A 56,789-nucleotide genomic window follows, 5' to 3' on the forward strand; every position below is an offset into this window, starting at 1 on the left:
ACCGGCTGGCGTTCGACGTGCTGACGGTGCCTCCGCTGCGCGCACGCACGGGCGATGTGATGCAGCTGGCCGAGCATTTCGCCGTCAACATCAGCCGCGAGCTGGGGCGGGACCTGTTCGCCGGCTTCAGCGAATCCGCCCGCGCCGCGCTGGTGCGCTACCCGTGGCCGGGCAATGTGCGTGAGCTGAAGAACGTGGTCGAGCGATCCGTGCACCGCACGCCGGCCGACGAGCCGGTCGACACCATCGTTTTCGATCCCTTCGCTTCCGCGTTCCGGCCAGCGGTCGAAACCGCACCGGACGCGGAGCAGGGGACGCCGCCGGAACAGGCCTCGATCCGGCTTCCCTGCGATATCAAGACGGAATTGGCGCGGCTGGAAATCGATCTGGTGCAGCGCGCGCTGGTCGAAGCGCGCCACAACCAGGTCGAAGCCGCGCCGCTGCTGGGACTCGGCTACCACCAGTTGCGCGCGTTGCTGCGCAAGCACGGCATGGTGAAATCGCGCCGTCGGCGCGAGGGTCCGTAAAGCGGCCGTCTTGCGCTGGACGCCTGCGTATCAGCTGTCCGCGTTGGTCGCCCAGCCCGCGCGATCGCCGCGGGTGAATACGCGGTCACCATCGAGTACGTCGCCGGCGGCGTACGCGGGCGATTGGCGCAGCTTCGTGTAGATCGGCGTGAAGTCCGGGCGGGTGGCGTCGAACAGCTGCTCGAAGTTCTCGATCACGAAATAAGTTTGCTGGTAGGTGTCGATGCGGTAGCGCGTGTTCATCACGCGCTCGATGTCGAAACCGATGCGGTTGGGCGAGGGCGAGTCCAGGCTGTAGACCGACTCGCCCTTGGAGCTGACGATGCCGGCGCCGTAGATGCGCATGCCGTCGGCGGTGCGAATCAGGCCGAACTCAACCGTGTACCAGTACAACCGGGTGAGGTTCATCAGCGCCTCGGGGCCGATCTTGAACGCCTTCATGCCGCCGCGGCCGTAGGCCTGCATGTAGTCGGCGAACACCGGGTTCAGCAGCAGCGGCACGTGGCCGAACAGGTCGTGGAACAGGTCCGGCTCGCTGAGATAATCGAGCTGGTCGGGTTTCCTGATCCACCAGCTGACCGGAAAGCGGCGGTTGGCCAGGTGATCGAAAAACACCTCGTCCGGCAGCAGGCCTTCCACCGCCACCACCTGCCAGCCGGTGGCCGCGCCCAGCACGGTGTTGAGCTCGGCGAACTTCGGGATGCCGCCGTCGCCCAGGCCGAAGCGCTCGACGCCGTCGAGGAATTCCTGGCAGGCGCGGCCGCGCAGCAAGTCGCGCTGGCGCTGGAACAACGTGTCCCATACCGCATGCTCGCTGCGGCTGTAGCTCGCCCACGGCTGCTCCACCACGCCGGTGGCGTAGACCGGCACGTAGCCACGGTCGGTCTGCTGATGTTCGATCTTGCGGGGTGTGTTCATGGCCATTCCTGCGTTGGCGGAGCCTCCCGACAGCTTATCGACGATCCTCAGCACGAAGATTGCTTTCTTGCAGATATAGACCCGTAACACGCCATATAATTGCGTTAGTTACCGAAAGCTTCGATGAAGGTTGTGTATGAACACGCTTGACCGCACGGACCTGCGCATGCTCGCCGTGCTGCAGGGCGAGGGCCGCATCACCAATGCCGAGCTGGCCGAACGCGTCAGCCTGTCGCCGTCGGCGTGCCTGCGCCGGCTGCAGCGGCTGGAGGCCGATCACGTCATCAGCGGGTACGCGGCGCAAGTCGACCCCCAAGCCGTGGGGCTGGGTTTGCAGGCCTTCGTGCGGGTGCAGTTGAGCAAACACGAGAGCACGGTGGTCGAAGGTTTCGTTGAGCGCGTCAACGCCTGGGATGAGGTGGTCGCCTGCCACGCGCTCACCGGCGCGATGGACTACCTGCTGCATGTATACGTGGCGGATCTGGCGGACTTCTCGCGCTTCCTGCTCGACCACCTGTTGAATGCGTCGGGCGTGGCCGACGTGAATTCCAGCTTCGTGCTGCGCACGGTGAAGCGTTCGCCCTCGCTGCCGCTGGCGCATCTGGGCGGGCAGTAGCACCCCTGTAGGAGCGGCTTCAGCCGCGATGCTCTTGTTTGTGGCCGCCTGGAACAAAAGGCGTCGCGGCTGAAGCCGCTCCTACAGAAAGGCAGGTTGACGCGGCGTTCCGCGCGGCGGCGAACTACCGTTAAACTGCTGCGCTCATGAGCGACGCATCCCCCTCCGAACCACACGATCCGTTACGCCCGCTGCGTTATCTGTGGCGGGTGCCGCTGGTGCTGGTGCACATCGTGCTCGGCATCCTGCTGTGCGGCCTGCTGCTCAGCTGGACCCAGCAGGCGGTGATGAAGAACGGCCGCGAGCCGTTTCCCCACCGCATGATCCGGGCCTGGTCGGTGGCGCTGCTGCGCATCTTCGGCATGCGCGCGCGGCGTTTCGGCACGGCGCAGCGCGATCCGGTGCTGTTCGTGGCCAACCACACCTCGTGGATCGACATCACCATGCTGCACAGCCAGCGCGCCGCGTGTTTCGTGGCCAAGGCGGAGATCGCCAGCTGGCCGCTGATCGGCTGGCTGGCCGCCAGCGGCGGCACGATTTTCCATCGCCGGGGCAACAACCACTCGTTGTCCACGGTGATGCAGGTGATGGTCGACCGCCTGCGCGCGGGGCGTTCGGTGGCGGTGTTTCCGGAAGGCGGCACCGGCTACCACGGTGTGCTGAAGGTGTTCCATGCGCGCATCTTCCAGGCCGCGCTCGACGCCGACGTGACCGTGCAGCCGGTGGCCCTGCGCTTCGCCCGCAACGGCCGGCGGCTGCTCGATGCGGGCTTCCGCGAGCATGAGAGCTTCTTCAACAACATCGTGCGCCTGCTCGGCGAGGCGCCGATGGATGCGGAGATCCACTTCCTTACGCCGGTGCCCGCCACCCCCGACGCCCGCCGCCGCATGGCCGAGCTGTCACGCGAACGCATCGCCGCCGCGCTGGAAGACCGCCAGGAATGAGCCTGCTGTACGGGAAGGATTTCCGCCCGCCCTGGCCGCTGCGCAGCGGCCACATCCAGACCATGCTTTCCTCCAGCGGTGTGCGTCGGCTGCTGCTGCCGGCAGCGGCCAAAACAGTGTCGCAGGGTGCCGAGCCGGTGGTGGTCGACGGCGGCAACGGCGTGCGCCTGTCCGGCGCGTATACCGCGCAAACCTCGCGCCCCGAGCCACGCGGCCTGGCGGTGCTGTTCCACGGCTGGGAAGGCAGCGTCGACTCGACCTATGTGCTGCAGACCGGCAGCCGCCTGCTGGCCGACGGCTGGGATATCTTCCGGCTCAATTTCCGCGACCACGGCGACAGCCACGGCCTCAACGAGGCGCTGTTCCATTCCTGCCAGCTGGACGAAGTGGTGCACGCGCTGGGCGACATCGCCCGCCGCTGGCCGGCGCGACCGCTGGTGCTGGCGGGGTTTTCGCTGGGTGGCAACTTCGCGCTGCGCGTGGCCATGCATACCTCGCTGGTGGGCATTCCGTTGAGCTACGTGCTGGCGGTGTGCCCGATCATCGACCCGGCGGTGGGATTGTTTTCGCTGGAAGAGTCGGCGCCCTGGTTCTACCAGGCCTACTTCATGCGCAAGTGGCGGCACTCGCTGCTGACCAAGCAGAAGGCGTTTCCCGAGCATCAGTACTTCGAGATGTCGGAGATGAAACAGCACCTGCGCGGGCTGACCGAGGCGCTGGTGTTGCGCCACACGGACTTCAAGTCGCTGCAGCAGTATCTGGATGGCTATTCGGTGGCCGGCGACATCATGCAGGCGATGCAGATTCCCGCCACCATCCTCACCGCGCGCGACGATCCGGTGATCCCGGTGCGCAGTTTCGAGCAGCTGGAACTGCCGCCCAACATCGAACTGGACATCGCACCATACGGCGGCCATTGCGGTTTCATCCGCGATTTCGGCATGACCAGTTTCACCGACGACTACATCGCGGGGCGGTTCAATGCGGTGGCGGATAGCCGGGAATAGGGAGTCGGGAATGGGGAATCGGAAATGCGCCGTTCCCCCTCACCGATCACCCTGAGCGTAGCTGCGCAGCAGCGGAGTCGAAGGGCGGTTTGCGGCGAGGCTTCGACTCCGCCGCTGCGCGGCTACGCTCAGCCCGAACGGGTCGGGATGGCAGGTTGATGATTCAAAAAGCGCGGCTTAAACCGCTTCCAGCGCCTGCGCCAGATCCTCGATCAGGTCATCGATGTGCTCGATGCCCACGGACAAGCGGATCATATCCTCACTGACGCCCGCCTTGGCCAGCTCCGCCGCATCCAGCTGGCGATGGGTGGTGGAGGCGGGGTGGGTGGCCAGCGATTTGGCGTCGCCGATGTTGACCAGCCGCGTGAACAGCTTCAGCGCATCGAGCGCTCGCGCACCGGCGGCGCGCGGATCGGCATTGTTGCCCTTGACCCCGAACGACAGGATGCCTGACGCCTTGCCGCCCATGTACTTCTGCGCCAGCGCATGGTCGGGGTGATCGGGCAGGCCGGCGTAGCGCACCCACGACACCTTCGGGTGCTTCTGCAGGTACTGGGCGATCGCCAGCGCGTTGTCGCAGGTGCGATCCATGCGCAGGCCCAGCGTGGCCACGCCCTGCAGGATCAGGAACGCGTTCATCGGCGAGATGGCGGCGCCGGTGTTGCGCAGCGGCACCACGCGGGCGCGGCCGATGTAGGCGGCCGGCCCCAGTGCCTCGGTGTAGACCACGCCGTGATACGACACGTCCGGCTCGTTGAGGCGGCGGAAGCGCTCCTTGTGCTCGGCCCACGGAAACTTGCCGCTGTCCACGATGGCGCCGCCGATGCTGTTGCCGTGGCCGGCGATGTACTTGGTCAGCGCGTGCACCACGATGTCGGCGCCGTGCTCGATCGGGCGGCACAGGTACGGGCTGGGCACGGTGTTGTCCACGATCAGCGGAATGCCGTGCGCATGCGCGACCTCGGCCAGCGCGGCGATGTCGGTGACGTTGCCCAGCGGGTTGCCGATCGATTCGCAGAAGATCGCCTTGGTGCGCGAGTCGATCAGCGCGGCGAAGCTCTCCGGCTTGCCCGCGTCGGCAAAGCGCACCTCCAGCCCCTGCTGCGGAAAGGTATGCGCGAACAGGTTGTAGCTGCCGCCATAGATGGTGGCGGTGGAGACGATGTTGTCGCCGGCCTCGGCGATGGTCTGGATCGCATAGCTCACTGCCGCCATGCCCGAGGCCAGCGCCAGCGCGGCAATGCCGCCCTCCAGCGCGGCCACGCGCTGCTCCAGCACATCCTGGGTGGGGTTCATGATGCGGGTGTAGATATTGCCCGGCACCTTCAGGTCGAACAGGTCGGCGCCGTGCTGCGCGTTGTCGAACGCGTAGGCCACGGTCTGGTAGATCGGCACGGCCGAGGAACGCGTGGTGGGGTCCGGGGAATACCCGGCGTGGACGGCGAGTGTCTCGATCTTCATGGCGGCGCTCCGTGGTCGATATCCGAGAGGTCATCATGCGCATCCGCGGGATGGGCGCATTCCTCCCTAGCCTACAGGCACGGCGACGCGTTTTGGCCGTCTGGATGGCTGCGCCACGATGCCTCAGCGCCGTGGCGGCGCCTGCCGCAACGGATCGAGCAGGCCGGACAGGCCGTTGTGATCGATTTCCAGCGCCAGCGCCAGCAGGCGCCCCAGTTGCCCGGGCGGGAAACCCTTACGCGCAAACCAGGCCAGGTACGCGCCCGGCAGGTCGGCGAGCAGGCGGCCCTGGTATTTGCCATACGGCATGTGCGTGGTCACCAGCCGCTGCAGGTCTTCGGCGTCCATGGTTCGTCGTCGTGATGGGCCAGGCGACATGGTAAAGGCTGCGGCCACCGGCGGTTGCGGTATAGGCTTGGGGGCAGGGAACAGGGAATGGAGAATGGGTAAAAGCCCGTGCTGGCCGCACGCTGGCTCTTCCGATTCCCTATTCCCGCAACCGCAGGAGACCCCCATGCAACTGCGCAGCGACAGTTTCGAAAACGGCCAGCCCATTCCGGCGGCATTCGCGTTCGGCAAGCGCGCCGATCCGATGGCATTGTCCGACAACCGCAACCCGCATCTGGCGTGGAAGGATGCGCCGGCCGGCACCCGCTCATTCGTGCTCACCGTGATCGACCCGGACGTGCCCAGCCGCGGCGACGACGTCAACCAGCCCGGTCGCAGCGTGCCGGCCGACCTGCGCCGGGTGGAGTTCGTGCACTGGCTGATGGCCGACATTCCGCCCGAATACACCGAGCTGGCGGCAGGTGCGTGCAGCGACGGCGTGGTGGCGCACGGCAAGCACGAACCGTTCGGGCCACCGCGCAGCGTGCAGGGCATGAACGACTTCACCGGCTTCTTCGCCGGCGACGCCGACATGGTGGGCGAGTACCTGGGCTACGACGGCCCCTGTCCGCCGTGGAACGACGAACTGGTGCATCACTACCACTTCCGCGTATCCGCACTGGACGTGGCCACGCTGGGACTGGCCCGCGGTTTCACGCTGACCCAGTTGCGCGAGGCGATGGATGGCCATGTGCTGGCCAGCGCGGAATGGGTGGGCACGTACAGCCTCAACCCAGCGCACCAGGATTGACGAGCCGGCGATTGCAGAGCGCCGGCTGAACGTCGCCGCCGCGTGCAGGCCGGCATCGCCAACCTTCACGCGCGCATGGCATCGGGCTGGGGATGATGCGGACATGCGGCATATGTCCGCAGCCCCCCACTCCACGAGGACATGTCCATGCTTCACTACGCGCTGGTTTTTCTGGTTATCGCCATCATTGCCGCCGTATTCGGTTTCGGCGGTATCGCGGGCACCGCCGCCGGTATCGCGAAAATTCTGTTTGTCATCTTCCTGATCCTGGCGATCATTGCGTTCTTCCGTCGCGCCAGGTAACGGGCGTAGCCCGTCCATCCACCCACGTATTTTCCGGAGCAAGCAATGAGCAACCAGGTACCCGACCATTCCGCACCGCTGAGCGGCAACCGGATCGACGAGAAGGCCGAGCGCGTGAAGCAGGCCACATCCAGTGCCGTCGCCAGCACCAAGGAGGCGGTGGATCGCGCCGCCGACCATGTCGAGGACAGCCTCCACCGCGCCACCGACAAGACGGCCGAAGCGGCCAATCGCGCCGCCGACACCGCCGCCGACGTGGCCGAGCGCGGCCGCGAAGTCTGTGACCGCACGATGGACACCGCGGACGCATGGCTGGAGCAGGCACGGCTCTATGTGCGCGAGAAACCGGTGCAATCGGTGGCCATGGCATTGGGGGCGGGCTGGCTGCTTGGCCGTATCCTGCGGCGCTGATCGGCGCCAGGGGATATTCCATGCAAGAACCAAGGAGCGACCGGGGCGATACTCCCGGTGAATCTGCAACGGCGCCGGAATCAACGGCGCCGTTGCCGTCTGGATTGCTCGCCGAAATCGCCCAGCTCGGGCGGGCGCTGGGCCATTTGTTCGGCGCGCAATGGGACCTGTTGGCAGCTGAGCTTGGCCTGGCCCGCAGCGCCGTCTCGTGGCTGTTGCTGGCCGGGCTGGTCGCCACCGCGGCCGGGGTGGCGTTGGCGCTGACCTTGATGGCCTTGCTGGGGTTGGCGCTGGCGCAGTGGTTCGGCTCGTGGCTGTGGGCGCTGACGACGCTTTGCGTGTTGCAGATCCTGCTGCTGGCTGGCGCGGTGTGGTTGTTCCGTCGCTGCATGCACTGGATGACCTTGCCCGCCACGCGCGACGAATGGGGTGCGATGATGCGCGATACCCTGCACGAGGCACGGCAGGGCGGCGCGGCCACTACCGCGCCGACGGGGGAGGCGTCATCGACAGCATCATCGGACACGCCGTTGCAGCCGCAGGACCGGGGGGATCGAACATGAGCATGGTGTCGAAACTGGCCAGGGTGAAACTGGCGAAGGCACGCGTGGGGCTGGCGCGCCACCGCGTCGGCTTGCCCGCGACCGCGCTGCTGGCGCGCGGCCGCGCCCATCCGCTGAGCACGGTAGGCATCTCGGCGGCGACCGGTTTCGCGCTGGGCCGGCTCAACGTGCATCCGCTGCGGTTGCCGGGTCTGGGTGCGCTGCTGGGCGGCGGGCTGTCCGAACTGGTGACGATCGGCTCGCGCATGATCGCCGAGCTGGGCGTGGCCGGCCTGGGTGCGGCCGCCGCCGCCGAGGCCGACCGCGTCGATGCCGAGCCGCACGCCGACCAGCCATGAGCGAGATCGACCCGCTGCCATCCGCTCCGGCCATGCTGCCGGAATCCGCCACCGAACCTGCCATCAGCATGGATGCCGAGCTGCCGCCCGAGCTGCCCTTGCGCCGGGCCGCGTCGGGCACGCGTTACGTGCGCGGCATGCGTCGCCACCTGCGCGCGCTGCGCGTGGTGATGAACGCGCTGTTGCTGCTGGCGTTGCTGTACACCATCACCATCACCCGCGCGCTGCTGATACCGCTGGTGCTGGCCGCCTTCATCGGCCTGGCGCTGAACCCCATCGTGGCGGCCGGCGCCCGCGTGCGCCTGCCGCGCTGGCTCACCGCCAGCGTGCTGGTGATCAGCCTGATGGTGGGCATCGGCACTGGCGTAGGGCAGTTGGCGCAGCCGGCGGTGGGCTGGTTCCAGGGTGCGCCCGCGGCCATCCGTCATTTCGTACCCAAGCTCAAGGGCCTCACCCAGCCACTGGAGGCCGCCAACCGCGCCACCCAGACCCTCGTGGCCGGGCACCCCGTGCGCAGTTCGTCGAGCCAGCCATCACCGGTATCGTTCAGCACCTGGGACGTGGTTTCCACCGCGCCCAAAGTGCTGGCCGCCGTGCTGAGCGTGGTGTTGCTGGTGTTCTTTTTCCTGATCTACGGCGACTCCATGCTGCGAAGACTGGTGGAGATCACCCCCGGCTTCACCTACAAGCGCCACGCCGTGACCATCGTGCGCAGCATCCAGACCGAGATATCGCGCTACCTGCTCACCGCGCTGTCGATCAACGCGGGGTTGGGCGCGGTCACCGCCTGCATGCTGTGGCTGTATGGCGTGCCCGACCCGCTGCTGTGGGGCGCGGTGGCGATGTTCGCCAATTTCATCCCGTACGTGGGCGCCATCGTCACCACCATCGTGCTGTCCATCGTGTGCATGCTGTATGCGAACGACGCCAGCTTCGACGTGTTCCTGCCGGTGCTGACCTTCGCCGGCATCACCGCGATCGAAGGCAACCTGATCACCCCGTTCATCCAGGGCCGCAGCATGCGCCTGAGCCCCATCGCGATCCTGCTGTGGCTGCTGATCTGGGGTTGGCTATGGGGCATACCCGGCGCCCTGCTGGCGGTGCCGATACTCACCTGCACCAAGCTCATCACGGAGCGCGTGCACGGCTGGGAGTGGTTCGCGCATATCGTGCAGCGTTAGCCCGACGAACAACTGCCCTGCAGGAGCGACTTCAGTCGCGACGCTCTTGCTCTGATGCCCGGACCACAGCGCTTCAAAGCAAGCGCTTCCGCCCGCCTTCGAAGAGTGGGCCCCCTTTCTCCGCCGCCACCAAGCCATCCTTGCACCTGCCCATTTCGGGCATTATCATGCCCAATATGGGCAACAAGGCAATCAGCAAAATAAGTGAAGCGGCGGCGCTCTACGCCAGCACCAACTTGTCCGATGCCCTGTTCACCACCACCCAGCAGCGTGTCCTCGGCTGCCTGTTCGGCCAGCCGGACCGCAGCTTCACCGTCAGCGAACTGATCCAGACCACCGGCGCCGGCAGCGGCGCGGTGCAACGGGAGATTGCGCGACTGGCCGGCAGTGGCTTGCTGACCGTGGAACCTGTCGGCAACCAGAAGCGCTATCGCGCTGATCCCGCCTCACCGATCCACACCGAACTCGTGTCGATCGTGCGCAAAACCTTCGGCCTGGCCGCTCCGTTGCGCGAAACGCTGGTGCCCCTGGCTGAGCATATCCTTGCCGCCTTCGTATACGGCTCGGTGGCCAAAGGCACCGATACCGCTGGCAGCGATGTCGACCTGATGCTGGTGTCGGATGCGTTGACTTATGCGGACGTCATGGCCGCCCTGCATCCGCTGATCGAAGGGCTGGGCCGTGAGATCCATCCCACGCTTTACACTCGCGCCGAGTTGCGCAAGCGCATCGCCGCGGGCAACAGCTTCGTGACGCGTGTGCTGGCACAGCCGCGGCTCTGGGTGATCGGGGACGAGCATGACCTCGCCGCTTGAGAACCTCGCCGGCACCGGCAAATCGCTGGCGGCCGAGCCCACGGATGCGGCAGAGTTCGAGGGCTTGCTCCGATCTGGCCGGACACGACTGGCCGACGCACGCAATGCATCGCTCGCGCTGGAAAGCCGCTTCGATCTGGCCTACAACGCCGCGCACGCATTGTGTCTGGCCGCGCTGCGCCGCCACGGCTACCGCGCCCGTCATCGCTACATCGTGTTCCAGGTACTCCCGCATACACTCGGGCTGGGGCCGGAGGTGTGGCGCGTGCTGGACAAATGCCATCACATGCGCAACGTCGCCGAATATGAGGGGGCTCTCGATGTGGACCCACGCATCGTGACCGATCTGGTCGCGGCGTGCGAAAGGGTTGCGGATAAACTCGCCGGGCTCGTGCGGCAAGATCACTCGTAGGTGATCTGCTTGGTCAGCGACGCACACTGTAGGGGCGACTTCCGTCGCGATGCTCTCGCGTGTTCTTGCCAAGTTTTCAGAGCGAGAGCCTACGGTTCCCCATAGCTACGCAGGCCATCGGCCCGCGACGTCCTTCCGACATAGCCCAGTTCCCGACGGGCAGCGGTGTCATCGATGGTGAACGCGCGTCCGATCATGCGGATCATCGAACGCGAAATCGGCGGATCGCCATCCTTCCGCGCCACGGCCCAGATGGCATCAAGCAGCCGGCCCAAGGTTGAAGCGAGCCAGTAGGGCATGGAACGCAGCTTGTCGATCGACAACCCCTGCAAACTTGCAAGGGATGCGACGAACGCGCGGAAGGTTTGCCCCTCCTGATCCTTGATGAAGAAGGCACGTCCACCTTCACCACGTTCCAGCGCGCACCGTATCGCTTCGACCACGTTGTCCACGTGGCAGGTCGAGAACGCATAGTCGCCGCGACCGATGAAGGCGAATCGCCCTGAGCCGATGGCGTCGGGTAGCGCGCTGCTGAACGGATCGCCCGGCCCCCAGATCGCCGGTGGGCGTAACGCGATGGTGCGAAACCCGGGTTGGTTGGCGGCCAGAACCAACCGCTCGGCCCGTGCCTTGCTCGCCAGGTAGGCGGAGAAGTGGTTCGGAAAAGTCGGCGCGCTTTCATCGGCGTTGCGGATGGGCGTGCCGCCGTCATCCATGATGATCCCTGCCGCGCTGATGTAGACGAAGGTCTTCGCACCTGCGAACCGGGCAGCCTTCAGCAACGCTGCGGTGCCATCGGTGTTGGTGCGGAAGAAAGGCTTGCGGGGGCCGGAAAAGCGGAACATGGCCGCCGCATGCACAACCGCATCGATTGCAGGCAGCACCGGCGGCGCGCCGCTTTCCAGATCCGCGTCAACCGACGTCGACCCCATCGCCTGCAGCCCGGCGTGCGATGACGTGGAGCGGGTGAGGGCGAAAACCTGGTGGCCGTCGTCCACGAGCCGGGGGATCAGGCGACCACCGAGCAGGCCGGTGCCGCCCGTGACGAGAATCCTCATCGTGATCGGCCTTTCGTTGCGGGTTTCAGGATGGACCGCAGGGCGTCCTCACGGATTTGCTCAAGGACGACGGCAGTGGGTGGCGCGCCCTTCCGCAGCCGGGCGGTGACGTGAAGCAGGGATGCCGCGTTCGCCGAGGCCCACATGAGATCGGCCGCCGCCGCGACCGTCGGACGGAGCCGCCCCTTGGCGGCAATGGCGCCGATGCGTGCGATCAGCAGCGCAAAAGCCTGCTCGGCGGCAGGGATGTCAGCGCCGTCGAGAACGCGGCTCATCATCGCCGCGTAGAGCCGGGGCCGCGCCGCGGCGAAGCGCACGTAATCGTTCCAGCCCTCGCGCAGCACCAGCACCGGATCGGCTGATTGAACGACGGACTTTTTGCTTTCGAGGAACTGCCCGAAGGCTTCCGCCATGGCCGCGCTCAACAGCCCATCGGCGCTGCCGTAATGATGGTAAAGCGTCGGTGCCGTCACGTTGGCGATCGCACAAACCTTGCGCGTCGAGAACTGTGCCTCGCCGTCTTCCTCCAGCACCTTCAGGGCGGCGTTGAGCAGGATGTCGCGTGTATCCATGGGGCCAATATAGCGTCGCTATATTGGTATGTCTATAGCGACGCTATATCGATTGCTGTAATGCTGGCGGTCGACGTGGGGCAGGGGTTGTTGTGACGCCGCGAATCGCAGCCTGACTACCAGGCGATGCGCTGCCCATCCCGGTAGAACCCGCCGGTGAGGGATTCGGTGAGGCAGGCGGCCCAGACGATGCCGGCGGCGCCGTCGCTGACGGGGCGGCCGCCGGGGCCGCCCATGTCGGTGGCGACCCAGCCGGGGCAGACGGCGTTGACCAGGATGCCGCTGCCTTCCAGTTCACTGGCGAGGGTGCGGGTGTAGCTGTTCAGGGCGGCCTTGGAGACGCGGTACGCCGGGCAGTTGGCGCCGCTGGTGGTGGTGGCGCCGTAGCCGCTGGAGACGTTGACGATGCGGCCGTAGCCGTGGCGGCGCATCAGCGGCGACAGCGCGCTGCACACGCGCCAGGTGCCGAACAGGTGGGTGTCCATCGCCTTGCGCGCGGGAGCGATGTCGACTTCCACCGGATTGGTGCGCGGGTGGTAGTAGCCACCGGCATTGTTGACCAGCACGTCGAGCCGGCCGTAGGTGATGGTGATCCAGCGCGCCAGCGTATCGACCTGGTCCTGCCGGGTGATGTCGAGTTGCACCGCGATCATTTCGCCGGGCAGGTGGGCCAGCTGCCGCGCGGCATGCAGGCCCTTGTCCATGTCGCGGGCACCCAGCAGCACGGTCATGCCGCGCTCGCCGAGCTGGCGCGCTACCTCGAAGCCCAGCCCGCGGTTGGCGCCGGTGACCAGCGCCACGCGATGGATCGGCGTGGCCGCCGACGCGCCTGCCGCTGCCGGCAGGCGCCTTGCCGGTGCGCTCATGGCGCGGCGTCGACCTTGGCCACGGCGCTGCAGTGTTCATCACCGCAGGCCTGCCAGCCGCCGCCGAGCGATTTGTACAGGGCGACGGCGCGCGTGTTGATCGCCGCCTCGGCCTGCGCCAGATCGTCCTCGGCGGCCAGTTGGGTGCGCTCGGCGTCGAGCAGTTCGAGGAAGCCGGTGGCGCCTTCCTGATAGCGGATGCGAGCGAGGTCGGCCGCACGCTTGCTCTGCGTGGCCTGTTCGATCAGGTGATCGACGCGCACGCGCTGCTGGTTGAAGCCGGTGACCGCGTTGTCGATGTCCTCGATCGCCTCCAGCACGGTGCGCTGGTAATTCGCCTGCGCCGCATCGGCACGCGCCTCGCTGACGTGCAGGTTCGCACGCACGCGCTGCACGTTGAGGCCGGCCCAGCTGATGCTGGGCGCCAGCGACCACGCCCGCGTCGACGGGCTGCCAAAGTCATTGCTGCGCCCGGACAGGAAGCCCAGGAAACCGCCCAGCGAGATATGCGGGAAGAAGTCCGCCTTGGCCACGCCGATGCGTGCGTTGGCGGCGGCGTACTCGCGTTCGGCCATCTGGACGTCCGGACGGCGCGACAGCACGTCGCCGGCGTCGCCGATCGGCAAGGTGGTGGCGATCGGGGTGAAACTCTTCGGCGACACGTCGATGTCGAGCTCTCCCGGCCGCTCGCCCAGCAGCACGGCGAGGCGGTACTCGCTGGCGCTGGCCTGGGTTTGCAGCAGCGGCAGTTGCGCCTGCACTGCACTGAGGCGGGCCTTCGCGCTGGCCACGTCCTGCTCGGCGCCGGTGCCGACCTGCTGGCGTACCTCGGTCAGGTGCACGGTCTGGCGCTGGTTTTCGATGTCGCGTTTGGCGATGTCGAGCCGCAACTGGGTGCCGCGCAATTCGAAATAATTGCGCGCCACCTCGGCCAGCAGGCTGACCTGCACGTCGTGCAATGCCGCCTCGCTGGCGCCCAGATCGGCGCCGGCCGCTTCCACCGAACGACGCACGCCGCCGAACACGTCCAGCTCCCACGAAGCATCGAAGCCGGCCTGGTAGGTGGTCGTGGTGAGCCGCTGGTCGCTGAAGCCTGGTTGCTGGCCGCGGCTGCGGGTGTAATCCACACCGGTGTTGATGGTGGGCAGGCGATCGGACTTGGCACCGCTGAGCAACGCGCGCGATTCATGCAGACGCGCCACGGCGATACGCAGGTCGAGGTTGTTCGCCGCGGCGCGCTGGATCAACGCATCCAGCGTCGGATCGTTGAACTGCTTCCACCACGCGGCCTGGAACTGCGCGTTGCTTTCCTGCGCGGCGTCGAGGCCCTGCAGCTGCGGTGCGGCGATTTTCTCGGCGTGATAGTCGGGGCCGATGCTGGCGCAACCGGCGAGGGCAATCGCGGCAGCTAGCAAAGCACTGCGCACCACCGTCATTCCTGCGAAAGCAGGAATCCAGTGCCTTCGAGGTTTCGTGAAAGTCGCTGGATCCCAGCTTTCGCTGGGATGACGGGTTGGGGGATTCGGAGCGGTGTTGTGCATGAAGGTTTTCATCAATGGTTCTCCATCCCGGCAGCGTGGGCGCGCGACTCGCGGCGCCCCGCCAGGGCGTGAATGACGTTGTAGACCAGGGGTGTGTAGATCAGCCCCGCCAGGGTCACGCCGAGCATGTCCGAGGCCACGGCGACACCGACGCCGGCGATCCTGCGTACGGTTTTCATCAGTGGTTCTCCAGCGCCGGCAGCGCATCGGCGGCGGCGCGCTCGGCCGCGCGGGCCTCGCGACGCTCGACCAGGGCGCGGATGACGACATAGAACAGCGGGGTGTAGATCAGCCCGAAGATGGTCACGCCCAGCATGCCGGCGAACACCGCCACGCCCATCGCATGGCGCATTTCGGCACCGGCGCCGCTGGAAGTGACCAGCGGCACCACGCCCATGATGAACGCGATCGAGGTCATCAGGATCGGGCGCAGGCGCAACCTGGCGGCTTCCAGCACGGCCTCATGACGCGGCACGCCTTCCAGCTGCAATTCGCGGGCGAACTCCACGATCAGGATCGCGTTCTTGCACGCCAGGCCCACCAGCACGATCAAGCCGATCTGGGTGAAGATGTTGTTGTCGCCACCGCTGAGCCACACGCCGGCGATCGCGGACAGCAGCACCATCGGCACGATCAGGATCACCGCCAGCGGCAGTGACCAGCTTTCGTACAGCGACGACAGCACCAGGAACACCAGCAGCACACACAACGGGAACACCAGGATCGCGGTGTTGCCGGCCAGGATCTGCTGGTAGGTCAGCTCGGTCCACTCGAAGCTGATGCCGTTGGGCAGGTTGTCCTTCGCCAGCTTTTCCATCGCCGCCTGCGCCTGGCCGGAGCTGAAGCCCGGCGCCGGGCCACCGTTGATTTCGGCGGTCGGGTAACCGTTGTAATGCTGCACGCGATCCGGGCCCGCGCCTTGCGACACAGTGACGAACGAACCCAGCGGCACCATCTGGCCCTGCGCGTTGCGCGTCTTCAGCTGCAGGATGTCCTGCGGCGTGTGGCGGAACGCGGGGTCGGCCGAGACATTGACCTGGTAGGTGCGGCCGAAACGGTTGAAGTCGTTGACGTAGAGCGAGCCCATGTAGGCCTGCATGGTCTGGTACACGTCGCCCAGGTTCACGCCTTCGGCCTTGGCCTTCTCGCGGTTCACGTCAGCGTCCACCTGCGGCACGCTGACCTGGAAGCTGGAGAACAGCCCGGCCAGCGCCGGATCCTTCCGACTGGCGGCGATCAGGTTCTGCGTCTGCTTGTACAGCTCGTCGAAGCCGCGGTCACTGCGATCCTCGATCTGCATGCGGAAGCCGCCGATCGTGCCCAACCCCATCACCGGCGGCGGCGGGAACACGGCGATGTAGGCGTCCTGGATGGCGCCGAACTTCTGGTTCAGCGCACCGGCGATCGCACCGGCGGACAGGTCCGCGGTCTCGCGTTCCTCGAACGGCTTCAGCGTGACGAACACGATGCCGGAGTTGGTCGAGTTGGTGAAACCGTTGATCGACAGGCCGGGAAAGGCCACCGCATGTTCCACGCCCGGCTGCTTCAGCGCGATCGCGCTCATGCGCCGGATCACGTCTTCCGAACGATCCAGCGAAGCGGCGTCGGGCAGTTGCGCGAACGCCACCAGGTACTGCTTGTCCTGGCCCGGCACGAAACCGGTCGGCACGTGCGAGAAGCCGAACCAGGTCAGGGCGATCAGGCCGGCATAGATCACCAGCGCCAGCTTGCCCTTGCCGACGACGCGCTTGACGCCACCCACGTAGCGCTCCGAACCGCGCTGGAACATGCGGTTGAAGGGACGGAACAGCCAGCCGAACGCACGGTCGATGCCGCGGGTGAGGCGGTCCTTCGGCGCGTTGTGCGGCTTCAGCAGCACGGCAGCCAGCGCCGGGCTCAGGGTCAGCGAGTTGAACGCGGAGATCACCGTGGAGATCGCGATGGTCAGCGCGAACTGGCGGTAGAACTGGCCGGTGAGGCCGCTGACGAACGCGGTCGGGATGAACACCGCACACAGCACCAGCGCGGTGGCCACGATCGGGCCGGTGACTTCGCGCATCGCCTTGCGCGTCGCCTCCTTCGGCGACTCGCCCAGCTCGATATGCCGCTCGACGTTCTCCACCACCACGATCGCGTCATCGACCACGATGCCGATCGCCAGCACCAGTCCGAACAGGCTCAGGGCGTTCAGCGAGAAGCCGGCCAGGTACATGATCGCGAACGTGCCGATCAGCGACACCGGCACCGCCACCAGCGGAATGATCGAGGCGCGCCAGGTCTGCAGGAACAGGATCACCACCAGCACCACCAGCAGGATCGCCTCCAGCAGAGTGTGCGCCACCGCCTCGATCGAGCCGCGCACGAACACGGTCGGGTCATAGACGATCGAGTAGTCGACCCCTTGCGGGAAATCCTTCTTCAGCTCCGCCATGGTGGCGCGCACTTCGTCGGAGATCTGGATCGCGTTGGAGCCGGGCCGGGCAAAGATCGGCATGGCCACCGCGGGCGTATTGTCGAGCAGGCTGCGCAATGCGTAGCTGTTCGAGCCCAGGTCGATCTTGGCCACGTCGCTGAGGTGGGTGACGCCGCCGTTGGCCGCGGTGCGCACGATGATGTTGCGGAAGTCATCTTCGCTGACCAGTCGGCCACGCGTGTTGATGTTGAGCTGGAACGCGGAGTTGCCGGGTCCGGGCGGCGCATTCAGCGCGCCGGCGGCGACCTGCACGTTCTGCTCGCGGATGGCGTTGATCACGTCACCGGTGGTGAGCGAACGCTGCGCCAGCTTCTGCGGGTCCAGCCACACGCGCATCGAGTACTCGCCGGCACCGAAGATCTGCACGTCGCCGATGCCATTGAGCCGGCCCAGCACGTCTTTCACGTGCAGCCGCGCGTAGTTCGACAGGTACAGCATGTCGTAGCGCTGGTCGGGCGAGATCAGGTGCACGACCATGGTCAGGTCGGGCGAGCTCTTCTGCGTGGTCACGCCGAGCCGTTGCACTTCCTCGGGCAATTTCGGCAGCGCCTGCGCCACGCGGTTCTGCACGTCGACCTGGGCGTTGTTGAGATCGGTGCCCAGCGCGAACGTCACGGTGAGCGTGAGCGCGCCGTCACTGGTGGCCTGCGACGAGGTGTACAGCATGCCTTCGGCGCCGTTGATCTGTTCCTCCAGCGGCGTGGCGACGGTCTGCGCGATCACCTTCGGGTTGGCGCCGGGATAGCTGGCGTGCACCACCACGGTCGGCGGCACCACTTCGGGATATTCGCTGATCGGCAGCTGGAACACCGCGATGGAGCCGGTGATCACGAACAACAACGACAGCACCGCGGCCATGATGGGCCGGTCGACGAAGAATTGGGCGATGTTTTTCATGCAAAAAATCCTCGCGAGGCTTCTGCGAAGCCTCGGTTCTCTTGGCCCGTCATCCCGGCTTTCGCCGGGATGACGGCTAGGTAGCTGTTTGCCTATGTGGCGTGACCACGCCAGAGGCCGTCCTCAGCCTTGCGGGTCCCGCGCTTTCGCTGGCTTGACCTGCGCGGTACGCGAATCCGTGTCGACGTTCGCGTCGCCGCGCTCGACCAGCGCCTTGTCGGCCGGATCGAGCCGGTAGCTCATCGCCACCTTCTGCGGGTTCACCTCGGCGCCGGGGCGGACGCGTTGCAGGCCGTTCACCACCACCAGGTCGCTGGGCTTCACGCCGCTTTCGATTACGCGCAAGCCATGCACCAACGCGCCGGTTTCGACCTTGCGGTATTGCACCTTGTGGTCCTTGTCGACCACGTAGACGAACTGGTTGCCCAGGTCGGTGCCGATGGCGCGGTCGTCCACCAATACGCGCGACTTCACCTGGCCGCTCTGCAACTGCACGCGGGCGTACAGGCCGGGCGTGTACAGGCCGTCGGCGTTGTCGAACACGGCGCGCAAACGCATCGTGCCCGAGCCGGTGTGCAGCTGGTTGTCCACGAAATCGAGGCGGCCTTCATGCGGGTAGCCCGATTCGTCGGCCAGGCCCATCGTCGCTTCGATGCGGGCGCTGCGGCCGGCCTGCTTGGCGTCGGCACGCAGATGATCGAGCTTCAGCCAGGTGTGCTCGTCCACGTCGAAATAGACATAGACGGGGTTCACCGAGACCACGCTGGTCAGCACGTCGTTGCTGGTGACCAGGTTGCCGGGGGTGACGCGGGCGTTGCTGACGCGGCCATCGATCGGCGAGCGCACCTTGGTGAAATCCAGGTTCAACCGTGCGGCGGCCAACGCGGCGGTGGCGGCGCCCAACTGGGCACGCGCGCTTTGCGCGGTGGTTTGCTGGCGGTCGGCTTCCTGTTTGGCGATCGCGTGCTGGGCCAGCAGCATCGTGGCGCGTTGCTGGTTGGTCTCGGCCAGGCTCAGCTCGGCACGGGCCTGCGCCTGGTTGGCGGCCAGCCGGTCCACCTCGGCCTGGTACGGGCGGGCATCGAGCTGGAACAGCACGTCGCCCTTGTGCACCACGGCGCCTTCCTGGAAATGCACCGACTCCACGAAGCCGCCCACGCGAGGCTGCACCTGCACCGTATTGACCGCTTCCAGCCGACCGGTGAATTCGGCGCTGTCGCTGACCTTGCGGCTCAGTGCCTGCGCCACGGTGACTTCCGGCGGCGGCGCGCCGACGGGGGTTTGCGCCTGGCTGTCATCGCCATGCAGCACCATCCAGCTGCCCAGCACGGTGACCGCGATCAGGGGGATCAGCATCCATTGTTTCTTCATCTTTCGCTCCGAACACCTTGTTGGCCGGACAGGGGGTACCGGCGAGGGTCGAGAGAATAGGTGTACCTGGCGGTATAGAAAATCCCCTTTTCAGGCATTACACTCATGCGTCGCAGTCATGAATCGACGAGGAATGGGACCGATGGAAGACTTTTCAGCAATTTCGACCTTCGTCCGCGTGGTCGAGGCCGGCAGTTTCGCCGCTGCCGCCGGCCAGTTGGGCATGACCCCGTCAGGCGTCAGCCGCGCCGTGTCGCGGCTGGAAACCCAGCTCGGCGCGCGGCTGCTGTTCCGCTCCACGCGCTCCTTGCGACTGACCGACGATGGGGCCTCGTTCCATGCACGTTGCCGGGAGATCCTGGCCGATCTGGCCGAGGCCACCGAGGCGCTGAACTTCGCCAACAGCAAGCCCACCGGCAAATTGCGGGTGGGTATCTCGCTGTCGGTGGGGCGCGCCGCGGTGATCCCGCGGCTCACCGAATTCGAGCAGCGCTACCCGGACATCCGGCTGGAGCTGTCGATGAGCGACTCGCCGTCGGATCTCAACGGCGAAGGGCTGGACTGCGCCATCCGCGTGGGCGAACTGGAAGATTCCAGCCTGATCGCGCGCAAGATCGGCTATCTGCGCAACGTGGTGTGCGCCTCGCCCGAGTACCTGCGCAAGTACGGCGCCCCGCGCAGCATCGAGGATCTGAAGGATCACCGCTGCATCAATTACGTGTACCCGAACGGTCGCCCGCGGCAATGGCAGTTCGACACGCCGGATGGCCAGGTGAGCGTGGATATCGACGCGCACATGCTGATCAACGACGGCGAATCGGTGCTGCAGGCCGTGGCGGCCGGGCTGGGCATCACCCAGGTGCCACGCATGCTGGCCGCCTGCATGCTGGAAAAAGGCATGCTGGAACTGGTGATGGCCGATACCAACTCCACCGGCAAGCCGGTGTGGATCGTCTATCCGCAGAAAAAACACCTGTCGGCCCGCGTGCAGGCCTTCATCGAATGGGTGCGCGAATTGTTCGAGCGTACCAACCGGTGCACGGTGGCCACACCCAATACCGTCCCTGCCGTCGCCCGGCCAAAACCGGTACGCACCGAAACGCTGGCGGAAGTGGCGTAAGCCGCTGCTGGAGCGGCCGCGCCGGCCTCAGCCGCCGGCCGGCACCAGCAACAGCAGCGCCGCGCCGAACGCGATGCGGTAGATCGCGAACGGCGTGAATGTGTGCGTGCGGATATAGCCAAGCAGCCACTTCACCGCGATAAACGCCACGATCGCCGAGACCACGAAACCCAGCCCCAGCGCGGTCCAGTCCTCATGCGCCGCGCCACCGCTTTTCACCACCTTCAGCAACTCATAGCCGGTCGCCGCATACATCGTGGGAATGCCGACCAGGAATGCGAACTCGGTCGCCGCCGCGCGGTTGCTGGTGCCGAACAGCATCGCCGCGAAAATCGTCGACGCCGAGCGCGACAGGCCAGGGAAAATCCCCGCAACCATCTGCGCGATACCCACCAGGATGGCCACCCGCCACGTCACCTCGGTGCGGTCGGGCTGGCGCGCGGCCAGCCGCTCCGCAGCGATCATCCACACGCCACCGATCACCAGCGCCCACGCCACCGGCGTCACCGTCTCCGGCAACTTGAAACCCATCTTCACCGCGATAAAGCCCAGCACCGCCGTGATCAGGAACGCCACCGCCAGCTTGAACAGGTAGTCGCGGTTCGCCGCATCGCGCCATTGCGTCAGCAACTGCCAGATGCGCTTCCAGTAGATCAACGTCACCGCCAGGATCGCGCCCGCCTGGATGCCGATATTGAACAGATCCGAGCGCGCCCCCAGCCCGAACTTCTCGGCAATCAGCAAGTGGCCCGTGCTGGAAATGGGCAGGAATTCGGTAACGCCCTCGATGATGCCGAGCAAGGTGACGCGGATCAGGTCGCTCAAGAACAGATACTCCGCAAAAGCTGTTGCCGGCATGCGCCAGCGTGGGGGCATAGCTTACGTGGATCGCGAATCAATGCGTCAGTGCGATTGGCTGGCGTCGGCTCGATTCCGATGGTGGCCGTCCGATCGAGCACCCATGCGACTCTGATCCCCGTTTTGATAAATGGGTGGGGCCAAACGCCAACCCCTATTTGCCCGTTTTCGTGCTTGCCGAACCTTCGCTGACCGTGATGTCGGAACTGCCGCGGCTTTGATAGCCCTCAGTCGCCAGCACCTGGTAATCGGGGGTGCCCAGTTTCAGGCCTTTGCTTGCCCAGAACTTGACGTGGTTGGCGAAGGTGATGGTGCCGGAAATGGCGCCGAAGCCCTTCTTGGGAGTGCGCACGCTGAAGTACTGGTAGAAGGTCTGGGTGCCGTCGATGGACGGCTGCTGGACGCGCTGGCAGCGGCGCACGTTGTAGGTGGCCCCATCGCTCTGGAAGCTGCCGTAGTCGGTGCCGCCTTCGCAGTTGGCCGGGTTGTACGAGCCGTAACTCTCGATCACGTAGTACTCGATCAGCGGGTTGCGGGTCCATCCGTAGAGCGCCAGATAGGAGTTCTGGCTGTCGTCCACGCCGAAGGTGCCCGAGTAACGGACGACGCGGTCGGTGCTGCCGGTTTTCCAGCCCTTGCCGCCGACCCAGTTATTGGTGGCGTTGGTCCACTGGGAGGTATAACGGCCACCGGCCTTCAGGCCGAACGAAGCGTCGCCGGAATCCTTCCAGAACGAGTAGTAGAACCCGTCGTGGGTTCCCGTCGCATTCGATGTGAGGGTTTGCGCGCTGGCACCCAGTGCCAGGCCGACTCCGACCAGCCCGGTCAGAACGCTCTTGCCGATGTTGTGCCATTTCATTGTCGGATCTCCGCCATTCATGAATCGGGGACAGTCTGCACGTTCGCGGGCCGTGTCTCCCGAGGAGGTGCAGCCATGGAGGTTGTGATGGTGCTGGTCGGTCGCCCGCACCTGTACCGGGATCGTACTTGATGGCTTCTGCGCCGCCGGCGGCGGCGCTCGGGAACGACCTATGCCTGCGGGACCGAAGCCGGCTCCCGCCCGGGTTGCTCGTCATGGATTCGCGTATAGACACCCTCCATGACGAGGACGTACGTCGCGCCGCCGTCGAACGAGCTTTCGAGCCGCATCCCGTAGGTGTCGTCGTCGATGAAGGTGTACGTGTGGCGGCTTTGCCCGCGCGGCGAGGTGCGGATGAAGGCAAGGTCGTGGCCGTCCCACGTTCCCTGCGCCGGTTCCTGCGGGGCGAAGCCGAGGCTGTCGAACCAGAACAGGCTGTAGTCCGCGGCTTCGGCATGGCGGGCGAAGATGGCGTGCGCCTGGAGCCAGGTTTTTCCGTCGCGCTCGGCCTCGTAATCCTGCACGAAAGCTTTGCCGCCAAGGGCTTCACGACAGGCCACCTGCGCCTGTGCCGGGCCGCCAGCGCCCCAATGGGATGGCTGGATCGTTTCCTTGCCGCGCCAGTGGCCGACGAGTTTGTGCAGCGGGTTCGAGCTTGTGTCCGGCATGGTATGTATCCGGGGTGGGGAACGTTCTGGCATCCGGAGGGCGCGCGATGTCAGCCGATCCGCGCATCCGCCGTCGCGAACCGGGCCGCGGCGCTCAACACGGCCATGATGGAGGCGGTGGCCATGTTCGGATGCACGCCGACACCGAAGCGCGAACCGGGCATGTCAGGCCTTGCCATTTCCACCACGGCCAGCGCCGAGGCGCCCGCGCCGGTACCAAGGCTGCGTTCTTCGTAACTGTCGATGCGAAGTGGCATCGACAGCGCGGCCACTGTGGCGGCGATCGGACCGTTGCCGGTCGCCTGGTAGGTCTGCGTCGCGCCGTCTGATCCAGCCAGTTCCAGCGCGATACCCTGACCTTCTGGCGACTCGAAGAGGTGATGGGAACGGTAGATGAAGCCGGGTTGTTCCCTCAACGGGGCGAGATACGTCTGCTCGAATATGTCCCAGATCTGCGCGCTGCTGAGCTCGGTCTCGCTGGCGTCGGCCAGGGCCTGCACGATGGCGCTGAATTCGACCTGCATGCGGCGCGGCATGACGATGCCGTGGTCGCGTTGCAGCAGGTAGCTGATGCCGCCTTTGCCCGACTGGCTGTTGACGCGCACGATGCTGTCGTAGGTGCGGCCCAGGTCCTTCGGATCGATGGGCAGATAGGGGACGCGCCAGATGGCATCGTCCTTCTGTGCCGCGAAGCCCTTGGCAATCGCGTCCTGGTGCGAGCCGGAGAACGCGGTGAATACCAGGTCGCCCACGTACGGATGGCGCGGGTGGATCGGCAGGGCGGTGCTTTCCTCGGCGATGCGGGCGACGGCGGTGATGTCGGAGAAATCCAGCCCTGGGGAAACACCTTGTGTGTAGAGATTCAGCGCCAGGGTCACCACGTCCACGTTGCCGCTGCGCTCGCCGTTGCCGAACAGGCAGCCTTCCACGCGCTGCGCGCCGGCCATCATGGCTAGCTCGGCGCAGGCGACGCCGGTGCCGCGGTCGTTGTGCGGGTGCACCGAAAGCACGATGTGCTCGCGCCGGTCCAGCCGCCGATGCATCCACTCGACCTGGTCGGCGAAGACGTTGGCCGTGGCCACCTCGACGGTGGTGGGCAGGTTGATGATCATCGGCCGCTTCGGGCCGGCGTCCCACGCCTTGATCGCCGCGTTGCAGACTGCCAGCGAGACATCCAGTTCGGCCATGCTGAAGGTTTCGGGTGAATACTGCAGCACCCACTCGGTCTGCGGCTGCTGCGCCGTGAGCATCTTGAGGTAGCCGATGCGCTGCTCCACCATCTCGACGATCTGCGGCAGGCTCATGCCGAACACGATCTCGCGCCAGGCCGGCGCGATGGCGTTGTACAGATGCACGATGGCACGGCGCGCGCCCTGCACGCTGCGCACGGTGGTTTCGATCAGGTCCTCGCGCAGCTGGGTGATGACCATTGGCGTGACGTCGTCCGGAATCAGGCCGTCATCGATCAGGTGGCGCACGATCTCGAAGTCGGTGGTCGAGGCGGATGGAAAGCCGATCTCGATCTCCTTGAACCCGATGCGCACCAATTCCTGGAACAGGCGCAACTTGCGCTCGCGGTTCATCGGCTCGAACAGCGCCTGGTTGCCGTCACGCAAATCGGTGGAAAGCCAGATCGGCGGCTGGGTCAGCGTACGCGAGGGCCATTGCCGATCCGCCAGGTCGATGGCGGGGAATGGACGATAGCGGGTGCCGGGATTTGCCAACATGATGAAGCCTCGAACAGGGTAATGACCGGATCCGGTGTTTCGACCATACGTCAGCGTCGGGATCAGGGTGAATCGGAAAGGGCTGCGCCGGTGAATGTGCCGGGATCGACGGCGGGGATCAACGCCAGCCGTCGCCATTGAAACATCGGAGCATACATGCCGCACTGCGCGGAACGGTTTGACCATGGGAATATAGGCTTGTTCGATATGGCCATCCATAAAATAATGGACAACCGCTCTATCGAAATGGACACCGGCCGCCGATGGGATTTGCCTCACCGCAGGATGGCAGCCGGGCGCTGGACCTGAGCGTCCACGAGTCCTCGGGGTTGCCGGTGACGGGCGTTGTCGAAACGTATCCGGCGCATCATGTGGTGCCCTCGCACCATCACGGCCGGGCCCATCTGCTGTATGCGGCCGAGGGCGTCATGCTGGTGCAGGCTTCCACCGGTCAATGGCTGGTGCCTCCCACCGCGGCGGTGTGGTTGCGCCCGCATGTGGAACATCGCCTGGTCATGCACACGCCGGTGCGCGTGTACGGCATTTTCGTGGACAAGGAGGTGGCCGATGGCCTGCCTTTCAAGGATGGCGTGCTGCACGTTTCGGCGCTGCTGAAAGCGCTGATTGGTGAATTGGCGCAGCCGATAGCCGGCCGCTCCGATTCACGGCGCGAGGCGCTGTTGTCGGCGCTGTTCCTGGAAGAACTGGGCGGCCAGCGCCCGCTGCCTTTTCATTTGCCGTGGCCGGTCGACGGCCCGATGCAGCAGGTGTGCGGCAGCCTGGTCAGGGACCCGGCCTACGTCTTCTCCGCCGACGATTGGGCGGCATCGCTGGCCATGAGTTCCAAGACGTTTCACCGCCACTTCCGCAAAGGCACCGGCATGACCTTCGGGCGCTGGCGCCAGCAACTGCGCTTGATGTCGTCGATCACCACGCTTCTCGGTGGCGCGCCCATCACGCAGGTCGCGTTGAGCAGCGGCTATGAAAGCCACAGCGCGTACGCGGTGGCGTTCAAGAAGCACTTCGGCGTTCCGCCGTCGAAATTTCTCTCGACGGTTTACCGTCCGTAGCCTCGCCAAACCCACTCCAGCGCCTCAGGTAGCGTCTGCTCGCGCACCTTGCGATCGCAATGGCCCGAATTGCGCGCGAAAACGTACTGGTACTGGTAGCCCTTGTCGTGCAGCACGGCGGCCATCCGGTGGTTGGCGCTGACCCAGTCGTGCATGCCGTCGCGCATGATGTTGGGATTGAACAGGTCGCGATCGCCAACATCCATCCACAGCTGGATGGGCTTGGTGGCGCTCGTCGCGATCAGGCCGTCTTTGCCGTGATAGTCCCATGCGCCACCCGGCGTTTGCGGGTTGAACGGCCACTGCTGGTTCACGAACGTGCCCGAGTAACTGATGACGCGGTGGTACCACTGCGGGTGATACCAGGCCATGGTGAAGGCGGCCGCGGCGCCGGAGCTGCAGCCCATCGTGGCGCGGCCGTCCGCATCGTTCGTCAAGGTGACGCCGTAGCGTTTCTCGACCTGCGGCAACACTTCCGCCTGGATGAACTCGGCGAACTTGCCGGACAAGGTGTCGTACTCGAGGCCGCGTTCGCTGCCCTGCGCGTCTCCGCCGCCGTTCTGGATCATCACGGCGATCATCGCCGGCACGCGCTTGTCGGCGATGAGGTTGTCGAGCACGTGGGGCAGCATCATGTCGGGTGCGCCGAACGCCGGCCCGTCGTGCGTGACGATGAAGGGCGCCGCGGTGCCGCGCCGGTACTGCTGCGGAATGTAGACGGTGATGGTGCGCTGGTACAGCGCGGCATGGGTGGCCACGATCAAGGTCTTCGGGTTCGCGGGATCGACGGTACCGAACACGTCGCGACCGATGCCCGGGTAGAACTTGCTGTCCTTCGAATCCATGACGAATTGCTGCACCGTTCCCTGCGGCACACCCTGGCGCACGGCAAGTTCGGGTGCCGGCACGTAGTCGGGGCCGATCACGAAGTTGCCGTTCGCATCCACCGGCGCATTGGCCCCGCGGCCGTCGATCACCGTGAAAGGCGGTGCGTCGGGCGCGTCGTACAGGCGGGTTGGCGGCGGTGCAGGCGCGGCATCGGCGGCATTCGCGGCAAGGGGACAGAGCATGGCGAACAGGGCGCCGACGGCGGTGACACGGACGAAGCTTGGCGTTCTCATGGATTCCTCATCGCTACGTGGCGGCGGAAACGGGGATCATTCGGGGGCTTTCGGCCGATGGGCGCGGCCGCTCAGCTTTGTTCCATATAGCCCAGGCCGGCCATCCAGCGGGCCAGAAGCTCGGGCCAGATGCTCAGCAGCGGCTCGTGCTGGCCCAGGCCGCTGCCGTGTTTGCCGGTGCGGAACACGTGCAGCTCGGCCGGGACATGTTGCCGGTGCAGCGCGAGGTAATAAGCGATGCTGTTTTCCGGCGGCACCAGGGTGTCGGCGTCGGTGACATAGATGAAAGCCGGCGGCGTCTCGGCGGTGACCTGCGTCTCGTTGGACAGCTCATGCACCAGCGCCGGTGACGGGTGCAGGCCGATCAGGTGCTCGCGTGAGTCCAGGTGGGTAAAGGCCTCGTCCATGGTGATGACGGGATAGGCCAGTATCGTGAAATCCGGTCGCGCCGACGCCTGCCCCACGGCGTCGTGCAACAGCGCCGTCTTAGGGTCGTAATGGGTGGAGACAGTGGCGGCCACATGCCCGCCGGCGGAGAAGCCCATGATGCCGATGTGCTGCGGGTCCAGCTGATAGGTCTTCGCGTGCTCGCGCACCCAGCGCACCGCGCGGCGGCCGTCGTCGATCGGCTGCGGGTAATGGTGTCCGTCGCCATGGCGGTACTGCAGCACGAAGGCCGCCACGTGGTGCTGGTTGAACCACTGCGCGACCAGCACGCCCTCCCAATCCAGCGCCATCGCGTGATACGCGCCGCCCGGGCAGATCACCACCGCCGTTTTCGTGGGATTGGAGGCGGGGATATAGGCCGTCAGTGCTGGCAATTGTCCCTGCCTTGCGCCGTCGGGCAGCGCGACGCTGGGCCACAGCGGCACCGCGGTACCGGTCGCGTGGGCGGCGGTGGCCATCGAGAGCAGCGCAAGCAAAGCCAGGGAAAGCGATGGAAGGCGCATCGGCGTTGTCTCCTGAAGGCCGGAAAAAAGCATAGCAGTGGCGGCCTGGCGGTCGGTTCGCGATCAAATGAAGGCGAAAAAAAGGGAGGGCGATCAGTCCGTGGACTGACCATCCTCCCCGCGGGAAACGGTTATGCCGGAGCGGCCAAGCTCGTCTACCGTGCCGGCTGGTTGCCCTCGACCAGGGTGTCGGCGGCGTTGGCCAGGTAGATGTAGTACGCGCCCAGGTCGGTGACGTATTCGTTCTCGCCCCAGAAGAAGGGCCAGTTTTCCTTGTTCTCCGGGAAGTCGGGTTTCACGATCAGCACGCCCGGCACCACGCCGCCGGCGATGAAGCTGAAGTCGGCGCGGTTATGGCCGTAGGCCACTTCCTTCGATCGCGCGCCGACGGCCGAAACGAACGACAGGTTCGAGCCGGGGTGGGTGCCGTAGAGGTAATCCAGCCCGCGGAACACGCCCTTGTCGTCGACGATGTCCGGGAACGCCTTGTGCAGCACGTAATCGGTGATGGCCAGGCGCACGACGGCGCCATTGCCGGCCCAGCCGCCGTCCGTGATCGGCACGCCGTACGGGTTGGCCTGGCTGATCGACGCCCGCTGCTTCGCATACGCGCGGACGGCCGTTTCGAGCTGGCCGCGGTAAGCGGCCGGCATGTGCGGCAGCGCGCGAACGGCTTCGGTGGCGGTGAAGATGAAATGCTCGGCGATCCACGGCCACAGGGCGGTGATCCGGGTGGCGTATTGCTGGTCGCCGGTGGCGATCAGCAGTTCGACCGCGGCGTTGAATTTCTCCGCCTGCAACGGGCCGCCGGTGGTGTTGCCGTGGCGGTAGAGATCCGGTGCATGCGATTCTTCCTGCGCCCACACCTTCTGCGCGATGGCCAGCGATTTCTTCGCCAGCGCCGGGTCCATGTCGTGCAGGGCGCGCGAGGCGGCGGCCAGTGCCCCGATCGAGCCGTAGTTGAGCGCACTCGATTTGCTGGTGAACGCCCAGCGGTCATCCGGCGTGCCGCTGCGACCGTCCTTGACCTCGCCTTCCTTCAGCGACGGGTCGTAGACCAGGCCATCCGTCTTGGTCACCGCATCACCCAGGTGGCGGTACTGGACCAGGTCCGGCGCGATGATGCCGTGGATGGCATGGCCGACGGCGTCGAACTGGGCGACCAGTTGCACGGTGCCGTGCTTGATCTGCTGCAGGATGTCAGGCACGCCATCGGGGCGGTGCATGTCGACGCGGCGGGCGGTCCAGTTGACGCTGGTGGTGTCGCGTTCGGGGTGGAAATCCTCCCAGGTGTGCACCAGCGTGCGCACGATCGCGTACTGCGTCTGCGTGCGAATGTCGTAATCGCCCGCATCCAGCCAGCCGCCCACGTTCAGGCCGGGAATGTGCTGGCCGGGCTTGAACGCGGTGTCGGTCGTGGGGCCCTGGGCGTAGAGGTCGAAATGCTCGTGGTTGACCGGTGCCTGCCGCGCGTCGTCGCGGTGCGGGTCGCCATGCCATACGCGATAGGCCTCATTCACCCGCATGTGGTCCATCTGCTGCGGCAGATAGACGTCCAGCGTGGGATGCCAGGCCGCCGAGAAAACGTCCTTGGCGATGGGGAACGGCGCGGTGCGCTGGCCGTCGTAGTCGATGACGTAAAGGCCGGGCTGGGTCACGCTGCTGAAATCGAAGCGGGCGTAGCCGTAGCGCAGGTAATCGCCCCAGGGCTTGGGTGCGGCGCTGAACACGGCTGTTTCCTTGCCATCGGGCGTGACGCGCAGCAACCGCGCCTCGCCACTCATCGGCGCCTTCGGGTCGTGCTCCAGCACGGCGACCTTCGACTGGGCGGGCGCGTAGCCCACCTGCGAGTGGCCGATCACGGTGGGGCGTATCCAGTTCGGGTCGGTGCTGCCGGACAGTGTCCACTGCAGCACCGTGCCGGTCTTGCCGGCGGGAATCATCTGGCGCAACACGAACCAGCCGTTCTGCGCCTGGTTGCGTCCGTCGTAGAAACTCATCGTGCCGTTGGCGGCGCTGACCGTCACCCGCTGCTGCGGGTCGGTGGGCGCCAGCACGAAGCGCTGGCCGCTGGCCATGGGCAATGGCTCGGCGCGCTGGCCCTCGGTCGGCTGCGTCATGGCGCTGGCCGGGTAGAGCGGAAACGGATGCGCCACACCATCGGCGAAATAGCTGTGGTGGAAATACGTGGCGGGCAGGAACTCCAGGTTGAACCCGGCCTTGCCGTCCAGCGCCGCCGGCAAAGGCTTGTCCAGGATCACGCTGATGACGACCTTGTCGCCGTCCTGGCGCGCGTGGATGCGGTAGTCGAAGTGGTAATCCGGATAAGACAGGTGGGTGTCGATCGTGCCCTTGGCCTGATCCACCTTGCGGCTCACCAGTTTGCCGATCGGGTCCCACTGGTCGGGCGTGGCCGACAACCGGATGTCGCCGTTGGTGGCCGTGCGCTGATCGTGGTGGATGATCTCCACGCCGCTCATCTTGGCATCGCTGAACAGGCCGTCGTACCAGTTGCTGTACACCAGTACGTCGAACCCGCGGGACGCGAAGTAACCCTTGTCGTTCAAGCTCAGGGTTTGGCCGTCTGTTTCAGCAGACGTTGCCATGGCGGGAAGTGCGGCGACGGCGGTCAAGGCGCTGGCCGTCAGCAGGAGCAACCGCGCGCGATGGATCAGGTTGAATCGATGGATGGGCATACGGTTCCCCCAAAATGTTAGCGGTAACCGTAGCAGTGTCAGGGGCGGTTCGGAAGGGCCGAAGTGCCGGGGTGATGGCATGGTGCGGCGCACCGTGCGGCGCGTCGCACCGCACAACGATTGTTGCATTGCGTCGACGATCAGCCGGCGGTGTCGACATCCTTTTTTCCGGACCGAAACGGAAACATCTGCTGCTTCACGAAGCCTTCGGGCATGTAATCGCCGACCACGCCATAGCGCTCGGGAAACTTGTTCTTCGACTTCACCGCGGTGCCGAACAGGTAGTCCAGGAACGCGTAGTGCGCGGCGTAGTTCCTGTCGATCGCCTCGTCGTCGGAGGCGTGGTGCCAGTGGTGGAAATCCGGCGTCACCAGCAGGTACTTCAACGGCCCCCACGGCAGGTGCACGTTGGCGTGGTTGAACACCGCCTGGAAGCCCACGATCAGGATGTAGCCGTTCATCGCCGCCTCGGAAAAACCCAGGATGTACAGCGGCGCCAGCACGCAGACGCGGGTGAAGATCAGCTCCAGCATGTGCTGGCGCGAGCCGGCCAGCCAGTCCATCGTCTTCACGCTGTGGTGCACGGCGTGGAAGCGCCACAGGAACGGCACCTCGTGGTACGCGCGGTGCGTCCAGTACTGCGCCAGGTCGGCCACCAGCACGCACAGCAGCAACTGCGGCAGGAACGGAATGTGCTGCACGGCCTGCTGGAAATCGCTGCTGACCAGCCAGCCGAACATGTGGTGCAGCAGGAAGTTCACCGTCAGCAGCGCCAGCCCCACGATGAAATGATTCACCGCGAAATGCTTCAGGTCGGTCTGCCATTCCTTGCGGAAAATCGCCTGGCCCTTGTACAGCGGAAACAGCTTCTCGATCACCACGAAGATCAGTGTGGAGCCGAGCAGGTCCAGGATGAACCAGTCCAGCCCGATGTACGGTGTGTGGTCGGGAAATTCGCCCACCGGCACCCGCGAACCGCCCAGCGCCACCGCCGCGATCACCAGCACGAACGCCATGATGTTGAGATTGCGCTGGCGGCCCAGGATCACATTGCCCAGCGACATGCCGCCGGCCACCAGCAGGCCCACCAGCAACACCTGGCGCAAGACGTCGACCGAGTATTTGTGGCGCAGGTCTGGCGTGGTCAGGTACTGCGGAAAGTGGAAGGCCGCCACCGCCAACAGGCACAGGAAGCCCAGCGACAGCGCGATCACGCCGCTGATCTTGCCCAGCCCCGGCTTCAGCTCGCCGTCGCGGTGCAGCAGTTCGCGCGTCTCCGCCACGGGTTGCACGACGCGCTCCAACGCGTCACGGGCGGTGTCGCGCCTGGAATGTCTGCTCATGGTGATCCTTCACTGAAAGCGCCGGCTGGCGTCGGCGCATGGTAATCGAAGCGCTGCCGGCACGTTCCCGCTGTCGACGGCCAGGGCGCGATTTGTCATGGACGGCCATTTCCATGCGACGATTGGCGGGTACCTGTCGCGCCACCCGCTCCATCTCACCGCCGATCCAGGACGTGGGCGCTTTCCACGGAAAGCGCGCGCCGACGTCGTGTTTTGCCCGGAGAGCGCTGAAGGGAGGACTTGTCGCAATGCACTGCGGCCGCGAAACCGGCCGATACGCGACCGCACATCCAACGTACCAAGCATCGGGAGACGTCAACGTGGCGCAAACAGAGCACGAGTTAGCCAGTGTCAGGATCGGCCTGAAAGAGAAGATCGGTTATGGCATCGGCGATGTCGGCTTCAACTTCTACTGGGCCAATATCTCCGCGTTCCTGCTGATCTTCTATACCGACACCATGGGTCTGCCCGCGGCCGCGGTCGGCACCATGATCCTGATCACCAAGATCATCGACGCCTTTACCGACCCGGCGATGGGCGCCATCGCCGATCGCACCAGGTCGCGCTTCGGCAAGTTCCGCCCCTACCTGCTGTTTGCCGCCGTACCGATGGCGGCGGCGGGCGTGCTGACCTACACCACGCCCGACCTGGGTGAGGGCGGCAAACTTATCTGGGCGTACGGCACCTATTCGCTGATGATGCTGATGTACACCATCCTCAGCACGCCTTATTCCGCGCTGTCCGGCGTCATCACCGCCAACAGCCAGGATCGCACCACGCTGATCAGTTTCCGCTTCATCGCCGCCTTCACCGGCACCACGCTGGTGAACTACTTCACGCTGGACATGGTGAAGTGGTTTGGCCAGGGCGACGACAAGCTCGGCTGGCAGCTGACCATGGCGGCGTACGGCGTGGCCGCGGCGATCATGTTCATGACGGTGTTCTTCACCACCCGCGAGCGCATCTCGCCGCCGCGCGAACAGAAGTCCGCGGTGATGGGCGACATCAGGGACCTGCTGGACAACCGTCCGTGGCTGGTCCTGTTCGCGCTGGCGCTGATCATCATGACGACGATCGTGATGCGCGCGGGTGCCTCGGTCTATTACATGAAGTACTACGTGGGGCAGGCCGACCTGACCGGTGCCTTCCTCGCCACGTACTCCATTGCGCTGGCCATCGGCGCCGCCTGCACGCCGTTGATGACCCGCTTCATCGACAAGAAGAAGTTGATGATGCTGTTGATGGCGGCCGTCGGCGTGCTCAGTTGCGTGATGGTGTTCGTGCCGAAGGACGCGATCTGGCTGATGTTCGGCATCAACACGCTGATCGGCTTCTTCCTCGGGCCCAAGTCGCCGCTGGCCTTCTCGATGTTTGCCGACACGGCCGATTACACCGAATGGAAAACCGGCCGTCGCGCCACCGCGATGACGTTTGCCGCGGCCACGTTCTCGCAGAAGCTGGGCGGCGCGATCGCGTCGGCGGTCATTGCGTGGATGCTGGCGGCGATGGGCTACGTGGCGAACGAAGCCCAGTCGGGCGCGTCGCAGCTGGGCATCGTGCTGCTGCTGACCGTCATCCCCGGCGTCATCGCACTCATCGCCGCATTCGTCATGCGTCTGTACACGCTGGACGACGAAACGCTGGTGCGCGTGCAGACGGAATTGCTGGCGCGCAAATCCACGGTTTGACCATTCTTTAGATCAGCGGAGCGGTTTCAGATGCTTAACCCCAGCGCCGATGGCGAACGTTTCGAATTGCACAGCGCGGTAGCGATGCCGCGCGCGGCCGGCTTCCTGTGGAACCGGCGCATGATGATGCAGATGAATTGCCGCGGTTATGCCGTGGCGCAATTCATGCAGCCGGAGCCGGCCAAGTACGCGCACGCGCCGAACCTGGAAGCGAAGACGTTCATGCAGCCGGAGCAGCCGTATTACGCGCATCATCCGGGGCGCTTTTTCTACGTCAAGGACGAGGAGTCCGGCGAGATCTTCTCGGCGCCGCATGAGCCGGTGCGGGCCACGCCGGAAAGCTTCACCTTCTCCGCGGGCAAGGGCGACATCGCGTGGCGTGTGGTCTGCGCGGGCATCGAGGTCGAGATGGCGGTGTCGCTGCCGGTGAACGACGTGGTGGAGCTGTGGACGCTCAAGGTGCGCAACCTGTCCGGCCGTGCGCGCAAGCTGAGCATCTACCCGTACTTTCCGATCGGCTACATGTCGTGGATGAATCAGTCGGCGGAGTACCGCGCCGACCTGGGCGGCGTGGTGGCCAGCAGCGTCGCGCCGTATCAGAAGGTGGCCGATTACTTCAAGCAGAAGGACTTCAAGGACAAGACCTTCTTCCTGCATGAACGCGCGCCCGATGCGTGGGAGGCGAAGCAGGAAACCTTCGAGGGCGAGGGTGGCCTGCATCATCCCAGCGGCGTGCAGCAGGAGACGCTGGACGGTGGCGATGCGCGCTACGAAACCCCGGCGGCGGTGCTGCAGTACCGCCACGGCTTTGCGCCGGACGAGTCGCAGCAGTACCGCTTCATTTTCGGCCCGGCCTTCGATGACGCGGAAATCCGCGCACTGCGCGAGAAGTACCTGAGCGAAGCGGGTTTCGCCGATACCCGGCGCGAGTATTCGGATTACGTGAGCCAGGGTCGCGGCTGCATCCAGATCGACACGCCCGATGCCGCCTTGAACAATTTCGTGAACCACTGGCTGCCGCGCCAGATGTTCTACCACGCCGACGTCAACCGGCTCAGCACCGATCCGCAGACCCGCAATTACCTGCAGGACAACATGGGCATGAGCTACATCCGCCCGGCGGTGACGCGCTCGGCCTTCCTCCATGCCCTGAGCCAGCAGGAGGAGAGCGGCGCCATGCCCGACGGCATCCTGCTGATCGAAGGCGCCGAGCTGAAGTACATCAACCAGATCCCGCACACCGACCATTGCGTGTGGCTGCCGGTCTGCCTGCAGGCCTACCTCGACGAAACCGGCGACTACGCGCTGCTGGACGAGCCGGTCATCGGCGTGACCGACGGCCGCACCCTGAGCGTGTTCGAGCGCATCAGCGCCGCGATGCGCTGGTTGCTGGACGTGCGCGACGAACGCGGCCTCAGCCTGATCGCCCAGGGCGACTGGTGCGACCCGATGAACATGGTCGGCTACAAGGGCAAGGGGGTGTCCGGCTGGTTGTCGGTGGCCACCAGCTACGCCCTGAAACTGTGGGCCGCCGTGTGCGACGCGCGACAGCAGCCCAAGCTGGCGCAGTCGTTCCGCGAGGGTGCGCAGCAGCTCAATGAAGCAGTGAACGGCCAGCTGTGGGATGGCGAATGGTTTGCCCGCGGCATTACCGACGACGGCGTGATCTTCGGCACCCGCAAGGACAACGAGGGCCGCATCTTCCTCAACCCGCAGAGCTGGGCGATCCTGGCCGGCACCGCCGACGACGCGCAGCGCGGGAAGATGCTGCAGGCGATCGAGCAGCAACTCGAAACGCCGTATGGCGTGATGATGTTTGCGCCCGCGTTTACCGCCATGCGTGACGACGTGGGCCGGGTGACGCAGAAGTATCCGGGCTCGGCGGAGAACGGCGCGGTCTACAACCACGCGGCGATCTTCTACATCTACAGCCTGTACGACATCACCGAATCCGAGCGCGCCTACCGCCTGCTGCGGCAGATGATCCCCGGCCCCGATGGCGACGACTACCTGCGGCGCGGCCAGCTGCCGGTGTTCATCCCCAACTACTACCGCGGCGCGTATTACCAGTTTCCGCGCACGGCCGGCCGCTCCAGCCAGCTGTTCAACACCGGCACGGTCTCGTGGGTCTACCGCTGCCTGGTCGAAGGCCTGTTCGGTTTGCAGGGGCAGGCCGACGGCTTGCGCATCGCGCCGCAGTTGCCGGCGGATTGGCCATCGGCGCGGGTGGTGCGCACGTTCCGCGGGGCGGAATTCGTGATCGAGATGGCGCGTGAGGCCGGGCGGAAGGAGACGTCCATCGTGGTGGACGGCAAGGTGCTGGAAGGCGCCGTTGTCCGCGATGTGGAGGCCGGCCGGCAGTACCAGGTGTCGGTGCGTTTACCCGGCTGAACCACGTCGGGAAGGGGTTCGTGGCATCGCCGCATGCGCGATGGCCCGCATATTGCTGTGCAGCATGGCCCGGCGGCCGGATCGCATTCTGCGGACCCGGCGCTTGGCCGGGCAGCTGGAAAAGCGGGAGTCGCAACGATGAAACGAACCAGGCAACTGATCCACCTTGGTGCAGCAGCGCTGGCCCTTTGCACCGCACCGACCCTCATGGCGGCCGAAAGCGCCACCATCGGCAATGTCACCGTCGTCAATGACTATCTGTTCCGCGGCCTCTCGCAGAGCGACCGCGACCCGGCCTTGCAGGCCGGCCTGGAATACGACCATGCCAGCGGCTGGTACGTGGGCGGCTGGGGCAGCAGCATCAGCTGGTTGTCCGATACGTCCGCGCCGGGCGCGCGGGTTTCCAGCAGCGTGGAACTGGACGTCTATACCGGTTACCGCACCAAGGTTGGCGACGACTGGACGCTCGACGGCGGCCTGTACGAGTACTACTACCCGGGCAGCTATCCGCACGGCTACACCCGGCCGTACACGTTGGAGGCCTACGCCGCGGTAGGCTGGCGCGCGCTGACGCTGAAATATTCGCAGACGCTGGGCAACGCGTTCGGGGTGGCGGACAGCCGCAACAGCAGCTACGTCGATCTTTCCTGGAACTGGGAGTTCACCCCGGGCTGGCTGGTCAACGCCCACGCCGGCCGCCAGCGGATCGCCGGCACCAGCGCCGCCAGCTACAGCGACTGGAAGCTGGGCCTCACCCGCAACTTCGACCATGGTTACGCGGTGGCGCTGGGTTATTACGACACCAACGCGCGGCGGTCGGTCTACACCAACGCGATGGGCCACTACCTGGGCCGGGCCACGGCCGTGATCAGCGCCAGCAAGGCGTTCTGAATCGGGGACGCCGCGCCACGTCGTCCTCGGCGTGGAACGGCGTCGGCGGCAGCACATGCACCAAGCTGGTGAAATGAGGCACCATGCTGCACCGTTAAGGGACTTTGCTGTCAGCCTCAGGGCGCGCGAAGCCCCACGGCATGCGGTTTTCCCGCTACTGTCCGTTGGCACACCGTTTGCTAAAGCTCATCCGCCCATTCCATTCGAGGTTGCTCCATGACTGCTCAGAAAGTGCTCGACCTGATCCAGGAACACGACGTCGAGTTCGTCGATCTCCGTTTTGCCGACATGCTCGGCGTGCACCACCACGTCACGTTCCCGGCGCATCAGATCGATGAGTCCACGTTCGAGGACGGCAAGATGTTCGACGGCTCGTCGATCACCGGCTGGAAGGGCATCAACGAGTCGGACATGGTCCTCATGCCGGACCCGGAAACCGCGCATCTGGATCCGTTCAGCGCGCACGTGCAGCTGATCCTGCATTGCGACGTGCTGGAGCCCAGCACCATGCAGGCCTACGGCCGCGACCCGCGCTCGATCGCCAAGCGCGGCGAGGCGTTCCTGAAATCCACCGGCATCGCCGACACCGCATTCTTCGGGCCGGAGCCGGAATTCTTCATTTTCGATTCCATCCGTTTCCAGAACGATCCGGGTCGCGTTTTCTACGAAATCGGCTCCGAAGAGGCGGCCTGGTCGTCGCGCTACAAGTACGACGGCAACAACACCGGCCACCGTCCGGGCGTGAAGGGCGGCTATTTCCCGGTCAGCCCGGTCGATTCGCTGGGTGACCTGCGCGCCGACATGTGCAAGGTGCTGGAGTCGCTGGGCCAGACGGTGGAAGTGCATCACCACGAAGTGGCCAACGCGGGCCAGTGCGAGATCGGCGTCAAGTTCAACACGCTGGTGAAGAAGGCGGACGAGCTGATCACCATGAAATACGTGGTCAAGAACGTGGCGCACCAGAACGGCAAGACCGTCACCTTCATGCCCAAGCCGCTGGTCGGCGACAACGGCAGCGGCATGCACGTGCACCAGTCGCTGTCGAAGAATGGCGAGAACCTGTTTGCCGGCGACCTCTACGGCGGCCTGTCGCAGATGGCGCTGTGGTACATCGGTGGCATCTTCAAGCACGCCAAGGCGATCAACGCGTTCTCCAACTCCACCACCAACAGCTACAAGCGCCTGGTGCCGGGCTTCGAGGCGCCGGTGATGCTGGCCTATTCGGCCCGCAACCGCTCCGCCAGCTGCCGCATCCCGTACGTGGCCAGCCCCAAGGGCCGTCGTATCGAAGTGCGTTTCCCCGACCCGATGCAGTCGGGCTACCTGGTGTTCACTGCGCTGATGATGGCCGGCCTGGACGGCATCATCAACAAGATCGACCCGGGCGCCCCGGCCGACAAGGACCTGTACGACCTGCCGCCGGAAGAAGAGAAGAACATCCCGCAGGTCTGCTCCAGCCTCGACGCCGCGCTGGAAGCGCTGGACAAGGACCGCGACTTCCTGAAAGCCGGTGGCGTGTTCACCGACGACTTCATCGATGCCTACATCGAAGTGAAGATGAAGGAAGTCACCAAGTACCGCGCCAGCACGCACCCGCTGGAGTTCCAGATGTACTACTCGCTCTGATGCGGGCGCCTGAAGCCCTCCCTGCAAGGGGAGGGCGTTAGGTGGGTCAGATTTTCAACGGGCGCCTCGGCGCCCGTTGTCGTTTTGGCTGCCCGAAGAATTCGCGCGTTCGCCGATGACCTTCGATCGGGCCGATACCTCTCAACTGTTGCGACGGCAGCCGGTTACAGTGACGGGACAACGCCCGCAGTGAATCCGCACAAGGAGTCGGCCATGCAGCAACTGCCCACCCAGTTCGAAGACCACGCGATCCGCCGCGTCTACGACGAAACCAGCGAAACCTGGTGGTTCTCGGTGGTGGACATCGTGCAGGTGCTGACCCAGCAACCGGATTACCAGGCGGCCCGCAAGTATTGGAACAAGCTGAAGGAGCGGCTGCGCAAAGAGGGCAATGAGTCGGTGACAAATTGTCACCGACTGAAATTGACCGCCGCAGATGGCAAAAATTACCTGACTGACGTGGCCACCGCCGAGACCCTGCTGCGTCTGGTGCAATCCGTGCCCAGCCCCAAGGCGGAGCCGATCAAGTTGTGGCTGGCCAAGGTTGGTTACGAGCGCATGCAGGAGTTGGCCGACCCGGCGCTGGCGCTGGATCGTGCCCGCGCGACGTGGCAGAAGCACGGCCGCAGCGAGAAGTGGATCAACCAGCGCATGATGGGGCAGGAAACCCGCGCCAAACTGACCGATTATTGGGCAAGGCACGAGATCAAGGCCGGCCAGGAGTTCGCCATTCTCACCAACCTGATCCACGAGGAGTGGACCGGCCTTGGCGTGAAGGAGCACAAGCAGCTCAAGGGGCTGAAAACACAGAACCTGCGCGACCATATGAGCGAAGCGGAGTTGATCTTTACCGCGCTGGCTGAACTGTCTACCCGACAGATTGCCGAGACAACGCAGGCTGTTGGCCTGCCGGCCAACAAGGTCGCGGCGAAAAGCGGTGGCAGCATCGCCAAGCGCGCCCGCCGGGAGCTGGAAAGCCAGACTGGCAAAAAGGTGGTGTCCGGCGAAAATTACCTGCCGCCGCCACGCCAGAAGCGTTTGAAGAAGCCGGGCGGGTAGCGTTGCGGCCTGCCGCATCGGCGGTCTTTACCGCCCAGTGTTTTCTGCTGGCGTGCGTCCGTTCCGGATGGCTGCGGGTAACGTACTTTCGCCCGCGTTTCATGTGGTCGGCGTAACCTTGGTGGTTGCCGTTGGCCGCATCTCGTGGCGCGGCCGCCCCTCACATCCCCGCAGGAACAACGCCATGGCCAACGCAAACGCCGTCTCATCGGGCACTTTCAAGATCGGCGGAAATACCGCCATCCATCGCCTCGGTTTCGGCGCCATGCGCATTACCGGCAAGGGCATCTGGGGGCCACCGGCGGACAAGGCCGAGTGCCTGCGCACGCTGCGGCGACTGCCCGAGCTGGGTGTCAATTTCATCGATACCGCCGATTCCTACGGGCCCGATGTGTCCGAGGGGTTGATCCGCGAAGCGCTGCATCCGTATCCCGACATGCTGGTGGCCACCAAGGCCGGGCTGACCCGCAGCGGGCCGGACCAGTGGCAGCCGCTGGGTCGCCCCGAATACCTGCGCCAGCAGGCGCTGAAAAGCCTGCGCTGGCTGGGTATGGAGCAGATCGGTCTGTGGCAGTTGCACCGCATCGACAACAAGGTGCCGCGCGATGAGCAGTTCGGGGCGATCAAGGCGTTGCTGGACGAGGGCATCATCGCCCACGCGGGCCTGAGCGAGGTATCGGTGGATGACGTGGTCGCGGCGTCCGCCGTGTTTCCGGTAGCCACCGTGCAGAACCGCTACAACCTGGTCGATCGCGGCAGCGAGGACGTGCTCGACCATTGCGAAAAGCACGGCATCGGCTTTATCCCGTGGTATCCGCTGGCCGCCGGCAGCCTGGCCGGCAAGGGCGGGCTGCTCGATCGCATCGCCGCCGCGCATGACGCCACGCCCGGCCAGTTGGCGCTGGCCTGGCTGCTGCGGCGCAGCCCGGTGATGCTGCCGATCCCCGGCACGTCGAAGGTCAGCCATCTGGAACAGAACGTGGCCGCGGCCGGCATCACGCTGTCCGATGAGGAATTCGCGGAACTGGACGCGGGCGGCAAGGCGGAGTCCAGCTCCGCCAAGCCCGATTGATCAGCTGCGTCCGCGCGAGCGTCGCCAGCGCAGCCAGCGGCGCTCCACCCACAGCAGGGTCCGCAACATCGGGCGGCGCAGAAAGGGCAGGTCCTCGGCCAGCAGCAACAGCCCCAGCGGCAACATCCACAGGCCCAGCACCGGCAAAACGCTGAATATGCCCCCGGCAATCAGCAGCAGGCCCACCGGCACGCGGACCCAGCGCGACGAGGGCACGCGCAGCCAGCGTATCGGTCGCGCAATCCACCCGGGCAGCTGGGTTTCCATGCGGTGGAAATGGCGGTTGAGCCGTGTCTCGTCCTTGTCGATCATGCGGCGCGGCAATCGGCGGTCATCATGCGGGCATTGTATGTCGCGACCTGTCCGCTGACCGGCTGCGGAGGGAGTGGCAGATGCCGTGGTTCATCTATCGGACCTTGTCCGGACGCCGCTATTCCTCCTCATCGACCCCGTTGCCGCGCGCCTGGTAGGAAGGGTCCGCTGCATCGCGCACATGACGCGTCGCCTCGCGCAGCCGTGGCTGCAGTCGCGCGACATCCAGCACCACCTTGCCCGAGTGCACGCCGTGCACCGCCGACAACGGCAGCTCGAAATCGCCCGCATTCTCGATGTAGATCACCAACTCCGGCGGCTCCGGCCGGATCTCCCGTACCGAGCCGATGCCTTCGCCCCCGTCGGAGACGAAAACCATGTCGCCCAACTGGATGGATTCGTGCATGTCGGTGGCCCTCTTTCGTGGCGTCGGTACACGCTCGCCGCGTGTCCCGCCACAGTGCCCATCGCAGGGTGAATGCCCGGTATAAACGGCGCCAAGCCGATGTTCCACGACGGAATTTGCCCCGCGATGCGGTAGATCGCACGCCATACGCATCAGGCCTATTGCACCAAATGTAAACAACACCCACAATGGTGCAATGAGCGACCGCGACTGGCAGGCGTATGCGGAGCAGATGGCGACGGGGCTGGCCCTCGTCGACGCCGATCTGCGTCTGCAATGGCTCAACCCGGCGCTCGCCGAATGGCTGGAATGGGGGCCGCGCAGCGCGCTTGGCCAACCGCTGGCCGGTGTGCTGGGCGATGCCTCCCGGCAGGCACAGCGGAGTCTGGCGCAGCAGCGGCCGGTGCAATTGCGCGGGGTGACGCTGACCGCCGTGAGTGGGCGGCAGACGCGGGTCGACATCACCCTGCAACCGCTCGACGGCGGCTTGCTGCTGGAGGCGCACGCGCTGGCCGAATCGCCGGCCGGCCAGTCGCCGCTGTCGGCCACGTTGCGTGGTTTCGCGCACGAAATGAAAAACCCGCTGGCCGGCCTGCGCGGTGCCGCGCAGTTGCTGCAGCGGCGCGTGACCGGTGAGGACCTGCAGGCGCTGGCCGGCCTGATCATTGATGAGGCCGATCGCCTTGGCGCGCTGGCCAGCCGCCTGTTGCACAACGACGGCGCGCCCACGCTGGCGCCGGTGAACATCCATCAGCCGCTGCAGCGCGTCGCCGACCTGCTGCAGGCCGAGCCGCAGCCGCCGCGGCTGCGGCTCGACTACGACCCCAGCCTGCCCGACCTGCACGGCGACGCCGACCGCCTGCAGCAGGCGCTGTTGAACCTGGCCCGCAACGCGCTGGAAGCCGGCGCCACCACGCTCACTCTGCGCACCCGCGCCGAGTACGGCCTGCGCCTGGGCGAGGGCGTGGCGCGGATGGCGCTGCGCGTGGACGTGGCCGACGACGGCCCCGGCGTGCCCGCCGCCTTGCGCGACACCTTGTTCGAACCGCTGGTGTCCGGCCGCGTCGACGGCACCGGCCTGGGCCTGGCGCTGTCGCGCGAAATCGCCCACGAACATGGCGGCGAACTGCGCTACGCCAGCCGCGCCGGCGACACGGTGTTCTCGCTGTACCTGCCACTGGAGTCTGGCCATGACTGATACCCCGGCACCGGAAATCTGGATCGTCGACGACGACCGCGGCGTACGTTTCGTGCTGGCCGAGGTGCTGCGCGACGCCGGCCTGGCAGTGCGCGAGTTCGGCGAGGTGGAGACCGTCCGCACGGCGCTGCACGACGACCGGCCCGCGCTGCTGCTGACCGACGTGCGCATGCCCGGCGAGGATGGCCTGAGCCTGCTGCGCGAGCTGCAGGAGTTGGGCGTGGGGCCGGTGATCGTGATGAGCGCCTTTACCGATGTGGCCACCGCGGCTGCCGCCTACCGTGCCGGCGCGGTGGACTACCTGGCCAAGCCGTTCGACCTCGACCACGCCGTGGCGGTGGTGCAGCGCGCGCTGGCCAGCGCCGCGGCACCGGCTGAACCGATCGTCGAACCGGTGGCATCCAACCATGCCCTGCTGGGCGAAAGCGCGCCGATGCGCGAAGTCTTCCGGCTGATCGGCCGCGTGGCCGCCAGCGACCTCAACGTGCTGATCACCGGCGAAACCGGCACCGGCAAGGAGCTGGTGGCGCGCGCGCTGCACGAGGAAAGCGCACGCCGGCAGAAACCTTTCGTGGCGCTCAACACCGCCGCCATCCCCAGCGAGCTGCTGGAAAGCGAACTGTTCGGCCACGAGGCCGGCGCGTTCACCGGTGCGCTGCGCCGCGTGGCCGGTCGCTTCGAACAGGCCGAGGGCGGCACGCTGTTCCTGGACGAGATCGGCGACATGCCGCTGGCGCTGCAGACGCGGCTGCTGCGTGTGCTGGCCGGCGGCGAGTTCTACCGCGTGGGCGGACGCGAACTGATCCGCGGCGACGTGCGCATCGTGGCGGCCACCCACCAGGACCTGTCCGCGCGCGTGGCCGCGGGCCTGTTCCGTGCCGACCTGATGCACCGGCTGGACGTGGTGCGCATCGAACTGCCCGCGCTGCGCAACCGGCGCGGCGACATTCCGTTGCTGGCGCGGCATTTCCTGGCGGCGATGGCACAGGATCTGAAGCTGCCGCCGAAGCGGTTCTCGAAAGCCGCGCTGAAACTGATCGCGCAACGGGATTTCCCCGGCAACGTGCGCGAGCTGGAAAACCTGTGCCGGCGACTGGCAGTGATCGCACCCGGTAGCGAAATCCTGCCCACCGACCTGGACGGCATGCGCAGCGCCCCCAGCGGCGGTGACTGGACCGACGCCCTGCGCGACTGGGCCGCCGAAGCCCTGGCCGCCGGCGAAGTCGAAATCCACGCCCGCGCCCGCGAAGCGCTGGACCAGACCCTGCTCCAGGCGGCATTGCAGGCCTGCGATGGCCACCGGCAGAACGCGGCGCAAGCCTTGGGCGTGGGCCGCAACACGCTGACCCGCAAGCTGGGGACGTCGCGCACGCGCAAGTCGTCTTGAGGGGGCTTCCCGCAAACGCTTCACCTCAACGCCACAAAGACACCGTAATCCCCTCTCCCCTGCGGGGAGAGGGTAGGGAGAGGGGGCACACGCCGCGGGGAAGCTCAACGAAGCTTGCTCGCATCGCCGAACCCCCCGGCTTCCCCACAAGCACCGCCCCCTCTCCTCGGTCCTCTCCCCAAGGGGGAGAGGAAGCAGAGCGTTCCCCAGCCTCCCCGCAAGCACCGCCCCTCTCCTCGGTCCTCTCCCCAAGGGGAGATGAGGCAGAGCGCTCCCCAACTTCCCCGCAAGCACCGACCCCTCTCCTCAATCCTCTCCCGCAAGGGGGAGAGGAGGCTTAGCGCCCAGCGTGACCCGCAGCCGGTGCACCCGTCCATCATCCACCAGCACCACGGCCTTGCCGGCATCCAGCGTTTGGCCGTCCATCTCCATCGCCAGCACGCCGCGGCAAACCCGTTGCGGATTCTCCACGCTGACCTCGTAAGAGCTGACGTGCTGCTTGCCACGATGCCGATAGGTGAGCGTGAAGCCTGGCCAGTGCTTCGGCATACACGGATCGATGCGTAACTGCTCGCCGCGTAATTGGAACCCCAGCAATGCTTCCAGCCCGGCGCGATACAGCCACGCGGCGGAGCCGGTGTACCAGGTCCAGCCGCCGCGGCCGACGTGCGGGGCTTGCGCATAGATGTCGGCGCAGACGACGTAGGGTTCGACCTTGTAGCGCTGCACGGCCTCGGCGCTGGCGCTGTGGTGGATCGGGTTGAGCAGGCTGAATACATCGCCGGCGCGGTCGCCGTCGCCCAAGCCGGCCCAGGCGAAGATCGACCAGATCGCGCCGTGCGTGTACTGGCCGCCATTCTCGCGCACGCCGGGCGGGTAGCCCTTGATGTAGCCAGGGTTCTGCGGGCCGCCGTCGAACGGTGGGGTGAACAGTTTCGCCACTTGATCGGCGTGATCGACCAGCAGCCGATCGACTGACGCCATGGCCTGCGTAGCGCGTTCGCGGTCGATCGTGGCCGGGTCGTCCGCGCTGGCCATCACGCTCCACGATTGCGCGATCGTGTCGATGCGGCACTCGTCGTTCTGCGCCGAACCCAGCGGCGTGCCATCGTCGTAATAGCCGCGCCGGTACCATGCGCCGTCCCATGCCTGCGCCAGCGCCTGGCGCAAGGTGTCGGCATGGTCGCGCCAGCGGCGGGCGCGTTCACCATCGCCGCGTTGCTCGGCGACCGGCGCCAGCGCCGCGATGGCGGCCAGCAGGAACCAGCCCAGCCAGCTGCTTTCGCCGCGGCCGGCGACGCCCACCGCGTTCATGCCGTCGTTCCAGTCGCCGGTGCCGATCAGCGGCAGGCCATGCGCGCCGGTGGCGAGGCTGCTGTCGATCGCGCGCGCCGCGTGTTCGTACAGGCTCGCCACGTCGTCGCTGTGGCCGGGCAGGAAGAACGCGTCGGTCGCGCCGTCCTCGATCGCCGGGCCGGTCAGCCATGGCAGCACTTCGTCGAGTACGGCGTCGTCACCGCTGACGCGCACGTAGTGCATGGCCACGTAGACCAGCCAGAGTCGATCGTCGCTGATGCGGGTGCGGATACCCTGGCCCTGCGGTGGCAGCCACCAGTGCTGTACGTCGCCCTCGGCGAACTGGCGACCGGCGGCGCGCAGCAACTGCTCACGCGCCACGTCGGGGCGGCTCACGCACAGCGCCATCACGTCCTGCAATTGATCGCGGAAACCGTACGCACCGCTGGCCTGGTAATAGGCCGTGCGCGCCCACACGCGGCAGGCCAGCACCTGGTACAGCAGCCAGTCGTTGAGCAGGATGTCGAGGGCGCGATCGGGCGTGCGCACCTGCACCGCGTCGAGCACGTCGCTCCATTGCGCGGCCACGGCGGCCAGCACGTCGTCGATGTCGATGCGCCGGTAGCGGTCGATCAGCGTTTGCGCCTCGGCTTCGGCACTGGCGTCGCCCAGCAGGAACAGCAGGTCGATCTGGGTGTGCGGCGGCAATTCGATGCGCGTCTGCAGCGCGCCGCAGGGATCCAGCCCGGCGCCCACGCGGCCGGACAGCGGCGCGCCGTCGTGCAGCGCGGCAGGGCGTTCGACCGTACCCAGTTCACCCAGGAACTCGCGCCGGTCGCCGCTGATCGATTGCTGCTGGCCGGCCATGTCGAAAAACGCCACGCGCTCGCCGAAGTCCGGCCGCCACGGATTGCGCGCCAGCATCGCGCCGGTGGCCTCATCGTGCGCGGTGATCACGAACGGCGCCGGCGTGCTGCCGTTGGCGCCCAGCGCCCATTGCACGTAACCGGTCACCGCCAACTGCCGCGCGCGCGCCGAGCGGTTGTACAGGCGCAGCCGCGACAGCTTCACCGGATCGGCCAGCGGCATGCATTGCACGAGGTCGGTTTCGATACCGTGGGCGTCGCTGCGGAAGCGACTCCAGCCCTTGCCGTGAGTGGCGGTGTAACGGGCGCCGGGCGCGCGGATCGGCAATGCCGTGGTGCTCCACACATCGCCGGTGTCCTGGTCGCGCAGGTAGATCACGTCGTGCTGCATGTCGCTGACCGGATCGTTCGGCCACGGCGTCAGCGGGTTCTGCTGGCTGTTAAGCGACCACGCGTAGCCGCCGCCCTCGGCCGACACCAGAAAGCCGAACGCAGGGTTCGCGATCACGTTCACCCATGGCGCCGGCGTGGTGCGGCCGTCATCGAGATCGATGCGATAGGCGCGGCCATCGTCGACGAAGGCGCCGCTGCCGTTGGCGAATTCCGATCGTTCGGCGCTGGCGGCGGCCGGCGGTGCGGCCGGGGTGCTGGCGCGGATCGGCGGTGCTGCGACGGCGGCGGCCGGTGCATCGGGCATGTGCGGTACCGGTTCGGCGGCGTCCAGCACCAGCCGTGCGACCGTCAGCAGGCCTTGCCGCAGTTCGGTGGCGAGGGTGTCGTCTTGCAGCACGAACAGCTGCGCCTTCGGCCCACCATCGTGGGCCGCCAGTCGCGCCTGTTGCGCCTCGACCAGTGGCGTCAACGCCTGCTGCAGCGCGCTTTCGCCGGAGGTGGCATCGAGCAGCACCACATCCACCGCCAGTCGCTGGCTGCGCCACCAGGCTTGCGCCTGCAGCAGCTCGCGCACGCGCGCCAGCGTGTCGGTGTCGCGCACGTACAGCAGGGCGATCGGCCGATCGCCGGAAATGCCGGCGGCCCACAAGGTGGGCGGGCCACCGCGGCCGCGGGGCAATTGATCGAGAGGTGCGCGTTGCGCGGTGTCGGTCACCAGCAGCGCGCTCAACCAGCGGGCACAGCGAGCCGCGCAGGCGGCGTCGATGCCGTGTCGCGCGCGTTCCGCCTCGGCCTGGCGGGCGGCGCCGTCGAACAGGGTGGCGGCGGTGTCGGCTTGCGTCAGCCGCGTTGCCAACGTCAGCGCAGCCTCGCGGGTATCGGCCAGCGCGGTCCACAGCAACAGGGTCACGCTGCCGCGCGGTGCCAGGGTGAGCGACTGGCGCAGCGCGAAAACCGGATCGAGCACGCAGCCCACCGTGCCGGACAGCGCCGCGCCGGGCGCCATCGCCTGTGCGTGCGCCAGCGTGCGGCCGCGTCCAAGGAATCGTGCGCGGTCGGTTTCAAAGCTGACGCCGTCGGCGCCCCGGCCTTCGATCTGCAGCGCCTGCGCGCACCACGCCGCGGGGGGAGCGGCGTCGCGCGCGCGGCGGTGGGCCAGCAACAGGCCATGCGCCGCGTCCCATTCGGTCTGCACGAACATCTTGGAAAACGCCGGATGCGCGTCGTCCGCCGCCGCCGCGCCCAGCACCAGTTCGGCATAGCTGGTGAGCGTGAGGGTGCGTGTGCGATCGCCGTGATTGCTCAACGTGATGCGGCGCAGTTCGGTGTCCGAGTCCGGCGCCACCGCGACTTCCAGCTCGCTGTGCACGCTGTGGTGGCGGCGGCTGAAGCGGGCGTGGCCGATGCCGAATTCCACCGCGTCGTCGGGTGTGCGGCTGGTGCCGGGTTGTTGGGTCAGCGACCACACCTCGCCGCTGTCCTCGTCGCGCAACAACAGGTAGCTGCCCCACGGGTCGCTGACCGGGTCCTCGCGCCAGCGGGTCACGGCCAGGTCGCGCCAGCGGGTGTAGCCGGAGCCGTTCGCGCTCAGCATCACGCTGAGCTTGCCGTTGGACAGCAGGCAGTGCTGGCGCGGGTCGATGGTGCGGGAAGATGGCGACATCGGGGTTCCTGTGATGAACAGGTCCCCGATGATGCGCCGACAACAGCATCGGCCGCGTCAACCTGCGTTTCATCGCGGTGGGGGGTACCATGCCGTGCTCATCGGCCACGCGATCCGCCGCCGACTTCCTGCAGCGAGACAGGCCACTCCCCGATCCATGCGTTCGTCCCCGTCCAGCCCGCCGCTCCGGCCCGACCCGTTGTTCCAGCGGCTGCAGAGCAAGGCGTTTGCGTATTTCCAGTACGAAACCAACCCGTTGAACGGCCTGGTATCGGACAAGACCGCGCCGGACTGGCCGTGCAGCATCGCCGCCACCGGGCTGGCGCTCAGCGCGTATCCGGTGGCGGTCGAACGCGGCCTGCTCAGCCACGCGGAGGCGTTGCAGCGGGTGCTGACCACGCTGCGTTTCTTTCGTGACAGCCCGCAAGGGCCGGAACCGGACGCCACCGGCTACCGCGGCTTCTACTACCACTTCCTGCACATGCAGACGGGCCGGCGCGCCTGGCAATGCGAGCTGTCCACGGTGGACAGCGCCTTCCTGTTTGCCGGCATGCTGACCGCAGCCGCGTATTTCAACGACGACAGCGCCGAGCAGAAGGAAGTACGCGAGATCGCGCACGCCTTGTACGAACGCGCCGACTGGCTCTGGGCGCAAGCCGCCGATGGCACCATCGGCCATGGTTGGCATCCGGAAAGCGGCTTCATCCCGCACCGCTGGCAGGGCTACGACGAAGGCTTGCTGTTGTACGTGCTGGCGCTGGGTTCACCCACCCATCCGCTGCCGCCCAGCGCGTACGCGGCCTGGGCCAGCACTTATGAATGGAAGCACTGCTACGACCTCGATTACCTGTATGCGGGGCCGCTGTTCACCCATCAGCTGTCGCATGCGTGGATCGATTTCCGCGGTATCCAGGACGCGTTCATGCGCGGCAAGGGCATCGATTATTTCGAGAACAGTCGCCGCGCCACCCTGATCCAGCAACGCTATGCCATCGACAACCCGCTGGGTTTCAAGGGCTACGGCGCCGACTGCTGGGGCATCACCGCCAGCGACGGTCCCGGCCCGGCCACGTTGAAGGTCAACGGCATCGAGCGGCACTTCTACGATTACCAGGGCCGCGGCGCACCGTTCGGTATCGACGACGGCACGCTGGCGCCATGGGCGGTGGTGGCCTCGCTGCCGTTCGCGCCGGAGGTGGTGTTGCCCGCGGTGCACCACTTCATCCATACGCTGCAGCTGCACGATCATCATCCCTACGGCTTCAAGGCCAGCTTCAACCAGAGCTACGTCGACAAACCCGGCATGGCGCTGGATGGCTGGGTGTCGCCGTACTTTTTCGGCCTGAATCTGGGGCCGATCCTGCTGATGGTGGAGAATTACCGCAGCGGCCTGCCGTGGCAGCTCATGCGCGGCTGCCGTTACATCATCGATGGCCTGCGCCGCGCCGGTTTCAGCGGTGGCTGGCTGGATACCGATCGGCATACGCGATAATGCCTTCCCGGGTGCTGCCGTGTGGCGCGCCCTTTTTTGTTTTCTGTGACGGAGTAGTGCGATGGAACTTGGCATGGTGGGTTTGGGGCGCATGGGCGCGAACATGGCCGAACGGTTGCTGCGTGGCGGCCACAAGGTCACCGGCTTTGACCCGAACGTCGACGCGCGCAAGGCGCTGGAAGGCAAGGGTGCGGCCAGCGCCGATTCGCTGCAGGCCCTGGTGCAGGCGCTGCCAGCGCCGCGGGTGGTGTGGCTGATGGTGCCCGCCGGCGCGATCACCGATGACACCGTCAACACGCTGCTGTCGCTGCTGTCCCCCGGCGACACCGTGATCGATGGCGGCAACTCCAATTACAACGACACCTTGCGCCGCGCCGCACTGTACCGCGAGCACCAGCTCGACTACGTCGACTGCGGCACCAGCGGCGGCGTGTGGGGCCTGGCCGAGGGCTACAGCATGATGGTCGGCGGCGACGAGGCGGTGGTGAAACGCCTGCAGCCGATCTTCGAGACGCTGGCGCCGGGCAAGGATGCGGGTTGGGGCCGTGTGGGTCCGGTCGGTTCCGGCCACTTCACCAAGATGGTCCACAACGGTATCGAGTACGGCATGATGCAGGCCTACGCCGAAGGCTTCTCCATCCTGGAGCACAAGCAGGAGTTCGGCCTGGATCTGGCGCAGATCGGCGAGATCTGGCGCCAGGGCAGCGTGGTGCGTTCCTGGCTGCTCGACCTCACCACCGACGCGCTGACCAAGAACCCGAAGATGGACGGCATCGCGCCCTACGTGCCCGATTCCGGCGAAGGCCGCTGGACGGTGGACGAGGCGATCCAGCTCAACGTGCCCGCGCCCGTGATCACCCTGTCGCTGATCGCCCGCCTGCGCTCGCGCGACACCGAGTCGTTCACCGACAAGCTGCTGTCGTCGATGCGCAACGAATTCGGCGGGCATGCGGTCAAGAAGGAATGATCAGCTTCGCTGGGAGGTTCCTCTCCCTGTAGGAGCGGCTTCAGCCGCGACCGCTTCAGCTTTGCAGCTTCGGAGCAAAAGCGGTCGCGACTGAAGTCGCTCCTACAGGCGTGCTCCCACAGTGCGGTTCACAGCAGATCCGCTTGCGCCGGCGCATAGCTCAGCTCGCCATCGACGATGCGCGCGGGCGAGGTGTAGGGATGCTCGGTGCTGTGGGTGGCGTCCATGATGTGGATGACCTCGATGCCGCGCAGCTTCAGCACGTCGGACACCAGCGAACGGTGGCAGCGCCACCACACCGCCTCGGCGCACATCATCGCGGTGCGTCGCTGCGAGGCCAGCGCCAGCAGCGTCTCCAGCCCTTCGGCGAATTCGTCGGTGGCGGTGTAGTCGGCATAGCCCTGGAACGAGGCATTGCGCCACGCCGTATTCGGCGAACCCGGTTGCACCTTGCGCCGCCCGCCCAGTTTGGGCATCCACTGATAGGCGACCTCGTGAGCGGACAGCGCCTCGGCCAGCGCCTCGCTGGCGAAATAGGGGTAGCGGCGCGAACCGGGGAAGCGCCGTACGTCCGCGATCGCCTCGATGCGGTAGGTCTGCAGCAGGCCGATGAATTCTTCCAGCGTGCGGGTGGAGTGGCCGATGGTCCACACGGTGGCAGGCTTGACCAGCATGCTCAGTCGATCTTGTGCAGCGCGGCGCCCTTGTGCATCGCCACGTGATCGGTCTTGTCGCTCTTGATCTCGTACTGCGGATCGTCCTCGCTGCAGCGGCGCATGTGGCCTTTGTATTCCGTGTCGCGCGTGTGCACCTTGGTGATGGTGCCACTGACGTGGCCGGCTTCGGAATTCCAGCGTACGTGGTCGCCGACTTTGAATGCGTGGGACATGAGGGCCTCCGGTGGATACCGCACGCATGAAAGCAGAGACCGCTTCATGCGTGCGTGAAGCCGCGGTTACCCCTGCAGCAACGCCTTTGCCCGTGCCACCACGTTGTCCACGGTGAAGCCGAATTCGCGCAGCAGCACGTCGGCCGGAGCGGAGGCGCCGAAGTGGTCGATGCCCAGCACGCCGCCGCGGTCGCCCACGTAACGGTGCCAGCCTTGCGGCGAGCCCAGCTCCACCGCCAGCCGTGCGTGCACGGCCGGCGGCAGTACTTCGTCGCGATAACTCTGCGGCTGCGCGTCGAACAGCTCCCAGCTGGGCATCGATACGCAGCGCACGGCGATGCCTTCGGCCTGCAGTTTTTCGGCCGCCTGCAGGATCAGGCCCACTTCGGAGCCGGTGCCGATCAGGATCAGCGCGGGCTTGCCGTCCTTCGCGTCGCTAAGCACGTAGGCGCCCTTGCGCAGGCCGTCGGCGCTGGCGTAGCGCTGGCGATCCAGGGTGGGCACGTTCTGCCGCGTCAGCGCCAGCAGTACCGGCGCGTGGCGGGTTTCCACCGCCACCTTCCACGCCACCGCGGTTTCGTTGGCGTCGCCGGGGCGGATCACGGTGAGGTTGGGGATGGCGCGCAGGCTGGCCAGTTGTTCCACCGGCTGGTGGGTGGGGCCGTCTTCGCCCAGCGCCACGCTGTCGTGGGTGAACACGTGCACCACGTGCAGGCCCATCAGCGCGGCCAGGCGGATCGACGGGCGCATGTAATCGGAGAAGATCAGGAAGGTGGCGTCGAACGGAATGAAGCCGCCGTGCGCCGCCAGGCCGTTGCTGATCGCCGCCATCGCGTGCTCGCGCACGCCGTAATGGAAGTTGCGCCCGGCGCGGCTCCAGCCGCCGCCGTCGGAGCCTTCGGTGTCTTCGCCCGGTGTCGGCGCGGGATTGAAATCGCCCAGGCCCTTGAGCGCGGTGTGGGTGGAGGGGTCCAGATCGGCCGAGCCACCGCACAGCGCCGGCACCTTGGCCGCGAAGGCATTCATGATCTTGCCACCGGCCACGCGGGTGGCCATGCCCTTGGCGTCGGCGGGAAAGGTCGGGATATCCGCGTCCCAGTTCGGCGCCAGCTCGGCGCGAAGGCGGCGGTCCAGGGCTTTCGCCTCGTCGGGGAAGGCCTTGGAATAGCCGTCCATACGGCTGAGCCAGTCCGCTTCCGCCTTGGCGCCGCGATCCCGCGCCTGGCGCATGTGCGCCAGCGCCGGTTCGGGCACCAGGAAATCCGGCTCGGTGGGCCAGCCCAGGTTCTGCTTGGTCTTGGCCACGTCCTCGGTACCCAGCGGGGAACCGTGCGCCTTGTAGCTGTCCTGCTCGGGCGAACCGAAGCCGATGTGGGTGCGCACCAGGATCAGGGTGGGGCGTTCGGTATCGGCGCATGCCGCCTTCAAGGCGTTGTCGATGGCGGCCACGTCGTTGCCGTCGGGCACGGTAATGGTCTGCCAGCCGTAGGCCTCGAAGCGCTTGGCGCGATCCTCCGAAAACGTCATGTCGGTGCCGGCGGACAGCGTCACGTAGTTGTCGTCGTACAGGCACACCAGCTTGCCCAGTTTCAGGTGGCCGGCCAGCGAGGCCGCCTCGCTGGCCACGCCTTCCATCAGGTCGCCATCGCTGACGATGGCCCAGGTGCGGTGGTCGATCACCGTGTGCCCGTCGCGGTTATAACTGGCCGCCAGTTGCGCCTCGCCCAGCGCCATGCCCACGGCATTGGCCAGGCCCTGGCCCAGCGGGCCGGTGGTGACTTCCACGCCGGGCGTGTGGCCGTATTCGGGATGACCCGCCGTCTTGCTGCCCCACTGGCGGAAGTGCTTGATGTCATCCAGCGACAGGTCGTACCCGGTGGCAAACAGCAGGCTGTAGAGCAGCGCCGAGCCGTGCCCGGCCGACAACACGAAACGGTCGCGGTCGGTCCACTGCGGGTTGGCCGGGTTGTACTTCATGTGCCGCGTCCACAGCACGTAGGCCATCGGCGCCGCGCCCAGCGGCAAGCCGGGATGGCCACTGTTGGCCTTCTGCACCATGTCCACCGACAGGAAGCGAAGCGTGTCGATGCATTGCTGGTCGAGGTCGTTGGACATGGTTGTTTCTCCGGAAGAGGTTGGGATTCTTGTAGGAGCGACTTCAGTCGCGATGCTTTCGCTCTGAAGCTTCAAAGAAAGAGCATCGCGACTGAAGTCGCTCCTACAGGGGCTTGGCGGAATCAGGCCAGCGCCGCATCCACGATGCTTTGTGCTTCGCTCAGCAGCGCCTGCAGATGCGCCTCGTCCCTGAAGCTTTCCGCGTAGATCTTGTAGATTGCCTCGGTGCCGGATGGCCGCGCGGCGAACCAGCCGCTGGCGGCCACGGCCTTGATGCCGCCGATGGCCGCGCCGTTGCCGGGCGCGCGATCCAGCACCTGCTCGATCTTCTCGCCGGCGAGCTGGTCGGTCTTCAGCTGGTCGGGCGACAGTTTGGACAATTTCGCCTTCTGCGCCGGCGTGGCCGCCGCTTCGACGCGATTGGCGAACGGCTTGCCCAGTTCATCGGTAAGCCGCGCATACAGCTCGCCCGGGTCCTTGCCCTCGCGGGCGGTGATCTCGGCCGACAGCAGCGCGGGCACCAGGCCATCCTTGTCGGTGACCCAGGCCGTGCCGTCGCGGCGCAGCAGCGAGGCGCCGGCGCTTTCCTCGCAGCCGAAACCCAGCGAGCCGTCGAACAGACCCGGCGCAAACCATTTGAAACCCACCGGCACCTCGTAAAGCTGGCGACCCAGCCGCTTCGCCACGCGGTCGATCAGCGCGGTGCTGACCACCGTCTTGCCGACCGCGGCCTGCGCGTTCCACTGCGGCCGATGCCGGAACAGGTAGTCGATCAGCACCGACAGGTAATGATTGGGTTCCAATAATCCGCTGCTGCGGGTGACGATGCCGTGGCGGTCGTGGTCGGTGTCGCAGGCGAACGCCACGTCGTAGCGATCCTTCAGCCCGATCAGCCGCTGCATCGCGTATTTCGACGAGGGATCCATGCGGATCTTGCCGTCCCAGTCCACGCTCATGAAGGCGAACTGCGGGTCGACCACGTCGCTGACCACGGTGAGGTCCAGCCGATAGCGCTCGGCGATCGGGCCCCAGTAGTGCACGCCGGCGCCGCCCAGCGGGTCCACGCCCATGCGGATGCCGGCGCCGCGGATCGCGTCGAAATCGATCACGTTGGCCAGGTCGGCCACGTAGTGATTGAGGAAATCGTGTTCGTGCGTGGTGGCGGCCGTGCGCGCCTGCGCCAGCGGCATCCGCTTCACCTCGCGCAGGCCGCCTTCCAGCAGTGCGTTGGCGCGGTTCTCCACCCATTTGGTGATGTCGGTGTCGGCCGGGCCGCCGTTGCTGGGGTTGTACTTGAAGCCGCCATTGTCGGGCGGGTTGTGCGACGGCGTGATCACGATGCCGTCCGCCAGGCCGGATGTGCGGCCCCGGTTGTAGACCAGGATGGCGTGCGAGACCGCCGGCGTGGGGGTGAACTCGCCGCCGGTGGAAACCATCGTCTCCACGCCATTGGCGGCCAGTACCTCCAGCGCGTTCTCGAACGCCGGCTGCGACAGCGCGTGGGTATCGGCGCCGATGAACAGCGGGCCGTCGATGCCCTTGGCTTTCCGGTAGTCGCAGATCGCCTGGCTGATCGCCAGGATGTGCCAGGCGTTGAAGCTGCGCTCGAACGAGCTGCCGCGATGGCCTGAGGTGCCGAACGCCACGCGTTGGGCCGGTACGGAGGGATCGGGTTGCAGGTCGGTGTAGGCGGCCAGCAGCCTGGGGATGTCGACGAGTATCGATGCGGGCGCCGGCTTGCCGGCGAGTGGGCTGATCTTCTGACTCATGTGCCCTCGAAAAATCTTTCGTGGAAACGTTGCAGTCTGCCACCAGTGAAGCGATTGGAGCGTGAGCGGCCGGTGGAGCCGACTCTGTAGGAGCGGCTTCAGCCGCGACGCTCTTGCTTTGGAGTTCCAGAGCAGAAGCGTTGCGGCTGAAGCCGTTCCTGCAGAAGATGCTACGGGGCGGCGTCCCGCAATTGCCGGTAGCGGCGGATCAACGCATTGGTGGAGCTGTCGTGCGCCAATGCCGGCAGCTGGGCTGCGGTGAGTTCGGCGATGGTGGTCTTGGCCAGTTGCTTGCCCAGTTCCACGCCCCACTGGTCGAACGAGTCGATAGCCCAGATCACGCCCTGCACGAACACGCTGTGCTCGTACAGCGCGATCAGCGAGCCCAGCGCGAACGGTGTCAGCTCGGCCGCCAGCAAGGTGCTGCTGGGGCGGTTGCCGTCGAAGGTGCGGTGCGGCACCAGTGCCTCGGCGGTGCCTTCGGTGCGCACTTCGTCGGCGCTCTTGCCGAACGCCAGCGCCTCGCCCTGGGCAATCAGGTTGGCGATCAGCAGGTCGTGCTGGTCGCCCACCGGGTTGCGTGTCTGGCCGAAGCCGATGAAGTCGCACGGCACGATGCGCGTGCCCTGATGGATCAGCTGGTAGAACGAGTGCTGGCCGTTGGTACCCGGCTCGCCCCAGTAGATCGGGCCGGTGGCGTAATCCACCGCCTGGCCGTCGAGGGTGACGCTCTTGCCGTTGCTCTCCATCGTCAGCTGCTGCAGGTAGGCGGGGAAGCGCTTCAGGTACTGCTCGTACGGCAGCACCGCCACCGTGGCCGCGTCCAGGAAGTTGGTGTTCCAGATGCCCAGCAGGGCCATCATCACCGGCAGGTTGCGTTCGAACGGCGTGTCGCGGAAATGCACGTCCATCGCGTGGAAACCGGCCAGCATGTCGCGGAAATGCTTCGGCCCGATCGCCAGCATGGTGGACAGGCCGATCGCCGACTCCATCGAGTAGCGGCCGCCCACCCAGTCCCAGAAGCCGAACATGTTGGCGGTGTCAATACCGAACTTCGCCACTTCGTCGGCGTTGGTGGAGACCGCCACGAAGTGCTTCGCCACCGCGCTGTCATCGCCCAGCGCCTGCACTGCCCATTGCCGCGCGGCCTGCGCATTGCTCAGCGTTTCCAGCGTGGTGAAGGTTTTCGAGCAGACGATGAACAGCGTCTCGGCCGCGTCCAGGTCGCGCACGGCCTCGGCGAAATCGGTGCCGTCCACGTTGGAGACGAAGCGGAACACCATGTCGCGCTGGCTGAAGTCGCGCAGCGCCTCGTACGCCATCACCGGCCCGAGATCGGAGCCGCCGATGCCGATGCTGACCACGTTGCGGATGCGCTTGCCGGTATGGCCGCGCCAGCTGCCGTCGCGCACCTGGTCGCTGAACGCGGCCATGCGGTCGAGCACCGCGTGCACGTCGGCCACCACGTCGTGGCCGTCGAACAGG

General features: G+C 66.3%; 50 protein-coding genes (2 of these 50 running past the window's edge). 24 read left to right on the forward strand and 26 right to left on the reverse strand.

Features of this window, described 5'->3' with window-relative positions; all coding sequences use genetic code 11:
• Positions 1–527: the 3' portion of a phage shock protein operon transcriptional activator gene (gene pspF / locus ASD68_RS12205; protein WP_056607111.1), read on the forward strand. 517 nt of this gene lie to the left of the window's left edge; only the last 527 of its 1,044 coding nucleotides appear in the window; its start codon lies beyond the left edge, outside the window; its stop codon occupies positions 525–527.
• Positions 528–557: 30 nt separating this feature from the next.
• Here the strand turns inward: pspF and phhA are convergent, their stop codons facing one another.
• A complete protein-coding gene (gene phhA, locus ASD68_RS12210; RefSeq protein ID WP_200945382.1) occupies positions 558–1,451 on the reverse strand; it encodes a phenylalanine 4-monooxygenase in 894 nt (297 codons plus the stop codon).
• A 130-nt stretch (positions 1,452–1,581) separates the two neighbouring features.
• On the opposite strand from phhA, the gene ASD68_RS12215 reads away from it, so the two are divergent.
• From ASD68_RS12215 to ASD68_RS12225, 3 genes are all read left to right on the forward strand, one after another.
• Entirely contained in the window at positions 1,582–2,061 is a 480-nt protein-coding gene (locus tag ASD68_RS12215) for an Lrp/AsnC family transcriptional regulator (protein WP_056083552.1), read from the forward strand.
• Positions 2,062–2,207: 146 nt separating this feature from the next.
• The gene (locus ASD68_RS12220) at positions 2,208–3,005 is read left to right on the forward strand and encodes a lysophospholipid acyltransferase family protein (RefSeq protein ID WP_056607117.1); all 798 of its coding nucleotides are present in this window, start codon (positions 2,208–2,210) and stop codon (positions 3,003–3,005) included.
• On the forward strand, positions 3,002–4,012 hold the full coding sequence (locus ASD68_RS12225; protein WP_056607119.1) for an alpha/beta fold hydrolase: 1,011 nt from the start codon (positions 3,002–3,004) through the stop codon (positions 4,010–4,012). Before ASD68_RS12220 ends, ASD68_RS12225 begins: the two co-directional genes overlap by 4 nt.
• A 177-nt stretch (positions 4,013–4,189) precedes the next feature.
• Here ASD68_RS12225 and ASD68_RS12230 read toward each other — a convergent pair whose 3' ends face one another.
• Positions 4,190–5,473 carry an aminotransferase class I/II-fold pyridoxal phosphate-dependent enzyme gene (locus tag ASD68_RS12230; protein WP_056607122.1) on the reverse strand — a complete coding sequence of 428 codons (1,284 nt, stop codon included), beginning with the start codon at positions 5,471–5,473 and terminating at the stop codon, positions 4,190–4,192.
• Positions 5,474–5,596: 123 nt separating this feature from the next.
• Positions 5,597–5,821 (reverse strand): DUF3820 family protein, encoded by a 225-nt coding sequence (locus tag ASD68_RS12235; RefSeq protein WP_056607125.1) that lies wholly within the window; start codon positions 5,819–5,821, stop codon positions 5,597–5,599.
• 166 nt (positions 5,822–5,987) lie between these two features.
• Here ASD68_RS12235 and ASD68_RS12240 point away from each other — a divergent pair, with 166 nt between their 5' ends.
• From ASD68_RS12240 to ASD68_RS12270, 8 genes are all read left to right on the forward strand, one after another.
• Positions 5,988–6,611, forward strand: a complete 624-nt coding sequence (locus ASD68_RS12240; protein ID WP_056607128.1) for a YbhB/YbcL family Raf kinase inhibitor-like protein — start codon at positions 5,988–5,990, stop codon at positions 6,609–6,611.
• 147 nt (positions 6,612–6,758) lie between these two features.
• Positions 6,759–6,914 (forward strand): DUF1328 domain-containing protein, encoded by a 156-nt coding sequence (locus ASD68_RS16650; RefSeq protein WP_007082429.1) that lies wholly within the window; start codon positions 6,759–6,761, stop codon positions 6,912–6,914.
• 45 nt (positions 6,915–6,959) lie between these two features.
• On the forward strand, positions 6,960–7,325 hold the full coding sequence (locus ASD68_RS12245) for a hypothetical protein (RefSeq protein WP_056083568.1): 366 nt from the start codon (positions 6,960–6,962) through the stop codon (positions 7,323–7,325).
• A 20-nt stretch (positions 7,326–7,345) separates the two neighbouring features.
• Positions 7,346–7,888, forward strand: coding sequence for an ABC transporter ATP-binding protein (locus tag ASD68_RS12250; RefSeq protein ID WP_235578728.1), 543 nt, complete (start codon positions 7,346–7,348; stop codon positions 7,886–7,888).
• Complete coding sequence (locus ASD68_RS12255; protein WP_056083572.1) at positions 7,885–8,226, forward strand: hypothetical protein; 342 nt, start codon at positions 7,885–7,887, stop codon at positions 8,224–8,226. Before ASD68_RS12250 ends, ASD68_RS12255 begins: the two co-directional genes overlap by 4 nt.
• Positions 8,223–9,407, forward strand: a complete 1,185-nt coding sequence (locus tag ASD68_RS12260) for an AI-2E family transporter (RefSeq protein ID WP_056607135.1) — start codon at positions 8,223–8,225, stop codon at positions 9,405–9,407. Before ASD68_RS12255 ends, ASD68_RS12260 begins: the two co-directional genes overlap by 4 nt.
• A gap of 167 nt (positions 9,408–9,574) precedes the next feature.
• Positions 9,575–10,222, forward strand: a complete 648-nt coding sequence (locus ASD68_RS12265; protein WP_235578729.1) for a nucleotidyltransferase domain-containing protein — start codon at positions 9,575–9,577, stop codon at positions 10,220–10,222.
• Positions 10,206–10,634 (forward strand): hypothetical protein, encoded by a 429-nt coding sequence (locus ASD68_RS12270; RefSeq protein ID WP_056607143.1) that lies wholly within the window; start codon positions 10,206–10,208, stop codon positions 10,632–10,634. Before ASD68_RS12265 ends, ASD68_RS12270 begins: the two co-directional genes overlap by 17 nt.
• Positions 10,635–10,723: 89 nt before the next feature.
• Here ASD68_RS12270 and ASD68_RS12275 read toward each other — a convergent pair whose 3' ends face one another.
• The 7 genes from ASD68_RS12275 to ASD68_RS12300 all read right to left on the reverse strand — a co-directional run bounded on the left by ASD68_RS12275 (position 10,724) and on the right by ASD68_RS12300 (position 19,412).
• The gene (locus ASD68_RS12275) at positions 10,724–11,692 is read right to left on the reverse strand and encodes an NAD-dependent epimerase/dehydratase family protein (protein WP_056607145.1); all 969 of its coding nucleotides are present in this window, start codon (positions 11,690–11,692) and stop codon (positions 10,724–10,726) included.
• The gene (locus tag ASD68_RS12280) at positions 11,689–12,264 is read right to left on the reverse strand and encodes a TetR/AcrR family transcriptional regulator (RefSeq protein ID WP_056607148.1); all 576 of its coding nucleotides are present in this window, start codon (positions 12,262–12,264) and stop codon (positions 11,689–11,691) included. Before ASD68_RS12280 ends, ASD68_RS12275 begins: the two co-directional genes overlap by 4 nt.
• A gap of 116 nt (positions 12,265–12,380) precedes the next feature.
• Positions 12,381–13,130, reverse strand: coding sequence for an SDR family NAD(P)-dependent oxidoreductase (locus tag ASD68_RS12285; protein ID WP_056607152.1), 750 nt, complete (start codon positions 13,128–13,130; stop codon positions 12,381–12,383).
• Complete coding sequence (locus ASD68_RS12290; RefSeq protein ID WP_056607155.1) at positions 13,127–14,566, reverse strand: TolC family protein; 1,440 nt, start codon at positions 14,564–14,566, stop codon at positions 13,127–13,129. Before ASD68_RS12290 ends, ASD68_RS12285 begins: the two co-directional genes overlap by 4 nt.
• Before the next feature lie 116 nt (positions 14,567–14,682).
• On the reverse strand, positions 14,683–14,850 hold the full coding sequence (locus ASD68_RS16885) for a hypothetical protein (RefSeq protein ID WP_156458390.1): 168 nt from the start codon (positions 14,848–14,850) through the stop codon (positions 14,683–14,685).
• Entirely contained in the window at positions 14,850–18,041 is a 3,192-nt protein-coding gene (locus tag ASD68_RS12295) for an efflux RND transporter permease subunit (protein WP_056083588.1), read from the reverse strand. Before ASD68_RS12295 ends, ASD68_RS16885 begins: the two co-directional genes overlap by 1 nt.
• Positions 18,042–18,164: 123 nt before the next feature.
• On the reverse strand, positions 18,165–19,412 hold the full coding sequence (locus ASD68_RS12300; protein WP_156458391.1) for an efflux RND transporter periplasmic adaptor subunit: 1,248 nt from the start codon (positions 19,410–19,412) through the stop codon (positions 18,165–18,167).
• 142 nt (positions 19,413–19,554) lie between these two features.
• Here ASD68_RS12300 and ASD68_RS12305 point away from each other — a divergent pair, with 142 nt between their 5' ends.
• Entirely contained in the window at positions 19,555–20,532 is a 978-nt protein-coding gene (locus ASD68_RS12305) for a LysR family transcriptional regulator (RefSeq protein ID WP_056084288.1), read from the forward strand.
• 27 nt (positions 20,533–20,559) lie between these two features.
• Here ASD68_RS12305 and ASD68_RS12310 read toward each other — a convergent pair whose 3' ends face one another.
• From ASD68_RS12310 to ASD68_RS12325, 4 genes are all read right to left on the reverse strand, one after another.
• Positions 20,560–21,357 (reverse strand): undecaprenyl-diphosphate phosphatase, encoded by a 798-nt coding sequence (locus ASD68_RS12310; RefSeq protein ID WP_200945383.1) that lies wholly within the window; start codon positions 21,355–21,357, stop codon positions 20,560–20,562.
• Positions 21,358–21,544: 187 nt separating this feature from the next.
• Positions 21,545–22,249 (reverse strand): glycoside hydrolase family 11 protein, encoded by a 705-nt coding sequence (locus ASD68_RS12315; RefSeq protein WP_056607161.1) that lies wholly within the window; start codon positions 22,247–22,249, stop codon positions 21,545–21,547.
• Between the two features lie 170 nt (positions 22,250–22,419).
• On the reverse strand, positions 22,420–22,917 hold the full coding sequence (locus tag ASD68_RS12320) for a DUF1579 family protein (protein ID WP_056607164.1): 498 nt from the start codon (positions 22,915–22,917) through the stop codon (positions 22,420–22,422).
• Positions 22,918–22,967: 50 nt separating this feature from the next.
• Entirely contained in the window at positions 22,968–24,644 is a 1,677-nt protein-coding gene (locus ASD68_RS12325; RefSeq protein WP_056607167.1) for a 2-isopropylmalate synthase, read from the reverse strand.
• A gap of 263 nt (positions 24,645–24,907) precedes the next feature.
• Between ASD68_RS12325 and ASD68_RS12330 the strand changes: the two genes are divergently transcribed.
• Positions 24,908–25,714 carry a helix-turn-helix transcriptional regulator gene (locus tag ASD68_RS12330; protein WP_056607170.1) on the forward strand — a complete coding sequence of 269 codons (807 nt, stop codon included), beginning with the start codon at positions 24,908–24,910 and terminating at the stop codon, positions 25,712–25,714.
• On the opposite strand, the gene ASD68_RS12335 is transcribed toward ASD68_RS12330, so the two are convergent.
• The 4 genes from ASD68_RS12335 to ASD68_RS12350 form a co-directional block, all read right to left on the reverse strand.
• Entirely contained in the window at positions 25,702–26,835 is a 1,134-nt protein-coding gene (locus tag ASD68_RS12335) for an alpha/beta hydrolase-fold protein (RefSeq protein WP_200945384.1), read from the reverse strand. The genes ASD68_RS12330 and ASD68_RS12335 overlap by 13 nt on opposite strands.
• Positions 26,836–26,906: 71 nt before the next feature.
• Positions 26,907–27,785, reverse strand: a complete 879-nt coding sequence (locus ASD68_RS12340; protein ID WP_056607172.1) for an alpha/beta hydrolase — start codon at positions 27,783–27,785, stop codon at positions 26,907–26,909.
• A gap of 155 nt (positions 27,786–27,940) precedes the next feature.
• Positions 27,941–30,481, reverse strand: a complete 2,541-nt coding sequence (locus ASD68_RS12345; RefSeq protein ID WP_056607175.1) for a glycoside hydrolase family 9 protein — start codon at positions 30,479–30,481, stop codon at positions 27,941–27,943.
• Positions 30,482–30,621: 140 nt separating this feature from the next.
• Positions 30,622–31,824: a sterol desaturase family protein gene (locus ASD68_RS12350; RefSeq protein ID WP_056607178.1), complete on the reverse strand. Its 1,203-nt coding sequence runs from the start codon at positions 31,822–31,824 to the stop codon at positions 30,622–30,624.
• A gap of 320 nt (positions 31,825–32,144) precedes the next feature.
• Between ASD68_RS12350 and ASD68_RS12355 the strand changes: the two genes are divergently transcribed.
• The 6 genes from ASD68_RS12355 (at position 32,145) to ASD68_RS12380 (ending at position 40,551) form a co-directional block, all read left to right on the forward strand.
• Positions 32,145–33,512 (forward strand): MFS transporter, encoded by a 1,368-nt coding sequence (locus tag ASD68_RS12355; protein ID WP_056607584.1) that lies wholly within the window; start codon positions 32,145–32,147, stop codon positions 33,510–33,512.
• 30 nt (positions 33,513–33,542) lie between these two features.
• Entirely contained in the window at positions 33,543–35,903 is a 2,361-nt protein-coding gene (locus ASD68_RS12360) for an NdvB protein (RefSeq protein WP_056607181.1), read from the forward strand.
• A 138-nt stretch (positions 35,904–36,041) separates the two neighbouring features.
• On the forward strand, positions 36,042–36,794 hold the full coding sequence (locus tag ASD68_RS12365; RefSeq protein ID WP_056607184.1) for a TorF family putative porin: 753 nt from the start codon (positions 36,042–36,044) through the stop codon (positions 36,792–36,794).
• Positions 36,795–37,010: 216 nt separating this feature from the next.
• Positions 37,011–38,420, forward strand: a complete 1,410-nt coding sequence (glnA, locus tag ASD68_RS12370) for a type I glutamate--ammonia ligase (protein ID WP_056607187.1) — start codon at positions 37,011–37,013, stop codon at positions 38,418–38,420.
• A 213-nt stretch (positions 38,421–38,633) separates the two neighbouring features.
• Complete coding sequence (locus ASD68_RS12375) at positions 38,634–39,479, forward strand: Bro-N domain-containing protein (RefSeq protein WP_056607189.1); 846 nt, start codon at positions 38,634–38,636, stop codon at positions 39,477–39,479.
• Positions 39,480–39,663: 184 nt separating this feature from the next.
• On the forward strand, positions 39,664–40,551 hold the full coding sequence (locus tag ASD68_RS12380; protein ID WP_056607192.1) for an aldo/keto reductase: 888 nt from the start codon (positions 39,664–39,666) through the stop codon (positions 40,549–40,551).
• Here the strand turns inward: ASD68_RS12380 and ASD68_RS12385 are convergent, their stop codons facing one another.
• Entirely contained in the window at positions 40,552–40,863 is a 312-nt protein-coding gene (locus tag ASD68_RS12385) for a hypothetical protein (RefSeq protein WP_056607196.1), read from the reverse strand. It abuts the gene before it with no gap.
• Positions 40,864–40,981: 118 nt separating this feature from the next.
• The gene (locus ASD68_RS12390; RefSeq protein WP_056607198.1) at positions 40,982–41,269 is read right to left on the reverse strand and encodes a hypothetical protein; all 288 of its coding nucleotides are present in this window, start codon (positions 41,267–41,269) and stop codon (positions 40,982–40,984) included.
• Positions 41,270–41,465: 196 nt separating this feature from the next.
• Here ASD68_RS12390 and ASD68_RS12395 point away from each other — a divergent pair, with 196 nt between their 5' ends.
• Entirely contained in the window at positions 41,466–42,467 is a 1,002-nt protein-coding gene (locus ASD68_RS12395; RefSeq protein WP_056607201.1) for an ATP-binding protein, read from the forward strand.
• Positions 42,460–43,854 (forward strand): nitrogen regulation protein NR(I), encoded by a 1,395-nt coding sequence (ntrC, locus tag ASD68_RS12400; protein ID WP_056083659.1) that lies wholly within the window; start codon positions 42,460–42,462, stop codon positions 43,852–43,854. Before ASD68_RS12395 ends, ntrC begins: the two co-directional genes overlap by 8 nt.
• A gap of 306 nt (positions 43,855–44,160) precedes the next feature.
• On the opposite strand, the gene ASD68_RS12405 is transcribed toward ntrC, so the two are convergent.
• Positions 44,161–48,072 (reverse strand): glycosyl transferase family 36, encoded by a 3,912-nt coding sequence (locus ASD68_RS12405; protein ID WP_056607204.1) that lies wholly within the window; start codon positions 48,070–48,072, stop codon positions 44,161–44,163.
• A 157-nt stretch (positions 48,073–48,229) separates the two neighbouring features.
• Here ASD68_RS12405 and ASD68_RS12410 point away from each other — a divergent pair, with 157 nt between their 5' ends.
• A complete protein-coding gene (locus ASD68_RS12410) occupies positions 48,230–49,564 on the forward strand; it encodes a glucoamylase family protein (protein ID WP_056083665.1) in 1,335 nt (444 codons plus the stop codon).
• Between the two features lie 61 nt (positions 49,565–49,625).
• On the forward strand, positions 49,626–50,531 hold the full coding sequence (gnd, locus tag ASD68_RS12415; RefSeq protein ID WP_056607207.1) for a phosphogluconate dehydrogenase (NAD(+)-dependent, decarboxylating): 906 nt from the start codon (positions 49,626–49,628) through the stop codon (positions 50,529–50,531).
• Between the two features lie 128 nt (positions 50,532–50,659).
• On the opposite strand, the gene ASD68_RS12420 is transcribed toward gnd, so the two are convergent.
• The 5 genes from ASD68_RS12420 to pgi form a co-directional block, all read right to left on the reverse strand.
• Positions 50,660–51,205 (reverse strand): DUF488 domain-containing protein, encoded by a 546-nt coding sequence (locus tag ASD68_RS12420; protein ID WP_056607210.1) that lies wholly within the window; start codon positions 51,203–51,205, stop codon positions 50,660–50,662.
• 2 nt (positions 51,206–51,207) lie between these two features.
• Positions 51,208–51,420, reverse strand: a complete 213-nt coding sequence (locus ASD68_RS12425) for a DUF2945 domain-containing protein (protein WP_056083675.1) — start codon at positions 51,418–51,420, stop codon at positions 51,208–51,210.
• Positions 51,421–51,486: 66 nt separating this feature from the next.
• On the reverse strand, positions 51,487–53,535 hold the full coding sequence (gene tkt, locus ASD68_RS12430) for a transketolase (RefSeq protein ID WP_056607212.1): 2,049 nt from the start codon (positions 53,533–53,535) through the stop codon (positions 51,487–51,489).
• 122 nt (positions 53,536–53,657) lie between these two features.
• Positions 53,658–55,304, reverse strand: a complete 1,647-nt coding sequence (gene pgm, locus ASD68_RS12435) for a phosphoglucomutase (alpha-D-glucose-1,6-bisphosphate-dependent) (RefSeq protein ID WP_056607214.1) — start codon at positions 55,302–55,304, stop codon at positions 53,658–53,660.
• Between the two features lie 170 nt (positions 55,305–55,474).
• Positions 55,475–56,789, reverse strand: partial view of a glucose-6-phosphate isomerase gene (gene pgi, locus ASD68_RS12440; protein WP_056607216.1) — the 3' portion only. It continues 320 nt past the right edge of the window; only the last 1,315 of its 1,635 coding nucleotides appear in the window; its start codon lies off the right edge, out of view; the stop codon is at positions 55,475–55,477.

Origin of the sequence: Rhodanobacter sp. Root627 (assembly GCF_001427835.1) — a bacterium.
Classification (GTDB): domain Bacteria; phylum Pseudomonadota; class Gammaproteobacteria; order Xanthomonadales; family Rhodanobacteraceae; genus Rhodanobacter; species Rhodanobacter ginsenosidimutans.

Bases quoted from the DNA above. Each gene is read 5' to 3' on its own strand.
- phhA (WP_200945382.1), bottom strand. From the start codon at position 1,451: ATGGCCATGAACACACCCCGCAAGATCGAACATCAGCAGACCGACCGT.
- ASD68_RS12215 (WP_056083552.1), top strand. From the start codon at position 1,582: ATGAACACGCTTGACCGCACGGACCTGCGCATGCTCGCCGTGCTGCAG.
- ASD68_RS12220 (WP_056607117.1), top strand. From the start codon at position 2,208: ATGAGCGACGCATCCCCCTCCGAACCACACGATCCGTTACGCCCGCTG.
- ASD68_RS12225 (WP_056607119.1), top strand. From the start codon at position 3,002: ATGAGCCTGCTGTACGGGAAGGATTTCCGCCCGCCCTGGCCGCTGCGC.
- ASD68_RS12230 (WP_056607122.1), bottom strand. From the start codon at position 5,473: ATGAAGATCGAGACACTCGCCGTCCACGCCGGGTATTCCCCGGACCCC.
- ASD68_RS12235 (WP_056607125.1), bottom strand. From the start codon at position 5,821: ATGGACGCCGAAGACCTGCAGCGGCTGGTGACCACGCACATGCCGTAT.
- ASD68_RS12240 (WP_056607128.1), top strand. From the start codon at position 5,988: ATGCAACTGCGCAGCGACAGTTTCGAAAACGGCCAGCCCATTCCGGCG.
- ASD68_RS16650 (WP_007082429.1), top strand. From the start codon at position 6,759: ATGCTTCACTACGCGCTGGTTTTTCTGGTTATCGCCATCATTGCCGCC.
- ASD68_RS12245 (WP_056083568.1), top strand. From the start codon at position 6,960: ATGAGCAACCAGGTACCCGACCATTCCGCACCGCTGAGCGGCAACCGG.
- ASD68_RS12250 (WP_235578728.1), top strand. From the start codon at position 7,346: ATGCAAGAACCAAGGAGCGACCGGGGCGATACTCCCGGTGAATCTGCA.
- ASD68_RS12255 (WP_056083572.1), top strand. From the start codon at position 7,885: ATGAGCATGGTGTCGAAACTGGCCAGGGTGAAACTGGCGAAGGCACGC.
- ASD68_RS12260 (WP_056607135.1), top strand. From the start codon at position 8,223: ATGAGCGAGATCGACCCGCTGCCATCCGCTCCGGCCATGCTGCCGGAA.
- ASD68_RS12265 (WP_235578729.1), top strand. From the start codon at position 9,575: ATGCCCAATATGGGCAACAAGGCAATCAGCAAAATAAGTGAAGCGGCG.
- ASD68_RS12270 (WP_056607143.1), top strand. From the start codon at position 10,206: ATGACCTCGCCGCTTGAGAACCTCGCCGGCACCGGCAAATCGCTGGCG.
- ASD68_RS12275 (WP_056607145.1), bottom strand. From the start codon at position 11,692: ATGAGGATTCTCGTCACGGGCGGCACCGGCCTGCTCGGTGGTCGCCTG.
- ASD68_RS12280 (WP_056607148.1), bottom strand. From the start codon at position 12,264: ATGGATACACGCGACATCCTGCTCAACGCCGCCCTGAAGGTGCTGGAG.
- ASD68_RS12285 (WP_056607152.1), bottom strand. From the start codon at position 13,130: ATGAGCGCACCGGCAAGGCGCCTGCCGGCAGCGGCAGGCGCGTCGGCG.
- ASD68_RS12290 (WP_056607155.1), bottom strand. From the start codon at position 14,566: ATGACGGTGGTGCGCAGTGCTTTGCTAGCTGCCGCGATTGCCCTCGCC.
- ASD68_RS16885 (WP_156458390.1), bottom strand. From the start codon at position 14,850: ATGAAAACCGTACGCAGGATCGCCGGCGTCGGTGTCGCCGTGGCCTCG.
- ASD68_RS12295 (WP_056083588.1), bottom strand. From the start codon at position 18,041: ATGAAAAACATCGCCCAATTCTTCGTCGACCGGCCCATCATGGCCGCG.
- ASD68_RS12300 (WP_156458391.1), bottom strand. From the start codon at position 19,412: ATGAAGAAACAATGGATGCTGATCCCCCTGATCGCGGTCACCGTGCTG.
- ASD68_RS12305 (WP_056084288.1), top strand. From the start codon at position 19,555: ATGGAAGACTTTTCAGCAATTTCGACCTTCGTCCGCGTGGTCGAGGCC.
- ASD68_RS12315 (WP_056607161.1), bottom strand. From the start codon at position 22,249: ATGAAATGGCACAACATCGGCAAGAGCGTTCTGACCGGGCTGGTCGGA.
- ASD68_RS12320 (WP_056607164.1), bottom strand. From the start codon at position 22,917: ATGCCGGACACAAGCTCGAACCCGCTGCACAAACTCGTCGGCCACTGG.
- ASD68_RS12325 (WP_056607167.1), bottom strand. From the start codon at position 24,644: ATGTTGGCAAATCCCGGCACCCGCTATCGTCCATTCCCCGCCATCGAC.
- ASD68_RS12330 (WP_056607170.1), top strand. From the start codon at position 24,908: ATGGGATTTGCCTCACCGCAGGATGGCAGCCGGGCGCTGGACCTGAGC.
- ASD68_RS12335 (WP_200945384.1), bottom strand. From the start codon at position 26,835: ATGAGAACGCCAAGCTTCGTCCGTGTCACCGCCGTCGGCGCCCTGTTC.
- ASD68_RS12340 (WP_056607172.1), bottom strand. From the start codon at position 27,785: ATGCGCCTTCCATCGCTTTCCCTGGCTTTGCTTGCGCTGCTCTCGATG.
- ASD68_RS12345 (WP_056607175.1), bottom strand. From the start codon at position 30,481: ATGCCCATCCATCGATTCAACCTGATCCATCGCGCGCGGTTGCTCCTG.
- ASD68_RS12350 (WP_056607178.1), bottom strand. From the start codon at position 31,824: ATGAGCAGACATTCCAGGCGCGACACCGCCCGTGACGCGTTGGAGCGC.
- ASD68_RS12360 (WP_056607181.1), top strand. From the start codon at position 33,543: ATGCTTAACCCCAGCGCCGATGGCGAACGTTTCGAATTGCACAGCGCG.
- ASD68_RS12365 (WP_056607184.1), top strand. From the start codon at position 36,042: ATGAAACGAACCAGGCAACTGATCCACCTTGGTGCAGCAGCGCTGGCC.
- glnA (WP_056607187.1), top strand. From the start codon at position 37,011: ATGACTGCTCAGAAAGTGCTCGACCTGATCCAGGAACACGACGTCGAG.
- ASD68_RS12375 (WP_056607189.1), top strand. From the start codon at position 38,634: ATGCAGCAACTGCCCACCCAGTTCGAAGACCACGCGATCCGCCGCGTC.
- ASD68_RS12380 (WP_056607192.1), top strand. From the start codon at position 39,664: ATGGCCAACGCAAACGCCGTCTCATCGGGCACTTTCAAGATCGGCGGA.
- ASD68_RS12385 (WP_056607196.1), bottom strand. From the start codon at position 40,863: ATGATCGACAAGGACGAGACACGGCTCAACCGCCATTTCCACCGCATG.
- ASD68_RS12390 (WP_056607198.1), bottom strand. From the start codon at position 41,269: ATGCACGAATCCATCCAGTTGGGCGACATGGTTTTCGTCTCCGACGGG.
- ASD68_RS12395 (WP_056607201.1), top strand. From the start codon at position 41,466: ATGAGCGACCGCGACTGGCAGGCGTATGCGGAGCAGATGGCGACGGGG.
- ntrC (WP_056083659.1), top strand. From the start codon at position 42,460: ATGACTGATACCCCGGCACCGGAAATCTGGATCGTCGACGACGACCGC.
- ASD68_RS12405 (WP_056607204.1), bottom strand. From the start codon at position 48,072: ATGTCGCCATCTTCCCGCACCATCGACCCGCGCCAGCACTGCCTGCTG.
- ASD68_RS12410 (WP_056083665.1), top strand. From the start codon at position 48,230: ATGCGTTCGTCCCCGTCCAGCCCGCCGCTCCGGCCCGACCCGTTGTTC.
- gnd (WP_056607207.1), top strand. From the start codon at position 49,626: ATGGAACTTGGCATGGTGGGTTTGGGGCGCATGGGCGCGAACATGGCC.
- ASD68_RS12420 (WP_056607210.1), bottom strand. From the start codon at position 51,205: ATGCTGGTCAAGCCTGCCACCGTGTGGACCATCGGCCACTCCACCCGC.
- ASD68_RS12425 (WP_056083675.1), bottom strand. From the start codon at position 51,420: ATGTCCCACGCATTCAAAGTCGGCGACCACGTACGCTGGAATTCCGAA.
- tkt (WP_056607212.1), bottom strand. From the start codon at position 53,535: ATGTCCAACGACCTCGACCAGCAATGCATCGACACGCTTCGCTTCCTG.
- pgm (WP_056607214.1), bottom strand. From the start codon at position 55,304: ATGAGTCAGAAGATCAGCCCACTCGCCGGCAAGCCGGCGCCCGCATCG.